This window comes from Bradyrhizobium sp. LA6.1 (assembly GCF_040547805.1).
GTDB lineage: Bacteria > Pseudomonadota > Alphaproteobacteria > Rhizobiales > Xanthobacteraceae > Bradyrhizobium > Bradyrhizobium barranii.
Genome location: NZ_JBEPQK010000010.1, coordinates 168,355 through 224,401 on the forward strand (window position 1 = coordinate 168,355; position 56,047 = coordinate 224,401).

General features: G+C 65.1%; 56 protein-coding genes (2 of these 56 running past the window's edge). 17 read left to right on the top strand and 39 right to left on the bottom strand.

The genetic code is table 11. The features are described from left to right. The 7 genes in view from ABIB99_RS24615 to phnG are tightly spaced (at most 22 nt apart) and all read right to left on the bottom strand, a layout consistent with a single transcriptional unit that may run on beyond the window. A protein-coding gene (locus ABIB99_RS24615; protein ID WP_354177789.1) for an alpha-D-ribose 1-methylphosphonate 5-triphosphate diphosphatase crosses the window boundary here: on the bottom strand, positions 1–201 show its 5' portion. 957 nt of this gene lie to the left of the window's left edge; 201 of the gene's 1,158 nt are visible here — the first part of the coding sequence; it begins with the start codon at positions 199–201; its stop codon lies beyond the left edge, outside the window. Positions 202–212: 11 nt separating this feature from the next. Then, entirely contained in the window at positions 213–911 is a 699-nt protein-coding gene (phnL, locus tag ABIB99_RS24620) for a phosphonate C-P lyase system protein PhnL (RefSeq protein ID WP_166353575.1), read from the bottom strand. Between the two features lie 22 nt (positions 912–933). Further along, positions 934–1,746 carry a phosphonate C-P lyase system protein PhnK gene (gene phnK / locus ABIB99_RS24625; protein WP_354177790.1) on the bottom strand — a complete coding sequence of 271 codons (813 nt, stop codon included), beginning with the start codon at positions 1,744–1,746 and terminating at the stop codon, positions 934–936. Beyond that, positions 1,739–2,629, bottom strand: a complete 891-nt coding sequence (locus ABIB99_RS24630) for an alpha-D-ribose 1-methylphosphonate 5-phosphate C-P-lyase PhnJ (protein ID WP_354177791.1) — start codon at positions 2,627–2,629, stop codon at positions 1,739–1,741. The genes phnK and ABIB99_RS24630 overlap by 8 nt, the downstream gene beginning before the upstream one ends. After that, complete coding sequence (locus ABIB99_RS24635; protein WP_354177792.1) at positions 2,626–3,729, bottom strand: carbon-phosphorus lyase complex subunit; 1,104 nt, start codon at positions 3,727–3,729, stop codon at positions 2,626–2,628. The genes ABIB99_RS24630 and ABIB99_RS24635 overlap by 4 nt, the downstream gene beginning before the upstream one ends. Positions 3,730–3,733: 4 nt before the next feature. Further along, entirely contained in the window at positions 3,734–4,342 is a 609-nt protein-coding gene (phnH, locus tag ABIB99_RS24640) for a phosphonate C-P lyase system protein PhnH (protein ID WP_354177793.1), read from the bottom strand. Between the two features lie 4 nt (positions 4,343–4,346). Further along, positions 4,347–4,811, bottom strand: coding sequence for a phosphonate C-P lyase system protein PhnG (gene phnG, locus ABIB99_RS24645; RefSeq protein ID WP_014491455.1), 465 nt, complete (start codon positions 4,809–4,811; stop codon positions 4,347–4,349). 119 nt (positions 4,812–4,930) lie between these two features. Here phnG and phnF point away from each other — a divergent pair, with 119 nt between their 5' ends. After that, positions 4,931–5,662, top strand: a complete 732-nt coding sequence (gene phnF / locus ABIB99_RS24650) for a phosphonate metabolism transcriptional regulator PhnF (protein ID WP_071909231.1) — start codon at positions 4,931–4,933, stop codon at positions 5,660–5,662. A gap of 165 nt (positions 5,663–5,827) precedes the next feature. Here the strand turns inward: phnF and phnE (ABIB99_RS24655) are convergent, their stop codons facing one another. The 4 genes from phnE (ABIB99_RS24655) to phnC all read right to left on the bottom strand — a co-directional run bounded on the left by phnE (ABIB99_RS24655) (position 5,828) and on the right by phnC (position 9,438). Beyond that, entirely contained in the window at positions 5,828–6,676 is an 849-nt protein-coding gene (phnE, locus tag ABIB99_RS24655; RefSeq protein ID WP_085400050.1) for a phosphonate ABC transporter, permease protein PhnE, read from the bottom strand. Next, on the bottom strand, positions 6,673–7,557 hold the full coding sequence (gene phnE / locus ABIB99_RS24660; protein WP_354177794.1) for a phosphonate ABC transporter, permease protein PhnE: 885 nt from the start codon (positions 7,555–7,557) through the stop codon (positions 6,673–6,675). Before phnE (ABIB99_RS24660) ends, phnE (ABIB99_RS24655) begins: the two co-directional genes overlap by 4 nt. A 76-nt stretch (positions 7,558–7,633) precedes the next feature. Next, positions 7,634–8,569, bottom strand: coding sequence for a phosphonate ABC transporter substrate-binding protein (phnD, locus tag ABIB99_RS24665; RefSeq protein ID WP_063979768.1), 936 nt, complete (start codon positions 8,567–8,569; stop codon positions 7,634–7,636). 59 nt (positions 8,570–8,628) lie between these two features. After that, complete coding sequence (gene phnC, locus ABIB99_RS24670) at positions 8,629–9,438, bottom strand: phosphonate ABC transporter ATP-binding protein (protein WP_354177795.1); 810 nt, start codon at positions 9,436–9,438, stop codon at positions 8,629–8,631. A 174-nt stretch (positions 9,439–9,612) separates the two neighbouring features. Between phnC and ABIB99_RS24675 the strand changes: the two genes are divergently transcribed. From ABIB99_RS24675 to ABIB99_RS24685, 3 genes are read left to right on the top strand one after another with little or no spacing between them, the layout of a single operon-like run. Further along, positions 9,613–10,284 carry an LbetaH domain-containing protein gene (locus tag ABIB99_RS24675; protein ID WP_354177796.1) on the top strand — a complete coding sequence of 224 codons (672 nt, stop codon included), beginning with the start codon at positions 9,613–9,615 and terminating at the stop codon, positions 10,282–10,284. Beyond that, on the top strand, positions 10,281–11,474 hold the full coding sequence (locus ABIB99_RS24680; RefSeq protein WP_354177797.1) for an alpha-D-ribose 1-methylphosphonate 5-triphosphate diphosphatase: 1,194 nt from the start codon (positions 10,281–10,283) through the stop codon (positions 11,472–11,474). The genes ABIB99_RS24675 and ABIB99_RS24680 overlap by 4 nt, the downstream gene beginning before the upstream one ends. Positions 11,475–11,492: 18 nt before the next feature. Further along, positions 11,493–12,191: a DUF1045 domain-containing protein gene (locus ABIB99_RS24685; protein WP_354177798.1), complete on the top strand. Its 699-nt coding sequence runs from the start codon at positions 11,493–11,495 to the stop codon at positions 12,189–12,191. Positions 12,192–12,194: 3 nt separating this feature from the next. On the opposite strand, the gene ABIB99_RS24690 is transcribed toward ABIB99_RS24685, so the two are convergent. The 7 genes from ABIB99_RS24690 to ABIB99_RS24720 all read right to left on the bottom strand — a co-directional run bounded on the left by ABIB99_RS24690 (position 12,195) and on the right by ABIB99_RS24720 (position 19,769). Then, positions 12,195–12,803 (bottom strand): hypothetical protein, encoded by a 609-nt coding sequence (locus ABIB99_RS24690; RefSeq protein ID WP_354177848.1) that lies wholly within the window; start codon positions 12,801–12,803, stop codon positions 12,195–12,197. A gap of 83 nt (positions 12,804–12,886) precedes the next feature. Beyond that, a complete protein-coding gene (locus tag ABIB99_RS24695; protein ID WP_071909224.1) occupies positions 12,887–14,287 on the bottom strand; it encodes a selenium-binding protein SBP56-related protein in 1,401 nt (466 codons plus the stop codon). Between the two features lie 292 nt (positions 14,288–14,579). Next, the gene (locus ABIB99_RS24700) at positions 14,580–15,518 is read right to left on the bottom strand and encodes a dihydrodipicolinate synthase family protein (RefSeq protein ID WP_071917085.1); all 939 of its coding nucleotides are present in this window, start codon (positions 15,516–15,518) and stop codon (positions 14,580–14,582) included. 117 nt (positions 15,519–15,635) lie between these two features. Beyond that, positions 15,636–17,717 (bottom strand): methyl-accepting chemotaxis protein, encoded by a 2,082-nt coding sequence (locus ABIB99_RS24705; protein ID WP_354177799.1) that lies wholly within the window; start codon positions 17,715–17,717, stop codon positions 15,636–15,638. A gap of 121 nt (positions 17,718–17,838) precedes the next feature. Beyond that, a complete protein-coding gene (locus tag ABIB99_RS24710; protein WP_354177800.1) occupies positions 17,839–18,609 on the bottom strand; it encodes an enoyl-CoA hydratase in 771 nt (256 codons plus the stop codon). Between the two features lie 11 nt (positions 18,610–18,620). Further along, positions 18,621–19,070 (bottom strand): MarR family winged helix-turn-helix transcriptional regulator, encoded by a 450-nt coding sequence (locus tag ABIB99_RS24715; RefSeq protein ID WP_354177801.1) that lies wholly within the window; start codon positions 19,068–19,070, stop codon positions 18,621–18,623. 45 nt (positions 19,071–19,115) lie between these two features. Next, on the bottom strand, positions 19,116–19,769 hold the full coding sequence (locus tag ABIB99_RS24720; RefSeq protein ID WP_354177802.1) for a TetR/AcrR family transcriptional regulator: 654 nt from the start codon (positions 19,767–19,769) through the stop codon (positions 19,116–19,118). Positions 19,770–19,861: 92 nt separating this feature from the next. On the opposite strand from ABIB99_RS24720, the gene ABIB99_RS24725 reads away from it, so the two are divergent. Beyond that, a complete protein-coding gene (locus tag ABIB99_RS24725) occupies positions 19,862–21,121 on the top strand; it encodes an HlyD family secretion protein (protein WP_354177803.1) in 1,260 nt (419 codons plus the stop codon). Beyond that, positions 21,069–22,688 carry an MDR family MFS transporter gene (locus ABIB99_RS24730; RefSeq protein WP_354177804.1) on the top strand — a complete coding sequence of 540 codons (1,620 nt, stop codon included), beginning with the start codon at positions 21,069–21,071 and terminating at the stop codon, positions 22,686–22,688. Before ABIB99_RS24725 ends, ABIB99_RS24730 begins: the two co-directional genes overlap by 53 nt. A 154-nt stretch (positions 22,689–22,842) precedes the next feature. Here ABIB99_RS24730 and ABIB99_RS24735 read toward each other — a convergent pair whose 3' ends face one another. The 9 genes from ABIB99_RS24735 to ABIB99_RS24775 all read right to left on the bottom strand — a co-directional run bounded on the left by ABIB99_RS24735 (position 22,843) and on the right by ABIB99_RS24775 (position 35,498). Continuing rightward, positions 22,843–24,504 (bottom strand): tannase/feruloyl esterase family alpha/beta hydrolase, encoded by a 1,662-nt coding sequence (locus ABIB99_RS24735; RefSeq protein WP_354177805.1) that lies wholly within the window; start codon positions 24,502–24,504, stop codon positions 22,843–22,845. Positions 24,505–24,600: 96 nt separating this feature from the next. Next, positions 24,601–26,055, bottom strand: a complete 1,455-nt coding sequence (locus ABIB99_RS24740) for a GntP family permease (RefSeq protein ID WP_354177806.1) — start codon at positions 26,053–26,055, stop codon at positions 24,601–24,603. A 3-nt stretch (positions 26,056–26,058) separates the two neighbouring features. Further along, positions 26,059–27,078, bottom strand: a complete 1,020-nt coding sequence (locus ABIB99_RS24745) for a patatin-like phospholipase family protein (RefSeq protein ID WP_354177807.1) — start codon at positions 27,076–27,078, stop codon at positions 26,059–26,061. A gap of 109 nt (positions 27,079–27,187) precedes the next feature. Continuing rightward, a complete protein-coding gene (gene serA / locus ABIB99_RS24750) occupies positions 27,188–28,432 on the bottom strand; it encodes a phosphoglycerate dehydrogenase (RefSeq protein WP_354177808.1) in 1,245 nt (414 codons plus the stop codon). A gap of 122 nt (positions 28,433–28,554) precedes the next feature. Then, on the bottom strand, positions 28,555–29,787 hold the full coding sequence (locus ABIB99_RS24755) for a rhodanese-like domain-containing protein (protein WP_354177809.1): 1,233 nt from the start codon (positions 29,785–29,787) through the stop codon (positions 28,555–28,557). Between the two features lie 73 nt (positions 29,788–29,860). Continuing rightward, positions 29,861–31,054 (bottom strand): PepSY-associated TM helix domain-containing protein, encoded by a 1,194-nt coding sequence (locus ABIB99_RS24760; RefSeq protein ID WP_354177810.1) that lies wholly within the window; start codon positions 31,052–31,054, stop codon positions 29,861–29,863. Next, the gene (locus ABIB99_RS24765) at positions 31,047–32,075 is read right to left on the bottom strand and encodes an extracellular solute-binding protein (protein ID WP_354177811.1); all 1,029 of its coding nucleotides are present in this window, start codon (positions 32,073–32,075) and stop codon (positions 31,047–31,049) included. The genes ABIB99_RS24760 and ABIB99_RS24765 overlap by 8 nt, the downstream gene beginning before the upstream one ends. A 2-nt stretch (positions 32,076–32,077) precedes the next feature. Beyond that, positions 32,078–34,411 carry a TonB-dependent siderophore receptor gene (locus ABIB99_RS24770; RefSeq protein WP_354177812.1) on the bottom strand — a complete coding sequence of 778 codons (2,334 nt, stop codon included), beginning with the start codon at positions 34,409–34,411 and terminating at the stop codon, positions 32,078–32,080. A gap of 202 nt (positions 34,412–34,613) precedes the next feature. Beyond that, positions 34,614–35,498, bottom strand: a complete 885-nt coding sequence (locus ABIB99_RS24775; protein ID WP_354177813.1) for a dihydrodipicolinate synthase family protein — start codon at positions 35,496–35,498, stop codon at positions 34,614–34,616. 178 nt (positions 35,499–35,676) lie between these two features. On the opposite strand from ABIB99_RS24775, the gene ABIB99_RS24780 reads away from it, so the two are divergent. Next, positions 35,677–37,089 carry an FAD-binding oxidoreductase gene (locus ABIB99_RS24780; RefSeq protein ID WP_354177814.1) on the top strand — a complete coding sequence of 471 codons (1,413 nt, stop codon included), beginning with the start codon at positions 35,677–35,679 and terminating at the stop codon, positions 37,087–37,089. An 8-nt stretch (positions 37,090–37,097) separates the two neighbouring features. Continuing rightward, positions 37,098–37,793 (top strand): GntR family transcriptional regulator, encoded by a 696-nt coding sequence (locus tag ABIB99_RS24785; protein WP_354177815.1) that lies wholly within the window; start codon positions 37,098–37,100, stop codon positions 37,791–37,793. Positions 37,794–37,799: 6 nt separating this feature from the next. On the opposite strand, the gene ABIB99_RS24790 is transcribed toward ABIB99_RS24785, so the two are convergent. Then, on the bottom strand, positions 37,800–37,940 hold the full coding sequence (locus ABIB99_RS24790) for a hypothetical protein (protein ID WP_166051956.1): 141 nt from the start codon (positions 37,938–37,940) through the stop codon (positions 37,800–37,802). A 190-nt stretch (positions 37,941–38,130) separates the two neighbouring features. Further along, positions 38,131–39,069, bottom strand: a complete 939-nt coding sequence (locus ABIB99_RS24795; RefSeq protein ID WP_354177816.1) for a DMT family transporter — start codon at positions 39,067–39,069, stop codon at positions 38,131–38,133. 107 nt (positions 39,070–39,176) lie between these two features. Here ABIB99_RS24795 and ABIB99_RS24800 point away from each other — a divergent pair, with 107 nt between their 5' ends. From ABIB99_RS24800 to ABIB99_RS24815, 4 genes are all read left to right on the top strand, one after another. Next, positions 39,177–39,323 (top strand): hypothetical protein, encoded by a 147-nt coding sequence (locus ABIB99_RS24800; RefSeq protein WP_354177817.1) that lies wholly within the window; start codon positions 39,177–39,179, stop codon positions 39,321–39,323. 96 nt (positions 39,324–39,419) lie between these two features. After that, positions 39,420–41,441 (top strand): YgiQ family radical SAM protein, encoded by a 2,022-nt coding sequence (locus ABIB99_RS24805; protein ID WP_354177818.1) that lies wholly within the window; start codon positions 39,420–39,422, stop codon positions 41,439–41,441. A 227-nt stretch (positions 41,442–41,668) separates the two neighbouring features. Beyond that, positions 41,669–42,127, top strand: a complete 459-nt coding sequence (locus ABIB99_RS24810) for an Rrf2 family transcriptional regulator (protein ID WP_354114484.1) — start codon at positions 41,669–41,671, stop codon at positions 42,125–42,127. Then, positions 42,124–42,837: a class I SAM-dependent methyltransferase gene (locus ABIB99_RS24815; protein ID WP_354177819.1), complete on the top strand. Its 714-nt coding sequence runs from the start codon at positions 42,124–42,126 to the stop codon at positions 42,835–42,837. Before ABIB99_RS24810 ends, ABIB99_RS24815 begins: the two co-directional genes overlap by 4 nt. A 60-nt stretch (positions 42,838–42,897) precedes the next feature. Here the strand turns inward: ABIB99_RS24815 and ABIB99_RS24820 are convergent, their stop codons facing one another. The 3 genes from ABIB99_RS24820 to ABIB99_RS24830 all read right to left on the bottom strand — a co-directional run bounded on the left by ABIB99_RS24820 (position 42,898) and on the right by ABIB99_RS24830 (position 44,804). Beyond that, positions 42,898–44,031 carry an alpha/beta hydrolase gene (locus ABIB99_RS24820; protein ID WP_063979790.1) on the bottom strand — a complete coding sequence of 378 codons (1,134 nt, stop codon included), beginning with the start codon at positions 44,029–44,031 and terminating at the stop codon, positions 42,898–42,900. A 251-nt stretch (positions 44,032–44,282) separates the two neighbouring features. After that, complete coding sequence (locus tag ABIB99_RS24825) at positions 44,283–44,600, bottom strand: DUF1488 family protein (RefSeq protein ID WP_256376441.1); 318 nt, start codon at positions 44,598–44,600, stop codon at positions 44,283–44,285. Between the two features lie 3 nt (positions 44,601–44,603). Then, entirely contained in the window at positions 44,604–44,804 is a 201-nt protein-coding gene (locus tag ABIB99_RS24830) for a hypothetical protein (RefSeq protein ID WP_224580952.1), read from the bottom strand. A gap of 331 nt (positions 44,805–45,135) precedes the next feature. Here ABIB99_RS24830 and ABIB99_RS24835 point away from each other — a divergent pair, with 331 nt between their 5' ends. After that, positions 45,136–46,227, top strand: a complete 1,092-nt coding sequence (locus ABIB99_RS24835) for an AraC family transcriptional regulator (protein WP_224580953.1) — start codon at positions 45,136–45,138, stop codon at positions 46,225–46,227. A gap of 78 nt (positions 46,228–46,305) precedes the next feature. Here ABIB99_RS24835 and styB read toward each other — a convergent pair whose 3' ends face one another. Further along, positions 46,306–46,791, bottom strand: coding sequence for a styrene monooxygenase NADH-dependent flavin reductase subunit StyB (gene styB / locus ABIB99_RS24840; protein WP_354177820.1), 486 nt, complete (start codon positions 46,789–46,791; stop codon positions 46,306–46,308). Positions 46,792–46,815: 24 nt separating this feature from the next. After that, the gene (gene styA, locus ABIB99_RS24845) at positions 46,816–48,066 is read right to left on the bottom strand and encodes a styrene monooxygenase subunit StyA (protein WP_063979795.1); all 1,251 of its coding nucleotides are present in this window, start codon (positions 48,064–48,066) and stop codon (positions 46,816–46,818) included. Between the two features lie 107 nt (positions 48,067–48,173). Between styA and ABIB99_RS24850 the strand changes: the two genes are divergently transcribed. Next, the gene (locus ABIB99_RS24850; RefSeq protein ID WP_354177821.1) at positions 48,174–49,103 is read left to right on the top strand and encodes a LysR family transcriptional regulator; all 930 of its coding nucleotides are present in this window, start codon (positions 48,174–48,176) and stop codon (positions 49,101–49,103) included. A 30-nt stretch (positions 49,104–49,133) separates the two neighbouring features. Then, positions 49,134–50,156 (top strand): LLM class flavin-dependent oxidoreductase, encoded by a 1,023-nt coding sequence (locus ABIB99_RS24855; RefSeq protein WP_166104635.1) that lies wholly within the window; start codon positions 49,134–49,136, stop codon positions 50,154–50,156. 40 nt (positions 50,157–50,196) lie between these two features. Here ABIB99_RS24855 and ABIB99_RS24860 read toward each other — a convergent pair whose 3' ends face one another. The 5 genes from ABIB99_RS24860 to ABIB99_RS24880 all read right to left on the bottom strand — a co-directional run bounded on the left by ABIB99_RS24860 (position 50,197) and on the right by ABIB99_RS24880 (position 55,161). Next, positions 50,197–50,637, bottom strand: a complete 441-nt coding sequence (locus ABIB99_RS24860) for a hypothetical protein (protein ID WP_085399998.1) — start codon at positions 50,635–50,637, stop codon at positions 50,197–50,199. 166 nt (positions 50,638–50,803) lie between these two features. Continuing rightward, on the bottom strand, positions 50,804–52,123 hold the full coding sequence (locus tag ABIB99_RS24865) for an aminotransferase class V-fold PLP-dependent enzyme (RefSeq protein ID WP_354177822.1): 1,320 nt from the start codon (positions 52,121–52,123) through the stop codon (positions 50,804–50,806). Between the two features lie 118 nt (positions 52,124–52,241). Continuing rightward, positions 52,242–52,565, bottom strand: a complete 324-nt coding sequence (locus ABIB99_RS24870; RefSeq protein ID WP_354177823.1) for a hypothetical protein — start codon at positions 52,563–52,565, stop codon at positions 52,242–52,244. 149 nt (positions 52,566–52,714) lie between these two features. Next, positions 52,715–52,873 (bottom strand): hypothetical protein, encoded by a 159-nt coding sequence (locus ABIB99_RS24875; RefSeq protein ID WP_354177824.1) that lies wholly within the window; start codon positions 52,871–52,873, stop codon positions 52,715–52,717. A gap of 143 nt (positions 52,874–53,016) precedes the next feature. Further along, positions 53,017–55,161 carry a GumC family protein gene (locus ABIB99_RS24880; RefSeq protein ID WP_354177825.1) on the bottom strand — a complete coding sequence of 715 codons (2,145 nt, stop codon included), beginning with the start codon at positions 55,159–55,161 and terminating at the stop codon, positions 53,017–53,019. Between the two features lie 155 nt (positions 55,162–55,316). On the opposite strand from ABIB99_RS24880, the gene ABIB99_RS24885 reads away from it, so the two are divergent. Both ABIB99_RS24885 and ABIB99_RS24890 read left to right on the top strand, forming a co-directional pair. Beyond that, entirely contained in the window at positions 55,317–55,502 is a 186-nt protein-coding gene (locus tag ABIB99_RS24885; RefSeq protein WP_354177826.1) for a hypothetical protein, read from the top strand. Positions 55,503–55,810: 308 nt separating this feature from the next. Then, on the top strand, positions 55,811–56,047 hold the start of the coding sequence (locus ABIB99_RS24890; protein WP_354177827.1) for an NAD-glutamate dehydrogenase. Its footprint extends 4,590 nt past the window's final position; the window shows 237 of its 4,827 coding nt (coding positions 1–237); the start codon lies at positions 55,811–55,813; its stop codon lies beyond the right edge, outside the window.

The following is a 56,047-nucleotide window of genomic DNA, read 5'->3' on the forward strand; positions in this document are numbered from 1 at the left end:
TTCGAGGTGGTCGGTGTGGAGCTCGATCAGGCCGGGCATGATGAGGTCGCCGCCGGCATCCTCCGCACCCGCAGGCGCCCTGCCCTCGCCGATCTCGGCGATGCGTCCGTCGGCAAGAGCGAGCCAGCCCTGCTCGATCACCCGGTCAGCCAGCACGATCCTGGCGTTGGCGATCAATGTTTCCTTCGGCTTGGCATTCATTTCCATTTCCTTCAGGCCGCGGCGGCAAAGCTGGTGACGTCAACAATACGGTCGGCAATCAAATGGCGGATTTCGTCGTCGTGGACAATGGCGACCATGGCGACGCCCTGGCGCTTCTTCTCGGCGACCAGATCGACCACGACGGCGCGGTTGGCGGCATCGAGCGAAGCGGTCGGCTCGTCCAGCAGCAGGATCGGCAGCTCCGAGATGAAGCCGCGCGCGATGTTGACGCGCTGCTGCTCACCGCCGGAGAAGGTCGCCGGCGGCAGCTGCCAGAGTCTTTCGGGAATGTTGAGGCGGTGCAGCAACTCGCCGGCGCGCTGCTGCGCCTCAGCGCGTGCCAGGCCGTTCACGATCAGTGGCTCCGCGACGACGTCGATGGTCGCAACACGCGGCACCGCCCGCAAAAACTGGCTGACATAGCCGATGGTGGAGCGGCGGATGTTGAGCACCTGCCGCGGCTCGGCGGTGGCGAGATCGACCACCGCGCCGCGATGGCGGATGCCGATGCGGCCGGAGTCGCAGCGGTAATTGCCAAAGATCATCTTCAGGATCGACGACTTGCCGGCCCCGGACGGGCCTGAGAGCACGACGCATTCGCCCGGGTTGACGTGGAAGGTCACGCCGCTGACGACAGGCAGCTCGATGCCGCCCTGCAGGTGCATCGTAAAGGTCTTTTTCGCGGCGGCGATGTCGATCATGGCGGTCATCGGAAAACTCATCTTGGAAGGCTTATGGCGGCAAAATCGAGGAGACGAGGAGCTGGGTATAGGGCTCGCGTGGGTCGTCGAGCACCTGGTCGGTGAGACCGGTCTCGATGACGCGGCCGCCCTTCATCACCATCACGCGATGCGACAGCAGTCGCGCCACCGCGAGATCGTGGGTGACGATGATGACGGCGAGGTGCAGTTCGGCAACGAGGCTGCGCACGAGGTCGAGCAGGCGAGCCTGCACGGAGACATCGAGGCCGCCGGTCGGCTCGTCCATGAACACCAGCCGCGGCTCGGTGACGAGGTTGCGCGCGATCTGGAGACGCTGGCGCATGCCGCCGGAATAGGTGCGCGGTGCATCGTCGATGCGCGCGATATCGATCTCGACGCGGGTGAGCCAGTCCGACGCGGTATCGCGGATGCGGCCGTAGTGATTCCAGCCCACCGCCATCAGCCGTTCGCCGACATTGGCGCCGGCCGAGACCGCCATGCGCAGGCCCTGCGCGGGATCCTGGTGCACATAGCCCCAGTCGGTGCGGAACAGGAAGCGCCGCTCGGCTTCGCCAAGGCTCGTGAGATCGCGGGTGATGCCGTCGCGCATCCGGTACGACACCTGGCCGGCGCTCGGCGCGAGCTGGCCCGACAGCATTTGCAGCAGCGTCGACTTGCCCGAGCCGGACTCGCCGACGATCGCCAGCACCTCGCCGGGGTAGAGCGAGAACGACACGTCGCGGCACGCGGCGATGCGGCCGTAGGACTTGCTGAGCGACTCCGCGACCAGCAGCGGCTGATCGTTTTCGAGCTTGGCGAGACCAGCCATGTCTTGATCAGCCATGTGAGCCCGCCTTCTCCTTGTACGGCGCGGCGCTGAGGCTGCCGTGATGGCCGGCGGCCTGACGGCCCTCGCAATAGTCGGTATCCGAGCAGACGAACATGCGCCCGCCCTTGTCGTCGGTGACGATCTCGTCGAGATAGGAATTTTCCGCCGCGCACAGCGCGCAGGGCGCGTTGAAGCGGTACGGCTCGAACGGGTGATCCTCGAAATCGAGCGACACCACCTGCGTATAGGGCGGGATCGCATAGATGCGCTTCTCGCGGCCGGCGCCGAACAATTGCAGCGCCGGGCAATTGTCCATCTTGGGATTGTCGAATTTCGGCGTCGGTGACGGATCCATCACGTAGCGCGCGTTCACCTTCACCGGATAGGCGTAGGCGGTGGCGATGTGGCCGAAGCGGGCGATGTCCTCGTAGAGTTTTACGTGCATCAGGCCGTATTCAGCGAGCGCATGCATGCGCCGCGTCTCGGTCTCGCGCGGTTCGAGGAATCGCAGGGGTTCCGGGATCGGCACCTGATAGACCAGCACCTGGTTCGCGTGCAGCGACGTCTCCGGGATGCGGTGACGGGTCTGGATCACGGTCGCATCTTCTGTGGCCGTGGTCGTGGCGACGCCCGCGGTCTTGGCGAAGAATTTGCGGATCGAGATCGCATTCGTCGTGTCGTCGGAACCCTGGTCGATCACCTTCAGCACATCCTGGGGCCCAAGGATCGCGGCCGTGACCTGCACGCCGCCGGTTCCCCAGCCATAGGGCATCGGCATTTCACGGCTGGCGAACGGCACCTGATAACCCGGAATAGCGATCGCCTTGAGGATGGCGCGGCGGATCATCCGCTTGGTCTGTTCGTCGAGATAGGCGAAATTGTAGGCGGGCGCGTTCATTCCGCGGCCTCCTTCATGGCATCGGGCGCATTGGCCTCGGCAAATTCCTTGCGCAGCTTGCGCAGGAGCCCGAGCTCGGACTGGAAGTCGACATAGTGCGGCAGCTTCAGATGCTCCACGAAGCCGGTCGCCTGGACGTTGTCCGAATGCGACATCACGAATTCTTCATCTTGCGCCGGGGCCACGGCCTCTTCGCCGAGCTCGCGGGCACGCAGCGCCCGGTCGACCAGCGCCATCGACATGGTCTTGCGCTCGCTCTGGCCGAAAGCAAGACCATAGCCGCGGGTGAAACACGGCGCTTCCGTCGCCGAGCCCTTGAACTGGTTGACCATCTGGCACTCGGTAAGCTCGATGGAGCCGAGCGGCACCGCGAAGCCGACGTCCTCCGCGAAAAACTCGACCTCGACCTCGCCGAAGCGGATCTCGCCGACGAAGGGATGGTTGCGGCCGTAACCGCGCTGGGTGGAATAACCCATGGCCAGCAGAAAGCCTTCGTCACCGCGCGCGAGGTTTTGCAGGCGCAGGTCGCGATCGGCCGGGAAGTTCAGCGGTTCGCGCGTGAGATCGCCGACGCTGGCGCCGTCTTCGGCCCGCGGCGAGGATTCGATCAGCCCGTCGCGGCCCAGAATATCGGTCACACGCGGCGTGGGCGCCGTCGACGCTTCGGCCGTCGCCGGCACTTCAGGCACAAAGCCCTGGCCAAGCGAGGGATCGAGCAGACGATGCGTGTAGTCGAAGGTCGGCCCGAGGATCTGGCCGCCGGGAATATCCTTGAAGGTCGCCGACACTCGCCGCTGTACCCGCATCGCGCCGGTCTCGACCGGCTCGCTGGCGCCGAAGCGCGGCAGGGTGGCGCGGAAGGCGCGGACCAGGAAGATCGCCTCGATCAGATCCCCGCGCGCCTGCTTGATGGCGAGCGCCGCGAGCTCGCGGTCATAGAGCGACCCTTCGCTCATGACGCGGTCCACGGCGAGGCCAAGCTGCTCCGAGATCTGATCCAGCGTGACCGCGGAAACGCTCTGGTCGCCACGCCGCGCATTGGCGAGCAGGCGATGGGCGTTCTCGATGGCGCGCTCGCCGCCTTTGACTGCGACATACATGCGACTAGCTTCCCTTGTTCACGACACGCGTGGTGCGCGGGATCGCAACCACGGCATCATCGGCGACCAGCACCAAATCGATGCCGCGCGGAAACAGCGCCTCGTTGAACTGCAGCCGTTCGAATAGGTCGAAAGGCCTGATCGAGGCCTGAAGCGTCGCGACACCGTCGATGCCGGGGCCACGCAGTTCGAAACTGCGCCCCGAATTCAGGCTCTCGACCTGAAGGATCACCGTGGTCGAACGATCCGGATACTCATTCGTGCCCAGCGCGAAGCGTTCGAGCGACGGCAGCGCCGCGCCGTCGCTGATCAGCGCGAAACTCGCGATCGAAGAGTCCTGCACCACCGGCGCGCCGGTGTGGAACTTGAGCCATTTCACCACGTCCGACCTCTCCGCCATCCGGGCATCGAGCCAGAGCGGCGTGTCGTGATCGAACAGCGTCAGCGCGATCGCAGCAGTGCCGCGCATCGTTGGCTCGGGCGCTCCCGCCATCGGCACGATGCGCTGGACCGAGCCCGGCCGTGCCATCGCGTCCATGACGGAACGAAAGGTCGATTGCGCCGACAAGACCTTGTCGACGAAACCCGACGGCAGTTCCGCAATCGTGGTCATGGCCTCACCCCTCACCGCGCACCATGGTGTAGAAATCAACCTTCGTCGCGGCGGTCTCGGCCGCCGCCTGCTTGCGCTGGATCATAAGCTGCTCGCGCAACGGCGCGATAACGTCACGCTCCACCGCCTCGCCGAAATCACTGGACTGCGCCAGCGCGTCGCACAGCGCGATTAGCCGCGCCTTCTCGCCGTCGCGCCCCAGCGTGTAGCCGAAGCCGACCTCGCCGCTTGCGAGCCGGACCGCCGCGCGCGACACCGTGGCTTCACCGAGATTGAACGGCGCGCCGTCACCGCCGACCCGGCCGCGCAGCATGACGAGACCGTTTTCCGGCGCGCGCAGCTCCTGATGAGCCGGCAGGGCGAGAGCGCGGAGGCGAGCGGCGATCTCGCCCGCCTCCGCGTGCGCCAGCACGGCCATCGCGGCCTTGCGCTGGACTTGCTGGTTATTGTGCTGGGTCACCAAATCCACCGAGATTTTGACAGAACTTGCCGAATCCAAGTTGTCTATGATAATAGACAACTTGATACGGAAGCGCCATGACTGTTTCGTGACAAACGTGTGATTTCTGAAGTAGGCTTCTCGGCTACATGAGCATGCAGGACACAGCCTCTTCGGGCGTCGCGCTGTGGCGCCTCGTTGCCGACGGCATCGAGCGCGGCATCGCCGACGGCCGCTTTGCGGCCGGCGACAAGCTACCGGGCGAGATGGAGATCGCCGAAACCTATCGGGTGAACCGCCACACCGTGCGGCGCGCGCTGGCCGCGCTTGCCGAGCGCGGCATCGTGCGCGCCGAACGCGGCAGCGGAACCTATGTCGAGGCGCAGCGCCTCGCTTATCCCTTGCGCTCGCGCACCCGCTTCTCCGAGATCGTCGGCGCCGATGGCCGCGAACCGCATGGCCGGCTGATCGAGGCGTCCGGCGATGTCGCGACCCGCGAACTGGCGCGCGAACTGGGATTGAAGGCCGGCGCGCCGCTGGTGCGGATCGAGGCGATCCGCCTCGCCGACCGCACGCCGATCTGCGTCTCCACCACCTGGCTGTCAGCGGAATTGTTCCCGGGCGCGGGTGAGGTGTTCGCCGCGACGCGCTCGATGACGAAACTGCTCGAGCATTACGGCGTCCGCGACTACAGCCGCGGCGCGACCCGGATCACCGCCGGCATCGTGGACGCGACCGATGCCGCGCGGCTCGATCTGCCGCTGGGACGGCCGATCCTGGTGGTCGACGCCACCGACCACGATCTCGCCGGCAAGCCGCTGGTGACCAAGCACTCGCGCTTTGCAGCGGAGCGGGTGGAGTTTCTGGTGGAGAACGGGTGAGCGGCGCCCTCTTCCCCTCTCCCCTTGTGGGAGAGGGTGGCTCGTCGCGAAGCGACGAGACGGGTGAGGGGTATGTCTCTGCAAACACCGATCTGAGTTTGAGGAGGCAGACCCCTCATCCGGCGCTTCGCGCCACCTTCTCCCACAAGGGGAGAAGGAAGAAAGCTAGGCCACCGCCCTGCGCCCAATAATCGCAAAGCGCAGCTTGCTCGAGATGAAATCGATCGCGGCGACGGCGACCAGAATCATCAGGATCAGGAACGACACCCGCTGCCATTCCAGCACGCGGATCTGCTCGGCGAGCTGGAGCCCGATGCCGCCGGCACCGACGATGCCGATGATGGTGGCCGAGCGCGTGTTGGATTCGATGAAATAGAGCACCTGGCCGGCGATCACGGGCAGCACCTGCGGCAGCAGGCCGAAGCGGATCTCGTGCAAAGCACTGCCGCCGGAGGCGCGGACGCCTTCGACCTGCTTCTGGTCGGCGCCTTCGATCGCCTCCGAGAACAGTTTTCCGAACGCGCCGAAATCCGACACCGCGATCGCAAGCACGCCGGCGAACGGGCCGAGCCCGACGACGTTAATCCACACCAGCGCCCAGATCAGCGTATCGACGCCGCGGATCGAATCCAGGAAGCGGCGAACCGGAAAACGCAGGATCTGCGAGGGTATGACGTTGCGCGCGGCCAGCAGGCTGACCGGAAGCGCGAACACCGCCGCCAGCGTCGTGCCGAGCAGCGCGATCGACAGCGTCTCGCCCAGCGCCTTCAGATAGACCGGCAGCGAGGAACCAGGATCGGGCGGGATCATCATCAGGCTGATCCAGCCGAGCTGGCTCAGCCCTGCGAAGAATCGCGACGGCGAGAAGTCGAGATCGACGAGGCCGTAAACCAGGATCGCAAACGCCGCGACGATCATCGCCGGCATCGCAAGCCGCGCCGAGGCGGGGCGGTCGAACACATCGGGGTAGCGTGCGCGAAGCTCTCGCGTGTCGACCTCCTGCGGTCTCGTCACGTCCGTGCCTCCTTGCCGAACAGACGGCCGCGCAGCCAGCCCGTAGCGATGTCGATGATGAAGACCGTGATGATGATGGTGAGCAGGATGGCACTGACGTCGGAGTAATAGAACTTGCGGATGGCGACGACGAGCTCCTGGCCGATGCCGCCGGCGCCGACGAAGCCCATGACGGAGGCTTCACGGACGTTGATCTCGAAGCGCAGCAGCGCATAGCTGGCATAGCCCGCCGTCACCTGCGGCACGATCGCAAAGCGCATGCAGGAGAGCCAGCTCGCGCCGGTCGAACGGATGCCCTCGACCGGCTTCATGTCGGCATTCTCGACGATCTCGGAGAACAGCTTGCCGAGCGCGCCGGTGGAATGGATCGCGATCGCGAGCACGCCGGCCATCGGCCCGAGGCCGAACGCGATCACGAAGATCAGCGCGAAGACGATGCCCGGCACGGTGCGGGCGAATTCGAGGAGGCGACGCACCACGAAGCGCAGCCAGGGCGACGGTGAGGTGTTCTCGGCCGCGAAGAAATTCAAGGCGAAGGCGAAGGTCGCGCCGATCAGCGTGCCGACATAGGAGATCAGCAGCGTCTCGCCCAGCATCTTCAGCCATTTGCGCCAGCCCCACAGCCACTCGCCGGCATCGGTCCAGGCCCGCTGGCCGCTGTCGAGCGTGAGGATGCGGTCGAAATAGCTGATGAAATTGCCGAAATGGGCGAAGAAGGTGCGGAGGTTCACTTCCGCGCCGATCGCGGCAAGAAACAGCGCTGCGGCAAAGATCACCAGCCCCAACAGGAGTCGGAGCCGCTTGCGCGCGACCGCCTGGCGATAGGCCGCGTTCAGCACGGCGAGCTGCTGCTCGGGGAGGATCGAAACCGCGACGGTCATCTGGCCAGGAAAGGTGGTCGATCAAAGAGAAAGAGCCGGGTCCATCGACCCGGCTCCAGTGCTATCGTCCCGAAACTCAGGACGCCTTCTTCTTACGCAGTGCATCGACGAACTTGATCAGCTCGATCGTGCCATCCCAATCCTTGGTGGTGGCGGGATGAAAACCCTTCTTCTGGCCGTCCTGGAGGCGATCGAAGGCCGCCTTGTCCTTGGCCGGCGCGTCGAAGAACGCCTTGGCGATCGCCGCCTTGGCATCTTCCGGCAGGTCGGAATTGTAGGCGTAGGGGCCGTTGATGATCGGCGCCGACTTGTGGATGATGCGGAAATCGTCCTTCTTCATCGGCGAGCCGTCGGCGTTCTTCAGCATGCCCTTGGTCAGCATCTGCGCCAGCGTGGAATCGTCATCGCTGGTCCACTGGTTGGCCGCAACGTCGACCGTGCCCTGCGCCAGCGCCAGGATGGCGTTCTCGTGGCTGCCGGTGAAGACGACCTTGCTGAAATAGGTGTCGGCATCCGTGATGCCCATCTTGTCGAGCTCGAAGCGCGGCACGTTGTTGCCGGAGGTCGAGTTCGGGTCGACGAGGCCGAGGTTCTTGCCCTTGAGCTGGTCGACGCTCTTGTAGGGGCTGCTCGCCTTGACGAAGAACACCGAGTAGTAGCCGGTCGAACCGTCGGCGTTGATGTCGTTGGCGAAGGCATCGGTCTTGACGCCGGTCAGGCGGGCGCGGGCGAACGACGCCGAGCCGTAGCTGGCGATATGGATGTTGCCGGCGCGCTGGCCCTCGATGACGGCGGCGTAGTCATTGGCGATGCGCAGCGTGACCTTCACGCCCAATTCCTTGGAGAGATAGTTCATGAACGGCGCCCAGCGCTCGGTCACGCCCGAGGCGTTTTCGGCCGGAATGACCGCGAAGGTCAGTTCGGGATATTTGGCTTTCCAGTCGTCGGCGGAGGCCGAGGTCGTGAACGCGAGCGCGGCGGCGCCGGCAAGAACCAGTCTGCGAGTGATCATGATACCCTCTTCATCGGTTGGGGTCGGTTGACGCACAATTTGGCAGTTACAGGCGCAGCTCAGGCGGCCGCGGCCGTTCCGAGCGCCGGCACACCCTCAGGCAGCGGCACAGGCATTCCGCCCATGACGTCGGAGGCTTCAAGGTCGTAGAGTTCACGCGCGACGTGGTCGGTGAGCTCGGACGGTACGCCGTCGAACACCACGCGCCCCTGCGCCATGCCGATCAGGCGGTCGCAATAGCTGCGGGCGAGATCGAGCGAATGCAGGTTGCAGAGCACGGTGATGCCGAAATGCTTGTTGATGCGCAGCAGCGCATCCATCACGATCTTGGTGTTGCGCGGGTCGAGCGAGGCGATCGGCTCGTCGGCGAGGATGATGTCGGGCTGCTGCACCAGTGCGCGGGCAATCGCAACACGCTGCTGCTGACCGCCGGAGAGCTGGTCGGCACGCTGGGCGGCGAGCGAGGCGATATCGAACTGCTCGAGCGCCGACATCGCCAGCGCCTTGTCGTGCTCGGGCCATGTCTGCGTCAGCGAGCGCCAGGCCGGCATCGTGGCAAGACGCCCCATCAGGACGTTGGTCAGCACATCGAGCCGGCCAACCAGGTTGAACTGCTGGAAAATCATCGCCGAGCGCGCCCGCCACTGCCGCAGCTCCTTGCCGCGCAGCGCGGTGACGTCGAGGCCGTCGAACAGGATGCGGCCCTGCGTCGGCGTCGCCAGGCGATTGATCATGCGCAGCATGGTCGACTTGCCGGCGCCGGAGCGCCCGATCACACCGACGAAGCCGCCGGGGGAGATTTGAAACGAAGCGTCGTCCACCGCGGCTTTTGCGCCGAAGCGGCACGTCAGACCTTCAACCACCAGCATAAAGGGCTCCAGAGTAGCTGGCTGCCACCGCTAACGCCGGCACTTGACACTTGTGTGACACGCGGATCGCGGTGCGGCGATCCTACACACCTCCTCCCCTGTCATCGCATCGTCATGACATTGTCATCAGGCCGCTCGAAGAGGTACGCCCGCCCTCGACCTATCGGATGTAGCATGGCCGGCAAAACGCTCTCGGTTCAACCGACCATCGACCCTTCGGCGAAGCTGCATGAGACCAGGCTCGGCACCTATACCGAAGTCGGCGCGCGCACGATCCTCACTGAAGTCACGATCGGCGATTACTCCTATGTCGTGAACGACGCCCAGATCACCTACACCACCATCGGAAAATTCTGCTCGATCGCGGCGATGACCCGCATCAATCCCGGCAATCATCCGATGCATCGCGCCACGCAGGCGCATTTCACCTATCGTTCCAGCGCCTACTTCGAAGGCGAGAGCGACGACACCGAGTTCTTCGACTGGCGGCGCCAGCATCACGTCCATATTGGCCACGACGTCTGGATCGGCCATGGCGCGATCGTGCTGCCGGGCCGCAACATCGGCACCGGCGCCGTGATCGCGGCCGGCGCCATCGTCACCAAGGACGTGCCGGCGTACACCATCGTCGCCGGCAATCCAGCGCGCATCGTGCGGCGGCGGTTCTCGGAAGACGTCGCCGGACGGCTGGCCCGGCTCGCCTGGTGGGACTGGGATCACGACAAATTGCGTGAAGCACTGCCCGATTTCCGCAAGCTCGGGATTGAAGATTTCCTCTCGGCATATGAAGCACGGGCAAGCTCCCTCACCCGTTCCCCTGCCAGCAAACGAAGCGCGGTCGCTTGACAGACATCTTCCTTGAGGGCGGCCGGGCCCTGATCGGCTCCGAGCTCGTCGAAACTTCCATTCTGGTGTCCGGCGCGGACATTGCGCAGGTCGATGCCTCTCGCGGCCGTGCGCGGCTGGCGATCGATGCGCGCAACCTGCTGGTGCTGCCCGGCATCGTCGATCTGCATGGCGATGCCTTCGAGCGGCAGATGATGCCGCGCGCCGGCGTCGACTTCCCGATCGACGTCGCGCTCGCCGACAGTGACCGCCAGGCGATCAGCAACGGCATCACCACGGTGTTTCATGCCACGACCTGTTCGTGGGAGCCGGGCCTGCGCAGCGCCGGCAATGCGCGCGCCCTGATGGAGGCGATCGAGCGGCAGCGCCCGCAATTCGCCGCCGACACGCGCTTCCACCTGCGGCACGAGACCTACAATCTCGATGCCGAGACCGAGATCGGCCAGTGGCTCGCCGAGGGCCGCGTCGACCTGTTCGCCTTCAACGACCACATGGACGGCACCGTTGCCGACATGGCCAAGCCGCGCAAGCGCAACCGTATGGTCGAGCGCACCGGCCTCTCGGGCGAGGAATTCGACCGTCTGGTCGAGCGTGTGCTTTCGCGCGCCAGTGAAGTGCCGGCTTCCGTGTCGCGGCTCGCCGCAACTGCTCGCGCGGCCGAGGTGCGGATGCTCTCGCACGACGATGCGACGCCGGCGATGCGGCAGGAGTTTCGCGAGTTGGGCGCTGACATCGCGGAGTTTCCGATCAACGAGGAGACCGCGCGAGCGGCCGCGTCCGCCGGCGATGCCATCGTCTACGGTGCGCCGAATGTCGTGCGCGGTGGCAGCCATACCGGCTGGACCCGGGCGTCCGACATGATCGCGAAGGGGCTCTGCTCGGTGCTGGCGTCGGACTATTATTATCCCGCGCAGCTGCTCGCCGCGTTCCGCCTCGCCGCCGACGGCGTGCTGCCGCTGACCGAGTCCTGGAACCTGGTGTCCGCGGGACCGGCCCGCGCGACCGGCCTTGCCGATCGCGGCGTGCTCGCGGAAGGACGCCGCGCCGACATGCTGCTGGTCGACGACAGCGTGCCGCTGCGGCCGCGGCTGATCGCGGTGGTATCAGGCGGAAAGCTCGTGCATCTCACCGATGCGACGCGACTGCTCGCTGCGGCGGCGACGCCGCGCGAGGCTGTTGTTGCGGCCTGAACCGGTTATGCTCGGGCAATGACAGATTTTCCCCGCTACGCGATCTACTTCGCAGCCGGCGCCGACAGCGCCCTCTCCCGCTTCGGCGCCAAGCTGCTCGGCTATGATGTCTACACCGGTGAGGAGATGCCGTTCCCTGCCGACGCATCGCGTGTTGCGCCGGACTGGCGCGACGTCACGGCCGATCCCCGCAAATACGGTTTCCACGGCACGCTGAAGGCGCCGATGGCGCTGGCGCCAGGCAGGACTGAAGCCGAGCTCGTCGCAGCATGCGTGGCCTTTGCCGGCAAGGCGCGGCCGATGCCGTCAATCCGTCCGGTCGTCGACTCCATCAGCGGCTTCATTGCGGTGATTCCGACCGAGCCGGTGGGTGCGCTCCAGCAACTTGCGGCCGATTGCGTCCGCGAATTCGACGACTTCCGCGCGCCCATGACGGCGGAAGACCGCGCGCGGCGCAAGCCCGACAGGCTCACTGAGCGTCAGCGCGACTATCTCGACCGCTGGGGTTACCCGTACGTGATGGAAGAATTCCGCTTCCACATGACGCTGACGGGACGGCTGGATGCGGAACGGCGCGGGCCGATCCTGGAGATGCTGCGCGCGAGGTTTGCGGCGCTCGGCCTCGAGACGCTGGTGATCGACCGGATCGCGCTGTTCAAGCAGGATGATACCAGGGCGCGCTTCCGCTTTGTCGGCGAGTGGGCGTTGGCGAAGTAGGCCTCAGCGCCAGCTCGCGAGATTGAAGGCGAGCGCCACGGCGCCAACCAGAATGAGGCTGGTCGCCCAGATTGCATCCAGATTGAACCAGCTTCGCGAGACGAACCTCAATCCCAGATAGCGGTAGACCAGCCACGCCAGACACCCGCCGGCACTGACCATGGCGACAACGTGCACCAGGGACACCAGCACCGCCATCCCGAGACTTGTCTTCAGAAGACTTGCCTTCATCAGCGCGCCCGCCGCCTCATGGCCGGCATCGAGCTCGAACGCCTGGCAGAGCCCGAGATAGATCGGCACGAGCATCAAGGCCGCGCCGTGAGCAATGGCAACGGCGAATGACCAGAGCGCCAATTGCGTTGGCGGAATTCGTGCCAGCGTGCGCGGATGGCGCCGCTCGATCAGCCGATAGACACCGAAGCCGATAACGAGAAGGCTCGCGCCGAGCTGGATCGAACGCTGCCACTCGGCCAGCACGAGCAGGAACGCGAATGGCAGCAGCACGAGAAGGGTTGCCAGGAGATGTCCGGCCGCCAGAGCCCACAACGCACGGAACAGCGCGCGCGGGCTCTTGTCCATGAGCCCGGCCGACACGGCGAGCGGCCATCCCATTCCCGGATTGACGCCGTGATAGAGACCGCTCGCGACAAGAGCGAGCCACAGCCAGCCGAGCGGCCAACTCCCGTGCTGCCAGCCTAGGCCGACGGGTAGCAAAAGGAGTCCGTCGAGCAATCGCCGCCCTCCAGCCTGATCTGGTGCGCACGATATCCGTCGGGGAAGCTCACGAAATAGTCCTTGGCGAGCTCGAGGCCGCCGTCGCGACCGACATTGGCCATGACTTCGACGCCCGGAACCCCATCGGGATAGAACTGGTCATCCCAGGTGGAATACAGCGAATTGGTCCAGTACACGCGCTTGCCGTCGCGGCTGATCTCGACCATCTGCGGCCCGGCCGCAAATGCCTTGCCGTTCGGATGGGGGGTGCGGCGCGCGATGCCGCCGATGTGAACCGAGCCCGCAAGCTTCGGCTTTCGCGGATCGCTCACGTCGTACTGGCGCATTTCACCCGTGCCCCAGCACGAGACATAGAGAAACCGGTCATCCATCGACAGGTCGATGTCGGTCACCAGCGGCGGCACGGCGCCAAATCCCTGCAGCAGCGGCGGGAGCTGCTCCTTTGGCGCGGGTTCGGGCGGAATCGTCGCCGTCTTCTCCGCGTGGAATTTTCCGCCTTCGCGCCACCAGGTCCAGATCGATGCTTCGAGGTTGGTGGTGTCGACCACAACGCCAACGAAGCCGTATTCGCGAACCGGATCGTGCGCGGGCCGCACCTCCAGCGCCATCTGATGATTGGCGCCGAGGTCGATGGTCTGCACGTTGCGACGGGCGCGGAGATCCCAAAAGTGGAGACGATGACCATATTTGTTCGCCAGCAGATCCTCCGCGACGATCCCGTTCTCGAACTGCGGCGGCAACGCCCATTCGCTCGTCACCATGTAGTCGCGCGGCAGGTTCCACCAGAAATCATAGTGCAGCGTCTGCGGACCGCGGTCGATCTCCCACCGTCCGAGGACCTCGAACGTCTCGCAATCCATGATGAAGACGCCTGGAGGCCCGTTGGTGCCGTCTTTGCCGCCACCGCCCAGCGTGCTCACATAGACGCCGTCCGGCCCGCAATGGATAGTATGCGGCCGCGAGTAGCCGGTCTTTTTGAAGATTTCCTCGGGCTCGATGATCTTATGGATTTTGGCTTTGGTCGGATCGGGCTTGGTATCGATGATGTAGATCCGCGACGAGCGTATCCCGGGGATGATGAGATAGCGCCGCTCGATGAAGGCGTGTCCGGCGAGCGGCGACAAGGCGGAGGAGCAGGCGTTCCAGCCGAAGTGATGAAACTCATCGCCCTTGTTGGGCATCGTCACCGTGTGAACGATTTGGCTGTAGGTTGGCGATCCCGGCTTGACGTCGATGACCGCGAGAGCATCCGGCTTTGAGAAATCCGGACTGAGCAGCAGCGTGTAGGCAAAGTTCTCCGCTGGCGCTTCCATCGCCAGCTTGGGCGATGCGTGAAAGGTGGGATCCGGCCTCATCGTCATGGCACTGCCTCCCTGTTTCGTCGGCTCGCTCCAACCTGGCTCGGAATAGCGGCATAATGAAGAGCTGCTCAGCGACGTCTCGAGAAGCTCCGCGGACCTGGTTGGCGAGCGTGCAAGGAGCGTACAATATGTCATCGCCGGCGTGCGGAAAACCGCCCGAACCGCGCCAATTCGACGCCCTCAGCCAGACGGAGGCCAGCGGGATCAGGCCAGCGCGCACCTCACACTCGGCGTCGCCCCCGCGAAGGCGGGGACTGCCGAGAGACCTGGCGACAACCGAGTGGGTGCGGCGCTACTTGCCCCACCGCAACGCCAGCGCATCCCGCTCCTTGGCGAGCTCCAGCAGCCCAGCCCGCGTCGCCGGGTGCAGCGGCTGGAGCGGATGCCGCACGGCGTCCGATTTGATCACGCCGCCGGCCTGCATCATGGCCTTGCAGGCGATCAGGCCGCATTGGCGGTTCTCGTAGTTGATCAGCGGCAGCCAGCGCTCATAGGCGGCCTTTGCCTCCTCGCGCTTGCCGGCGAAATAGGGATCGATGATCTGGCGGATACCGTCGGGATAGCCGCCGCCCGTCATCGCGCCGGTGGCGCCGGCGTCGAGATCGGCGAGCAGCGTGATGGCCTCTTCGCCGTCCCACGGGCCTTCGATATCCTTGCCGCCCGCCTCGATCAGGCTGCGGAGCTTTGCCGCGGCGCCCGGCACCTCGATCTTGAAATAGCGGATGTTGGCGAAGTCGCGCGCCAGCCGCGCGAGCAGCTCGACCGACAGCGGCGTTCCGGCGACAGGCGCGTCCTGGATCATGATGGGAATGTTGATCGCGCCCGAGAGCACCTTGAAGAATTCGACGATGCCCTTCTCGGGTACGCGGAAGGTCGCGCCGTGATAGGGCGGCATCACCATCACCATGGCGGCCCCGGCCGCCTCCGCCTGCTGGCTACGCGCGGCGCAGACGGCGGAGCTGAAATGCGTGGTGGTGACGATCACGGGAACCCGGCCCGCGACATGCTCCAGCACCGCATGCATCACGGTTTCGCGCTCGGCATCGGTGAGCACGAACTGCTCTGAGAAATTGGCGAGGATGCAGAGACCATTCGAGCCCGCATCGATCATGAAATCGATGCAGCGGCGCTGGCCCTCGAGATCGAGCTCGCCGCGCTCGTCGAAGATGGTTGGCGCGACCGGGAACACGCCGCGATAGGGGCGCTGGGCGTTGTGTGGGGTGACCGGCATCGAACTCTCCATCCTTGATACGTCTGTTGCTGCACTCCCGCAGCGCCACAGATGTACCCGCCGCGTGAAGCGGCGGCAATGCCGTTCGCGCGACGCCCAGACGGATGACGATCGACGTTATGCGGTCTTCACGGCCCCCAAAAAGCCTTCGACCGCGACGCGAAGACGATCGGCATCGCCCGACATCTTCTTCACGGATTCGGACAGCACCGTGCCGGCATTGCCGGTTTCCTGGTTGAGCCTGGCGACGCTGCCGATGGTGTCGGTGACCTCGCGGGTGCCCTGGGCGGCCTGCTGGAAGTTGCGCGAGATCTCGGTGGTGGCCGCGCGCTGCTCCTCGACTGCGGCTGCGATCGCCGTCATCTTCTCGTCGATGCCGCTGATGGCACCCCCGATCGAGCGAATGGCGGTCACGGCCTGGCCCGTCGCGCCCTGGATCTCCTCGACCTGGCGCGAGATTTCTTCGGTTGCGGTTGCGGTCTGCGCGGCGAGGCTCTTGACCTCACCGGCGACCACGGCAAAGCCGCGGCCAGCCTCGCCCGCACGCGCCGCTTCGATGGTCGCGTTCAGCGCCAGGAGATTGGTCTGGCCGGCGATGGCGTTGATCATCTTCACGACCTCGCCGATCCGGCTCGCGGTCTGATCGAGGATCTCGACCGTCGCGTTGGTCCGCTCGGCCTGCGACACCGCCTCGCGCGCCTCGCGGGCGCTCAACTGCACCTGTGCAGAGATCTCGCCGACGGATGCGGAGAGTTCCTCGGTCGCGGCCGCGATGGTCTCGAGATTGTTGGTGGCCTGCTCGGCTGCGGAAGAGACTGCCGCGGTCTGGCTGGTCGACTCTGATACCAGCGTGCGCACATCGGTCGCGGTGGCATCGAGCTCTCTCGCCGACGCCGCGACGCTGTGGATCACCGCCTGCACGGTGTCGTCGAAGCTGCGGCACGCGTCGTCCACGGTGCCGGAGCGGGCGAGTTGCAGCGCCTGTTGCGATTCGCGTTCCTGGCCCAGCCGCTCGGCAGTCGCCGCGCTCTCGCGCAGGCTCTCGAGCGCGGCAGCCATGGTGCCGAACTCGTCGGGATATTTCGACTGCGGCACCGGCGTCGCGTAATCGCGGGCGCTGATTCGCGCGATGGCGTCGAGGATGGCGCGGACCGGGCGCATCAGGCGATTGCGCACCACGTAGACGCCGGCGAGGGTCACGGCGAGCGCGAGCAGAAACGCGAGCGACTGCACGATGAGGTTGGTGAGCGCCTTGGTCTGCACGGCCTCGGCACGCGCGATCGACTGATCCAGCGCCTTGGTCGCGACCCCGACAATGAGCGGGAACGGCGACTGGCAGAGCGTATTCCACTCCGAAGCGGGCATCGCGGGCTTGCCGCTGCCGTCGAGATTCTTGGTGAGATCGCCGATCTGCTTCAGGACGCCATCGGTCTTGGTCTTCGCGTCCGACGCTGCCGTCACCAGCTCCGCCGTCACGTCGGGCGCAGCCAGCAACTCGGCCATGCCCGCCCAGCCGGAGGCGATCGTGCCGTCCCATTGCGCCACCGACCGCTTCTGAACGTCGTCGAGCGGCTTGCTGCTGTTGATGTTCGAGCGAAGCGACGAACAATGGACCCCATAGCGGTCGCGCACCTGCCAGGCGAAGCGGCGGACCTGGATCATGCGCGCGATGTAGGGATCGTTCATCCAGGCGCGGTTCGACACCGCGGTGGAGGCGAGGTTCGCTGTGTCGATGACCTTGGTGACGGCGTCGTACCAGGAATTGGTCCGCTCCATCTTGCGCTCGGCGCGCGGAAGCTTGGCCTCGTCGTAGAACAGCTGGAATTGCGGCGCGGCTTCGTTCCAGCGCTGCTTCAGCGTGCTGGCGAGCTCGTCGCGGCGTGCGAAATCGACGGTCGCGAGCGCGGTGCTGATCCCTTCATAGCCGCCCTGCTCGGCCTTCTCGGCTTCGGCGAGTTTTGCCTTGGGATCGTCCTCGCCAAGGATGGCGCTCTGGGCATCGCCACGATTGTTGCGCAACGCGAGCACGCCATGGAAGATCGCCTTGTCGGCAGCGGCGAGCCGCGCCGTCTCGAGACTGTCGCTGTAGCGACCGAACGCTCCGAACATCTGGATCGCCGTAGAGGCCAGCGCACCGGCGGCCAGCAGGGCCATCAAGGTCAGGAGAAGCGAGCTTACCGATTTCTTAAACATTACCATGAGTCAGGGGGCCTGCATTGTACTGCCGGCCACCCTGCATCGCGACATGCCAAGGATCGGTTAAGGTTTTAGTCAAATTGCCGGGAGTGCCCGGTCTGTAAGCGCTTTAAGACTAGCGAAATCAGGCAACCTTGGTGAAATCCGGCGGCCGGCGCTCGGCGAAGGCGGTGAACGCCTCGCGTGCTTCCGCCGTGCGCAAACGCTGCGCGAATTGCTCGCCTTCGGCCTGCATCTGCGCGACCAGCGCCTCGCCATTGCGCATCAACTTCTTAGTCGCAGTAAGCGCGCCGGCCGGCTGGCGGGCAAGACGCTGGGCGAGCGCGAGCGCCTCGGCATCGAGCTTGTCGAGCGGCACCACACGGTTGGCAAGGCCCCATTCCAGCGCCGACCTCGCCGGTACGATCTCGCCCAGCGCGAACATCTCGTAGGCGCGGGCGTAGCCGATGCGTGCCGGCATCAGCAGGCTGGAGGCGGCCTCCGGCACCAGCGCGAGGCTGACGAAGGGCGTCGACAATTGCGCGTTGTCGGCGAGCACCACGAGGTCGCAATGCAGCAGCATCGTGGTGCCGACGCCGACGGCGCGGCCCTGTACGGCCGCGACCAGCGGCCGCGTGCAGCGCGCCAGCGACTGGATGAAGCGGACGACGTTGCGGCTGCCTTCGGACTTGCCGGCTGCGACGGCGGCGAATTCGCCGACATCGTTGCCGGCGGTGAACATGTCACCCTCGCCGCGGATCAGGAGCACGCGGGCGGACGGATCGAACTCGGCGGATTCGATGGTGTCGGCGAGCTTGCCGTACATCGCATCCGTCAGCGCGTTCTTCTTGTCGGGGCGCGCCAGCGTGAGGGTGAGAATTCCGTTGTTGTTCTCGATCCGGACGTGCTCGGTCATGGGTCTCTCCTTTATTCGTCTGAAGGTCTTGGAAACTTGTCCTGAATGCTGGTCAGCCAGCGCGCGACGATGTCGATCTCCGCGTTGGTAAATCCGTCCGTCAACGCGGCGTTGATCTGCGCCGCGTCGGTCTTCGCCTGCGCCAGCACGGTGCGCCCCTTCGGCGTCAGCCATACGCGCCAGGCCCGGCCGTCCTCGCGATCGGCCCGCCGCTCGACCAGCCTTGCCGCAGCACTACGATCGACGAGGCCTGAGATGCCGGCCGGCCCCATGTCGAGTGCCGCGCCGGCCTCGCCCATCAGCACGCCGTCCTGCTTGCCGAGGATGAACAACAGCCCCGCCTGCGCCGGCGTGACCTCGTTCTGCGGCTGCGCCGCCATCCAGCGCTGCAAGCGGCGTTGTGCGACGTTCAAGAGGTAAATAAGCCGATGATGCCTCGCTGCGGCTTCTTTATTTCGCATGCGAAATAGATAACCGAGCCGAACCGGATTGTCAAAGGGAGACGGCTACGCGGCGCGGCAGCCATCGAGGAACAGGGCCGCGCAGGTCTGCACGCGGCGCTCGATCTGCTTGCGTGACGGCAGCGGCATGCCGCCATAGATCGCCGCGCGCTGCGGCGCCGATGCGACCATGCCGATCAGCATGCCGGCAACTTCCTCCGCATCATCGATGGCGATGCGCTTGCGCTTGACCTGGACGCGCAGCCAGCCCGCGAGCGTCCTGACGGTGCGGGAAATGCCGTTGTTGTAGAAGTTGGCCGCGAGCTCGGGGAACGCGGCGGATTCCTGCAGCACCATGCGCTGCAACGCCACGACCTCCGGATCGAGTGCGAGATCGGCGCAGGCCAACAGCGCGGCACGCAGGCCTGTCTCGATATCGACCTCGTCGCTTCCTTGCAGATCGACGGCGGAGAGCAGCCGCTCGAGCCTGTCCGCGCACATCGCCTCGAACAGTGCGGCCTTGCCCGGAAACAGGCGATAGAGCGTCTTGGTCGAGATGCCGGCGCGGCGTGCCAGCTCTTCGGTGCTGGTCGCGGCATAGCCGTCGACGGCGAAGGCGTGGCGCGCGGCGTCGAAGACGATCCGCCTCGTCTCCTCGTCGCTGCGCAGTTGCGGCCGCCCGCGGGGGCGGCATTCACCTGAAGGTCTTGCCTGAGCCATGCTTTTAAATGACGCCTGTCATTCTATTGACAATTCCAAAGCTAGTCTCATTTTGGAAATCGTCAAGTTTCCTAATTCAGGGGGAGCCGGCCATGTCCGTCCACACCACCCCATCTGCTGCGACCCAAACCGCTATTCCAGCAACCGTGCCGGAGGGCGTCCTGCCCACCGCACCGACCGGCGTCCGCTGGCAAAAATTCAATCTCCGCAAGCTGTTGCTGATGGGAGCGGCGATCGTCGCGCTGGCCGGCGCGAGCTGGTACGGCTACGACTACTGGACCGTCGGGCAGTACCTCGTCTCCACCGATGACGCCTATGTGAAGGCCGACAACACCACCATCGCGCCGAAGGTCAGCGGCTACCTCGACCGCGTCCTGGTCGGCGATAACGAGCATGTGAAGGTCGGCCAGGTGCTCGCCAGGATCGACGATCGCGACTTCCGCGTCGCGCTCGACCAGGCCAAGGCCGACGTCGCCGCCGCGAATGCGACGGTGACGAGCAAGCAAGCGCAGCTCGAGGTCCAGCAAGCCGTGATCGCGGCGGCAAGAGCGACCATCGATGTCGACAATGCCGCGAAGGTTTTCGCGAAGCAGGAGAACAAGCGCTACACCGATCTCGCGGCAACGGGTTTCGGCAGCGTGCAGAACGCGCAGCAAGCGCAAGCGCGCGACGCCGGCGCAGACGCGGCGATCCAGCGCGATATCGCCAATCTCACCTCCGCCTTGAAACAGGTCGATCTCCTCAACGCCGAGATATTGCAAGCCAGGGCCGCCGCCGCACGCGCGGCCGCACTCCAGCGTCAGGCCGAGCTCAATCTGGGCTACACCACGATCGTCTCCCCGATCGACGGCGTGGTCGGCAACCGCTCCTTGCGCGTCGGCCAGTTCGTGCAGGCGGGCACCCAGCTGATGGCGATCGTGCCGGCCGAGGGCGCCTATGTCGTCGCCAATTTCAAGGAGACGCAGCTGACCCACGTGCAGGCCGGCCAGGCCGTCGATATCGAGGTCGACACCTTCCCGGGTCAGGTCGTGCACGGCCACGTCGATTCCATCGCGCCGGCGAGCGGCCAGGAATTCGCGCTGCTGCCGCCCGACAACGCCACCGGCAATTTCACCAAGGTGGTGCAACGCATCCCCGTCAAGATCGCGCTCGATGCCGCGCACGGTCCCGCGATCGCGCTGCGCCCCGGCATGTCCGTGATCCCAACCATTGCAACACGTTCGACCGCGCCGACCGCCAATGCGGCCGCGGCGCCCAAGGCAAACGTAAAGGCGAAGCTCGTTTCCGGAGGGTCGTGCCATGTCAAACAGCCTCTCACTTTCGACGCCAGCAACACCGGCCGCGACGCCTGATCCGGCAATAGCCGACCCGAACCGCGCGAGTGCCGCGATCTGGATCGCCGTGCTCGCCGCCATGATCGGCTCGTTCATGGCGATCCTGAACATCCAGATCACCAACGCCTCGCTGGCCAACATCGAGGGCGGCATCGGTACCGGCGCCGACAACGGCTCCTGGATCTCGACGTCGTATCTGATCGGCGAGATCATCGTGATCCCCCTGACCGACTATTTGAGCCGCGTGTTCTCGTTCCGCCGCTACATGCTGGCGAGCGCGACGCTGTTCGCGGCGTTCTCGGTCGCCTGCGCCTTCACACATGATTTGCCGTCGATGATCGCGATGCGCGGCCTGCAGGGCTTTGCCGGCGGCGTGCTGATCCCGATGGCGTTCACGCTGGTGCTGACCAAGCTGCCGAAGCCGCAGCAGCCGGTGGGTCTTGCGATCTTCGCGCTGTCCGTCACCTTCGCACCCGCGATCGGCCCGACCATCGGCGGCTATCTCACGGAGAACTACGGCTGGCGTACCATCTTCTTCGTCAACGTGATCCCGACCGCGGTGATGGTGGTGGCGCTCTATCTGACGCTGGAGAAGCAGAAGATGCAGCTCGGTCTCTTGAAGGAAGGCGACTGGGCCGGCATCTTCACCATGGCGATCGGGCTGTCGGCACTGCAGGCCGTGCTCGAGGAAGGCAACAAGGACGACTGGTTCTCCTCGCCCTTCATCGTCAAGCTCGCCGTGATCGCGGCCGTCAGCCTGACGCTGTTCGTCACGATCGAGCTCACGATCGAGAAGCCGCTGATCCGGCTGCGTCTCCTGACGCAGCGTAATTTCGGCTTCGGCACCATTGCGATGACGATGGTCGGCTTCGCGCTGTTCGGCTCGGTCTATATCCTGCCCGCCTATCTCGGCCAGGCGCAGGGCTACAACGCCGAGCAGATCGGCAACGTGCTGGCCTGGACCGGCCTGCCGCAGCTCGTGCTGATCCCGCTGATCCCGAAGCTGATGCAACGCTTCGACACGCGCTATATCGCGATCACCGGCCTTCTGATCTTCGCCTATAGCTGCTTCATGAACACGGCGATGTCGCCGGACTATGCCGGCGACCAGCTCTGGATTCCGAACATCGTGCGTGCCGTGGGACAGGCCATGGTGCTGACGCCGCTGACCTCGGTGCTGACAGGCGGCATCGCGCCGCAGGACGCGGCCGCGGCCTCCGGCATCAGCAACATGTTCCGCAATCTCGGCGGCGCGATCGGCACGGCGACGCTCGCGACCATCATCACCAAGCGCGAGCAGTTCCACTCCAACATCATCGGCCATTCCGTCACGCTCGGCCGCGAGGAGGTCCGTGCCCGCATCGCGCAGATGACCAATTATTTCATCGCGCACGGCGTGCCCGACCCCAACGCCGCGCGCGAGCAGGCCATCATCGCACTCGGCAAGACGGTGAAGCGCCAGGCGCTGGTGATGGGCTATTCCGACACCTTCGCGGTGATCGGCGTGGTGCTCGTGCTCGCCGCGATCGCGGTGCTGCTGACGCGGCGGGTGAAGGCGGCGGCCGGCGGGGGCGGTGCGCATTAGGAGGTCTACTCCCTCTCCCCGTCCTTACGGGGAGAGGGTCGGGGTGAGGGGCCTCTCTCCACACGTGAGATCGTCGAGGGACCTGTACCCCCTCACCCGGATCGCAAGAGCGATCCGACCTCTCCCCGCAAGCGGGGAGAGGTGAAGAGCCGCCTCACGGCGCGCAGGTGAAACTGGACGCCTCCGTGACCGGGCCGCTCTTGTAACGCGGCCAGGATGGCCAGCGGCACAGCGGCATCGCGCGGAGCGTCGCGAATGTGGGCGCCTCGACCTTTTGCTCAGAGACCTCCAGATCGCCGGGCGCATTGCCCTTCTCGACCCAGTCGACCAATGCGCTCAGCATGTCGACATTGGCCGGCGCGCCGGAGCCGACGTGGTCGACGCCGGGCGCGGTGTAGAGCCGCGCGAATTCCGCCGTCTCGGCCTTACCGAGCTTGCGTTCGACGCTCTCGAAATAGCGGATGCCGGCATATGGGCTCTGCGCATAGTCAGCCATGTGCTCGAGCATGATGAGCCGGCCGCCGCGTCCGCGAAACCGGCTGAGATCGGGATCGGTCGAATCCATCAGGCTCGAGACCTCCAGCAGCCGCGCCTTGTGCTCCTCGACCTTGTAGGTGGTGACGTCGAGCTTGGGATCGCGTGCGAACACATGTTGAATGCCGCCGGCGCCGTAGATCCAGGCGATGCCGTTGTTGGGGGCAGGCGGCTGCGCGGGTGGCGCTGTGCCAAGCCACCACGCCACCCAGCCACCGGTCGGTCCGATCGCCGCCGCATCCTCGCCCGAAACGCCCCAGCCCGGATAATCGTCGAGCCCGTTGGCGAGCGCGAACGGGAATTTGTAGGTCCCGTGCAGCGTATTCACGGCCTTGATCTGTGCATCGGTGAGGCACTGATCGCCGCTCTGGCCCGCCGCACAACGCAGCGTCTCGACCTTGAACGCTGCCTTGCAGGCCACGGGGTCCTGCACCAGCGCATTATCGGAGCCGTCGGCCTTGTCGCAAGCCTGCCGCACGGAATCGGCCACGAGCTTGACCTGCGCCGGATTGATCCAGCCCTCGCCCATGGTCGCGAGCCCCGAGCGCGTGCCGGCATGCTGCAGGCCGACCCAGTTGATCACGGGCACGCGGGCGAAGATGCCATCGAAATCATCAGGGTAACGCTGCGCCATGGTGAGGCCTTCGCGGCCGCCCTCGGACGAGCCCATGAAGTACATTTTTTCCGGCTTCTTGCCGTATGTGCGCTCCATCAGCCCAACCGCGGCGTCGCGCACCTTCTTGTAGGCACGGTGGGCGAAATTCTCGAAGGCTTCGTCATTCAGCGCGAACAGTTGCGGCGGCTCGCCTGGCTTGGACTCATGGCCGGAATCGGTGCCGTAGGTGACGAAGCCGCGCGCCAGCGGCGACGGTTTGTCGAACGGATAGGCCGGCGGCAGCCCAAGGCCGGTGATCAGCACGCCGTTAAAGCCCCCACCGCCATACTGAACGGAGCGCCCGTTCCATTCGACGGGAAGGTTGACCTGGAATTTAATCGGCGGCGCCTTGGGATCGGTTGGGTCGATGTGACCCAGCACCTTGCAGAAACCGGGATTGGCCGGCGTGATGCGCCCAGACGGCGTCGGCCCGCGCTCGGCGACAGCCAGTTGCGACGGCGCCAGCAATGTCGCGGAAACGATCTTCACGGCATCGGCGCCGCCAGCGAGGCTTTTGCAGACCATCTCCGCATCCTCCGCCAGCGTCGCCGCCGACACGGCATTCGCACTCAGCGCGACCGCCGCACCCACGAGCAATGCACACCGCTTCGCGTTCTTTCGCGTCATCGTTTCCACCCTGGCTTTCCCTATTTTTGTATCCGACGGTTGGCCGCATTCAATGCAACCTTCGCCCTTCCGTCAATCGCTTGCGCTGGCCTTCCTTCAGAACGATCCCAGCGCGCTGCCCAATGCGATTACGGCCACCAGCGCCAGCAGCGACGTCGCGATGCCGACCATCACGATGTCGAAATAGCTGTCGCGGTGCGTCAGGCCGCAGATCGCGAGCAGGCTGACCACCGCACCATTGTGCGGCAGAATGTCGAGCGTCCCCGAGCCGATCACCGCGACGCGATGCATCAACGCAGGGGCGATGCCCGTCCGAGCGGCGAGCTCGACATAGGTCTGGCCGAGAGCGTCCAGCGCAATGGTCAGGCCGCCTGACGCCGACCCGGTCAGAGCGGCCAGGATGTTGGTCGCAACCGCTAGCGAGACCAGCGGTCCGCCTTCGATCGCCAGCACCCAGTCGCGCACGATCGTGAACGCCGGCAGCGAGGCGACGACAGCGCCGAATCCGACAAGGCTCGCGACGCTGAACGCAGGCAGGACGGATGCATTGGCCCCGGCGTCCATGGTGCGGCGAAGCGCCGGCAGGCGGGCCCGATTCAGCGCGATGGTCGTGACGATGGCCGCAGTCAGCGCGACCGCGACCGACCACACGCCCGCGACGGCAGCGAGCGTCGTTTCACCAAAACGCTGCTCGGCGAGATAGCTGACATCGAGCCGCGGCAGCACCACGAGCGACATCACCAGATTCACGATGACGACCACGATCAGCGGCGCGATCGCACTCCACACGGGCGACGGCCGCTCGCTGCGCTGACCGTGCTGGAGTTCCGCCGGATCGAACTCGCGCGCGGTCGTGGCGCGCTCGCGCACGAGCTCGTCCGCGGCGGCGCGCTCGGTCGCGCCTTCGATGTCGTCGCCATAGCCTTCTCCGGTACGGCGCGCTGCGGCTTCAGCGCGGTGCAGCCACCACAACCCTGTCATGAGCATGATGAGGGAGGCGATGATGCCGAGACCTGGCGCTGCGAACGGCGTCGTGCCGAAGAACGGCATCGGGATCGCATTCTGGATCGACGGCGTGCCCGGCAACGCCGACATGGTGAAGGTCGACGTCCCCAGCACGATCGCAGCCGGGATCAGGCGACGCGGGATCGAAGCCGCGCGAAACAGCGAGCGGGCCATGGGAACGATGACGAAAAACGCAACGAACAGACTGACGCCGCCATAGGTCACCGCGGCACCGGCGAGCACCACCGCCAGGATCACGCGACGCTCGCCGAGGCGCTCCGCCATGAAGGCGGCAACCGACGTGACCGCGCCGCTGTCGTCCATCAGCTTGCCGAAGACCGCGCCAAGCAGGAAGATCGGGAAGAACTGCGCCAGAAATCCCGCCGCATGCACCATGAACACCTGGGTCAGGTTCGCAAGCAGCGGTTGGCCACCGAATAGCGCGGCGACGAGCGCCGCGAACGGCGCAAGCAGAAGCACGCTCCAGCCGCGAAAGGCGAACAGGACGAGCAGGGCGAGCCCGACGAGGAGGCCGAGAAGACCCACGTCTCAGCACTCCGCCAAGAGGACATCGAGATCGGCGGTCGAGCGCTGGCCGATATCCGCGCCGTGCTCGTCGAGAAAGGTCTCGGCCGCCAAGCGTCCCTCGGCGCGCAGCATCGAGACGAACTCCCATTCGGCGTTGAGCTTGGATGACGCGCCGAACTTCGCCAGCATGTCGCTCTTGACGCGGTGGGTCCGCATCTTTGCCCAGCGCGCGCCCTCGCCGCTGCCGGGGTCGGCCGCCTGGCGCAGCAGCGCGATCATGCGCAATTCCTTCATCAGGGGCGAATTGAATGAAATCTCGTTCAATCGATTGAGAATCTCCGCAGCCGTCCGCGGCTCTTCGAGCGTTTCGGTCGGATTGATCTGCACCAGGATCGTGTCGTGCGCATCGCTTTCGCGAATGAGCGGCGTGATCGTGGGGTTGCCCGCGAAGCCGCCGTCCCAATAGGGCTCGCCGTCGATTTCGATCGCGCGGAACATGGTCGGCAGGCAGGCCGATGCCAGCAATACGTCGGCCGTGATCTCGGCGTTGCGGAAGATCCGGCCGCGGCCGGTGCGCACCCGCGTTGCGGTGACGAACAGTTGGATCGGCGAGCGCGCGAGGCGTTCGAAATCGATGCTCTCGGCCAGCACCGCGCGCAGCGGATTGTAACCCGTCGGATTGAGATCGTAGGGCGACAGCACGCGCGACATCAGGTCGGTGAGAATGTAGAAGGGCGACGTATCGAGCGTCCAGCGCCCCATCAATCGATCGAGCGGCGAGCGCTGGAGCGGACTAAAGGCGGCAGCCTTCGAAACGCGGCGCCAGTATTTTTCGAGCGCGTCGCGCGCGCCCTCGGCGCCACCGGCCGTCCAGCCGTCCGCCAGCACGGCCGCGTTCATCGCGCCTGCGGAGGTTCCGGAGATCGCTGCGATCTCTAGCCATCTCTCTTCCAGGAGGCGGTCGAGCACACCCCAAGTGAAGGCGCCGTGCGAACCGCCGCCCTGAAGCGCGAGATCAATCAGTACGGCGTCTCGTTCCATGGCGGACACTCACGCAACTGAAGCTCAAATTCGACGTGATTGTAGCACGCCGAGGATGACAGCAGTGTGGGAGCTGTGGCCGCAAGATGCAACCGGAACGTAGGGCGGTTCAGTGCTCGAATACCAGCCGTGCGCCGACCGTGCCCTCAAGCGCGCGGATCTGCGCAAGCAGCGCGCCTGAATCCTCGCCCCCGAGGTCGGCGTCGAGCACGACGTAGCCGAGGTCGCCGGCGGTCTCCAGATATTGCGCGACGATGTTGATGTCGCGCTGGAGGAAAACCTCGTTCAGCCGCCGCAGCATGCCCGGCACGTTGCGATGGACATGGCTGAAGCGCGCACCGGCGGGACGTAAGTGCAGTTGCACCTCCGGGAAATTCACCGCGCCCATGGTCGATCCCGTGATGAAATAGTCGACCAGTTTTCGCGCGACTTCCCCGCCGATGCGCTCTTGTGCTTCCTCGGTCGAGCCGCCGATATGCGGGGTGAGGATGACGTTCTCGAGGCCCTGCACCGGGCTCTTGAAGCGATCCGAGTTCGAGGACGGCTCGACCGGAAACACGTCAATGGCTGCGCCGGCGAGATGGCCGTCGCGCAGGGCGCCCGCGAGCGCATCGAGATCAACCACGGTGCCGCGGCTGTTGTTGATCAGGAACGAGCCTGCTTTCATCGCCCGCACCTCCGTCTCGCCGATCATGCCTGCGGTCTCCGGCGTCTCGGGCACGTGAAGGCTGACGACATCGCTCTGCGCCAGCAGCTCTTCCAGCTTCTCGACCGACTCGGTGTTGCCGTGGCGGAGCTTGTCGGTGCGGTCGAAATAGATCACGCGCATGCCGATCGCTTCGGCCAGCGTCGAGAGCTGCGAGCCGATATTGCCGTAGCCGATGATTCCGAGCGTGCGGCCGCGCACCTCGCGGCTGCCGGTCGCCGACTTGTCCCAGCCGCCCTCATGCGCCGACACCGAGCGCGGGAAGATGCGCCGTAGCAGCATCACGATCTCGCCGATCACGAGCTCGGCGACGCTGCGCGTGTTGGAAAACGGCGCATTGAACACGGGAATGCCGCGCTTGCGGGCCGCCAGCAGATCGACCTGGTTGGTGCCGACGCTGAAGCAGCCGACCGCGAGAAGCCCATCCGCGGCCGCGAGCACCTCATCGGTGATCTGGGTGCGCGAGCGGATGCCGAGCAGGGACACGCCCTTCAGCGCGCGCCGCAGGTCTTCGCCGTCCAGCGCCTTGGTCAACCGCTCGACATTGGTGAAGCCCGCGCTCCGGAACAGGTCGACAGCACTGTCATTGACGCCTTCGAGCAACAGCGCCTTCGCGTTCCGCTCGGGGCTTTGGCCTGGGGCTGGCATGGAATCTCCGTGGGTCACAGCTTTGCCGCAGCTCATAGACCGCGGGGGAGATGCAGCACAATAGGGTTCGGATATGGGGAGAAGATGGCGGGGCGGTAAGTGTTTTTACGGTGGCCGCCCAGTCAAATGACGTAAAACCCATGCGTGCCGTCGAGCCGGAGTTGCTCGACGAGACCGTATTCCCAGTCGAGATAGGCCTGCATCGCGCGCTCGGAGACGTCAGTGCCCTCATAGGGCCGGCGGTAGCGGTGCGCCGGATCGGGCTTTGGCAGCACGCGCGGCGGGCCGACCTCGCGCTCTCCCTCGTAACCGCCTTCGAGGACGTAGACCTCCCAGCCCATCTGCGCGAGCCAGGATGCCGTCATGTCGGCACGCACGCCCTTGTCGTCAGTCAGGAGGATGCGCGCGCCACGCACGGGTGCGGCCATGTCGGTTTCCTGGACGAGCTGTCCGCCGGGATAAAGGCGGAAGCCGGGGAGATGGCCGGCCGCAAATTCCTCGGCGTCGCGTACGTCGAAGCGATAGAGCGTGCGATCGATCTGCGCCACGAGTGCCTTCGCCTCGTTCGCGCAGATATGGCGAACACCGGCGCGATAGGCGACGTCGCGCGCATTGGCCGGGCCGCCCTCAAACGGCCCGATCGCGCCACGCCTGTCGGCACCGTGATCGAGCGTGTGCCGCGCCAGCGTCCAGCCGATTGTGCCGTTGCGCAGCGCCCGCACCTTGTTGGGCACGCCGGCATTGATCAGCGACTGCGTGCCGATGATCGAGCGCGTGCGGCCGGCGCAATTGACGATGATGGTGGTCTCAGGGTCGGGCGCGGCCTGTCCTGCGCGCAGCACCAGCTCAGCGCCGGGCACGCTGACCGAGCCCGGAATGTTCATGGTCGCATATTCGTCGAAGCGGCGAACATCGAGGATGGCGATGTTGGCCTTGTCCGCAATCAGCTTTGCCACCTCGTCCGCGCTGAACGACGGCGTGTGGCGGCGTACCTCGACCAGCTCGCCGAATGCCTTGGAATAGGAATTGACGTCCTCGAACACCTGATAGCCCGCATCGCGCCAGGCCTTCAGCCCGCCGTCGAGCGCGCTGACATTGGTGTAGCCGAGCGCGGCAAGCCGTTCGGCGCCGGTTGCAACAAGTCCCTCGCCGTCATCATAGAGCACGATCGCGACGTCCTTGCGCGGCAACCGCAACTCGGCCTCGATCGCGATCCGGTCCGCGGCCATGTTGGCGGCAAACAGCGGATGGCCGATGGCGAAGCCGGCCTCGTATCTGAGATCGAGCAGCGCGATCTCCTCGCGCAGCAGCAGCGCGCGGCGGATATCGGCGGGGGCGACGGTGGGGAGTTTCATGGCGTGAACCCTGGCAAGTACGGCCAAGGGCTTTTGAACGATTGCCGCGCGCTTGGCTAGCCTTCGCGACCGTTCACTCGCCCGGAACCAGCCGCCCGAGCGGTGGCTGCGCGGGACGCCGCAGCCTGCGGCGCGACAGATAGAGCAAAATGCCGGTGACCGAGAACAGCGGCATCAACGCTGCTGCAATCATGAAGGCGAGCTTGCCCGGCCAGCCCAGGAACGCGCCGCGATGGATGTCGAGCACGTTCGCGATGATCTTCTCGCCGAGCGTCTTGTCGGCGTAGCGCTCCGCCGAGATCACCTGCCCCGTGACCGCATCCACGCGGAATTCGTCACGCGTGGTATCGAGCGTCGAATCCTTCGGCCACGACCGGATCCGGATGACCGTGCCGGGTCCGGCGGGCAGCGTCAGCAGCGCTCTCGAGAAATGTTTCCCCTCCTCATGCTGGAGCGTCGTCCATGCACGATCGAATCCGACCGGCTGAGCCGGCTCGGCCCGGTCGGCTGCGCGCGGCGCCTTTGCGGACATCTTGGGCTGCATCTTCGCAGCAGTGACCTCTGGGCGCGACAGCAGCCAGACGACGCCGTCCTTGTACCAGTCGAACGAGTACCACAGCCCGGTCAGCGTCATCACCAGATAGACCGGCAGCACCCAGGTGCCGATGACGGCATGCAGCGAGCGGTGCAGGCCGCGGCCACTGAGCCCGAGATTTGGCTTCAGCCACATCTTCACGCTGCCGACGCGGCGCGGCCAGCGCAGCACGAGGCCCGAGATGAGCATGACGATCAGGCCGAGCGCGGCGATGCCGGTGATCTGGCGTCCCCACCCCTTGGCATCGCCGGGGATCAACAGCCAGCGATGCAGCCTGCGTACAGTCGCGAAGAACTCCTCGCCACGCGGCGCACCCAGCACGCGCGCGTCGTAGGGATCAACATAGAGCGAGGTCGGCCGCGCGCCCTGCTCGTCACGCGCGAAGCGGACACGCACCGCCGCGGCCGGATCGCTCGACAGCGTGACGGCCGAGACCTTGCCGAGGTCCTGCCCCGCCTTGAGCCGGGCCACCAGTTCGTCCGGCATCAACGCCGGCGCCTGGCGCGGCGCGACCTGCATGATACCGCTATTCAGATAGTCGCCGATCTCGTCCTCAAAGCTCATGATCGCGCCGGTCAGCGCGATCAAGGCCAGCAGCAGCGCGAACACGAGGCCCGCGATCGAGTGAATCTGGTGCAGAGCGGCCTTGATGTGATGCCCCACCCTACTCATCGAAGCCAACCTTCTTGATAAGCGAGATCGCGGCCCGCTGACGTGCGGCGATCTGGTCGATCGACGCTGCATCGGCGATGAACGTGCCCATTTCGGCAACGATGGGGGCACGCTCCGCTGCTGCAAGCACGGGGTATTCCAACTCGGCAGCGGCAAAGATCCGCTGCGCTGCCGGCGTGACAAGGAATTCGAGGAATTGTCGCGCCAACGCCGGATGCGGCGCCTGTTTCGCGATGGCCGCGCCGGTGAGGTTCACATGCGTGCCGCCGCCCTTGAAGGTCGATGGCACCGCCTTGACCTCCGTCGCCCAGGCACGCCAGTCGGCCCCTTCGCGTCCGTCGCGCAATTGCGCCAATGCCACGGTGTTGCCGATGCCGATCTTGCACGTGCCTTGCGCGATCTCGCGGATCACGTCGTTGTCCTTGCCATCAGGCTTATGAGCGAGATTGGACTTCAGGCCGGCGAGCCAGGCCTCCGTCGCGGCCTCGCCGTGATGGACGAGATAGGCCGCAACCAGCGCGACATTATTCTGATGCAGCGGCGAGCGCATGCAGAGCTTGCCGCGCCATCTGGAATCGGAGAGGTCTTCATAGTCGATCGAAGCAAGCGCGCTGTCCTTGCGCACAAATGCAACACGCGGTCGGACGGAAAGCGCAAGCCATTGCGTACCGTTACCACGAAGATTTGGAGGGACGACCTGGTCGAGACGAGACGACGTGAAGGCTTGCGTCAGACCGCGGGTGGTGAGCTGGGTCGTCTTGTCCAGCCCGATCGTCATCAATAGGTCGGCAGGCGACGTGTCACCTTCCGATACCAAGCGCTTGACGAGACTGTCCTCGACGAAGACGATTTTCACCTTGACGCCGCTGGCTTCCGTGAAGGCCGCAACGACAGGCTCGACCAGGGCAGCCTCCCTGGTCGAATAGAGCGTGATCTCCTCGGCGCGGCTCGCACCTGTGGCAGCAAGGCAGGCAGACGCCGCCGCGATCAGGACCGCGATGGCTTTGTGCCGCACCGCCATCGCTAGAACTTCACCGTTGCCGACAGCGACACGCGGCGCGCATCGCCGATCGCGACGTTCAGATTGTTGACGGCGGAGGGATAATAGACGGTGTCGAACAGGTTTTTGACGTTGAGCTGATAGATCACCGGCGTGTTCTGGTATTTCGTCTCATAGGTCGCGAAAATATCGGCGACCACATAGGACGGCAAGAAGAAGCTGTTGATCGCATCACCGGGACGATCGCCGACATAGCGCGCGCCGCCGCCGAGGCGGAGCTGTCCCGGCAGAGCCGTGCCGAAGTCGTAGACCAGATAGAGCGAGGCCGTGTTCAGCGCGACGTTCTGCAGCTTCATGCCGTAGAGCGACCGATCTTCGGATGCCGTCACCCGCGCGTCGGTATAGCCATAACTGCCGATCAGGGCCCAACTGTCGGTGAGCCTGCCGGTCACGTCCAGCTCGACGCCGCGCGAGCGGGCGCGGCCGACGGTATGGAGTTCCACCACGCCTGCGCTGTTCGTCTTCGTCGTCTGCACGTTCTTCTTGTCGAGATCGTAGAGCGCCAGCGTACCTGAGATGCGCTTGTTCAAATCGAACTTCACGCCTGTCTCGTATGACACGCCTTCTTCCGGCGCGACATTGGAGTCGATCACGATGCCGATCGGTGCAATGGTCGAGTTCGGCTTCAGCGACTCGGTGTAGCTCGCATACAGCGAGACCTCCTCGGTCAGCTTGAGAATGGCCCCGCCGAGGGGAAGCACCTTGTCTTGCGACACGTTGGTATTGGTGACGAACGGTTTCCCGCGCCCGGCGATCTGGTCGTAGTCCATGTAACGGACGCCGCCGACCAGCGCGAACCGATCGGTGAGATGCAGGGTGTCCTGGAAGAACAGCGACCATTGGCCGAGCTTGTCGGTCTGTGCGCTATCGCTGTTCGACACCGTCGTGCCCGGTCCGACCAACCCGTAGACGGGATTGTAGACGTTGATGGCGGGAGTCGCCTGCCGGATCAGATTGTCGCGGTAGATGGTGCGATACTGGCCGTCGCCGCCGAATACCACCTCGTTGCGCATATTGCCGAGCCAGAAGCCGCCGGAAATGTACGACGTTCCATAGCTGGCATTGCTAAGCGAGCCCTGCGTGCCGTCGTTGCTGCGCGTCTCGACGCCCGTCGTGAAGTTGAGGGTGGAGATGCGGAGCTGTTTGGCGCTGAAGGTCTCGGTGTTGTAGCTGTAGCCAGCGTAGAGCTTCCAGTCCTGGTTGAAGCGGTGCTCGACCGAGGCCTGCAACAGGTCCGACGTGCCCCATGTGTTGTTGAAAGGTTCGTCGAGCCGGCGGTCGGCGGGAACCGCCAGCGGCGCTTTCGTCACCGGATTGAACGCCGTGCCGCGATCGAACGGATAGATGAACTCGCGATGCTCGTAGTTGAGCTGGACCGTGGTGTCCTGGCCGTACCAGGCCAGCGACGGTGCGACCAGCATCTCGCGGTGACGGCCGAAATTGCGCCAATAATCCTCGCTGACGCCGTAGCCGATGAAGCGATAGGCAAGGCCCTGATCGCCGATCGGACCGGTAACATCGAGCAGGCCGTCGGCGCCGGTTTTCGAAGCACTGAATGCCGAGCCGAGCAGCGTGACCGAACCGTGCTGATAGAGCTCCGGGCGCTTGCTGATCGTGTTGACGATGCCGCCGGGGTCCATGATGCCGTAGAGCAGCGAGGCCGGCCCCTTCAGCACCTCGACGCTTTCGACCGCGGGATTGAAGCTGCGGCCCTGCACCAGCGGCATGCCGTTGCGCATGATCGAACCGTCACGATTATCGCCGAAGCCGCGGCGGATCACCGCGTCCTGGCTGCCGGCGAGCGTGTTGGTCTGAGTGATGCCGGAGACGTTGATGAGCGCATCGTCGATGTTCCGCGGGAGCTGGTCCTTCAACACCTGTTCAGGCACGATGTTGACCGCCTGCGAGGTATCGAGGGGCGAGGCGCCGCTGCGCAGTGTGGTCGAACTCGGCATCGCGCGGTAACCGAGCTTGGCAGCCTGCTGCGCGGCGGCCGCGGCTGCTGCACGTTCCGATATTGTCGGTGCTGCTGGTGTGGCGGCATTCCGGCTGCGCTGGCGCGCGGCGGCTTGCGTCCGGCGCTGGGGCGATTCAGATGCGCGGGCCGGCTTCGGTCGCTGCACCGGCGCTTCCACTGTCACCGGCGGCAGCGCTGACTGCGCCTGCGCGGTCGTCGTGTTCGAGGGGGATTCGACGAGCAGCACCGCTGCGCCGAGGAGAAGACCTGCACGGCTCTTGCCGGCATGATGACGATGGCCGCTGACGCGTTGGCCATCCACGAGGGCACGCACTTTCATTCCACTTCAAGTCAAGAACATTGAAGTGTGCGCCTGTAACAGTCGGCGGGATCGAAGAGAACCGTAGGCGAGCTTGAATCGCTCTAGTGTTGAATCGTTCTAAGCGCATCAGCGCACCGAACGGCAATCACCAATAGACGTCGCAGTTATCGCAACACGCTGCACGCGAATCCGCGGCAACGTGTCACGAAGATTTCATATCTCACGCGATGGCAGGAGCAATCAGCTCGTCAATCTTTCGCTTGAGCGCCGCGCCATCGGACGAGGCACGGAACGGCGGGCGTACGCGCAGCCAGCCTGCGTCGCCCGTCTGTGCGGCGAGGATTGCCTTCAGCGTCGCGAGGAACGACGGCGTGTTCAGCACGACATCGGTCGCGGCTTGCATGCGCGCCTCGACGTCCTTGCCGTCAACCATGCCCTTGACCAGCTCGGGCACGACGTTGGCCATGCCGCAGATGGTGCCGGCGCCGCCGGCAGCGATCGCGCGGGTGATGTCGGCTTCGTTGCCGACGGTGATGGCGAGCTCGGGGCTGGCTGCGCGGAACGCCTGGAACTGCTTGAAGTCGCCGCTGGAGTCCTTCAGGCCCGCAACCACCTTGCCGTAACGCTTGCGCAGGTTCGCCGCGACACCGGTCGGGATCGCAACGCCGGAGACCTGCGGGATATGATAGAGCGATGCGCGCAGGCGATCGTCGGCGACGCCGTCGATGATCGCGGCAAACGCGTCCTCGATTCCCTCGGGCGTGACACCACGGTCGAAATAGGGCGGCAGATACAGCACGTGGCGCAGGCCGAGGCCGAGCACGGTGCGCGTCAGCGCGATGCTGTCGGTGATGGCGGGAAAGCCGCCGCCGATGCCGATACGCTCGGGCGCGACGCCGGCCTTGAGCACGGCCTCGATGGTCGCGATACGCTCGGTGACATTAAAGGAGGTGCCCTCGCCGGTGGTGCCGAACAGCACGACGCCATCGACGCCCTTACTGAAGAGCTGCCTGGCGTGAGCGGCGAGCTTGGCGGAGTCCACGCTGCCATCAGTCGCCAGCGGCGTCGCCGACGCCACCCAGAACCCGCGAATTGCCTCCGTCATCTCACCACCCATTGCTGCGGTCCCGGACTAAGCCCCTGATCTCGAACGATCTTAGGAGGCCTTCCGAGCCTTGTTTTTGCTTTACTTTTTATGTTGTACCTTACATACAAGACGGACGCAAATCCTTTCCACCATCACGGCGCGCATGAGACGCAGCCAGATTCCGAGGAGGTCTCGCATGAACATGGTGAGCCCCATTGAGCGTCCCGATCAGTTGCTTGGCGCCTTGCGCGACAAGCTCGGCGCGGCCGCCGTGCTGATCGGCACCGACGTGCCCGCGCGCAATTGCAACGACTGGAGCGCGAGCCTGCCACAAGCGCCGCTTGCGGTGATCCGACCGGTCGATGCGCAAGGCGTTGCCGATGCGATTGCGACCTGTCGGCAGGCGCGGCTGCCCTTCGTGCCGCAGGGCGGATTGACCGGACTGTGCCGCGGCGCATCGCCCGAAGCAGGCTGGGTCGCGATCTCGCTCGAGCGCATGACCGGCATCGAGGAGATCGATCGGGCGTCAATGACGATGACGGTGAAATCGGGCACGCCGCTGGAGACGATCCAGAAGGCCGCGGACGAAGCCGGTTTCTTCTTTCCGCTCGACCTCGGCTCGCGCGGCTCCTGCGCGATCGGCGGCAATCTCTCCACCAATGCCGGCGGCAACCGCGTGATCCGCTACGGCATGACGCGCGAACTGGTGCTCGGCCTGGAGGTGGTGCTGCCCGACGGCACCATCATCACCAGCCTCAACAAGCTGATGAAGAACAACGCGGGCTATGACCTCAAGCATCTCTTCATCGGCTCCGAAGGCACGCTCGGCATCATCACCCGCGTGGTGTTGCGGCTGTTCCCGAAACCGCGCTCGACCATGGCGGCGCTGTGCGCGCTGAAGGACTATGCCGCGGTGATCGCCCTGCTCGATGCCGCGCGAAGCGGGCTCGGGCCGTTGCTGTCGGCATTCGAGGTGATGTGGCCGGACTATTGGGACGTGATCACGACGCGCGCCGGGGTGAAGCCGCCGGTCGCCGCAGGCCACGGTCTCTACGTGCTCGTCGAGGCCCAAGGCACCGACGAGAGCCTGGATGCACCGCGTTTCCAGGCCTGGCTCGAAGAGCTGATGGAGCACGGGCTGCTCGCAGATGCCGCCGTGGCGCAATCGCTGGCGCAGACGCAGGCTTTCTGGCGCGTGCGCGACATCTGCGCCGAGTTCGGCCAGGTGCTGGGCCCGCACATCTCCTACGACATCGGGCTTGCGGTGGCGCGGATGGACGAGTTCGTCACCCGCTGCAAGGCCGCGCTGGCCTCCGGCATCAAGGGGTGCGAGAGCGTCTATTACGGCCATATCGGCGACGGCAATCTGCATCTCGTGTCCTGGGTCACCGGTCTTTCCGTCGAGCAGCAGCCGAAGGAAGAGATGGACGCGATCATCTACGGTCTGGTGCGTGAACTGGGCGGCAGCGTCTCCGCCGAGCACGGCATCGGCACGCTGAAGAAGAAGTGGCTGGGCCATGCCAGGAGCGAAGCCGAGATCGCGTTGATGCGGACGCTGAAGGCCGCGCTCGATCCCGATCACCTGCTCAATCCCGGCAAGGTGATCTGAGACAGCAGATGCGATCGCTCAAGCTCGATACGCCGAAATCGCTCTCGCAGCGGGTGGTGCTGCGGCTGCGCCAGGCCATCATCGACGGCGAGTTCGCGCTCGGCGCCGCCATCTCCGAGGAGATGGTGGCAAACTCCTTCGGCGTCAGCCGCACGCCGGTGCGCGAGGCGATGGGCCAGTTGCAGGCGCAGGGCCTGGTCGTGATCCGGCCGCAGGTCGGCAGCTTCGTGTTCACGCCGAGCGCGGACGACATCACTGCGCTCTGCACCTTCCGGATCGCGCTCGAGCCCAAGGCCGCCGAGCTCGCGTTTCGTCATGATCGCGACGGCACGATTGCGACGATGAGCGAGGCAATCGCGGCGATGGAGCCGGCGATCGCAGCGAAGGACAACATCGCCTATGGCCGCGCCGATGCGAGCTTTCACGAAGGGTTGTTCGCGCATTGCGGCAACCGCTATCTCATCGAATCCTACCAGCTCGTCTCCGGCCGCGTCGCCGCGCTGCGCACCAATCTGACGTCGCCGATCGACGTGCGCACCCGCTCGTCCTTCGACGAGCATCGCAAGCTGCTCGATCTGTTCGCGCGCGGCGAGTTCGCGGCCTTCGAAGCGCTGATGACGACGCACATCACCAATTCCGGCCTGGTCTATGCCAAGGCCTTGAAAGTGGAGGCCTTGAAAGTGGAGGCGCTGAAGGTGGACTGAGCGCTTCTACCCCGCGTCCTTCGATCCCGGCCTGTCCAGAAAATCCAGCGCGGTGTTGATCTGTTCGAGCTGGTGCTCGATCTTGTCGCGATCGTCGACCGACTGCACCTTCTCGAGCTGTTCCACAAGCTTCTGCTTCCGTGACAACAAGTTCTCTATGACCGTACTCACAAGTCCCCCATCGCCCCGAAACGAAGCGTCGAGGCAAAATCCGGTTACGGCACTGGCGCCGGGATGGTCGGGGCGCGCGCGAGCATGGCTCGCACCGGTCCCTTGATCAGAATGTTCGCGGAGGCGGTTGGTTCCTGCGAATGAACCACAACTCCGATCGATGGAACTATTTGCGCAGGCTCGCCCAGACCCCGCCGAGGATCAGCACACCGCCGAACAGATGGATCAGTTTTGGCGGTTCACCGAGAATTGCGAACGACAGCAGGGCGCTCGCGATCGGTCCGAGATAAAGCACGAGCGAGGTTCGGACCGAACCGAATTTGCCGCCGAGCCAGGCAAAGCCGGCATAGGCGAGCAGCCCGGGAACGATCCCGGCGAAGACGTAAGCCGACACCGCTTTCGTGCTGAAGACCTGCGCCGGCGTGGTCCACATCTCGATCAGCGCCTGCGGCAGCGAGAACAGCGCGCCGGCGCCTGCGAACAGGCTCATACGCGCCAGCAGCGACGCCTTGGGCGCCGCGCGCGATTGCAGCAGCGTGTAGCCGGACCAGCCGAGCATCGCGATCACGACCAGGCCGTCGCCCGCTGCCGTCTCCAGTGCGAACAAGGTCTCCGGATGACCGCCGGAGATGATGAGCAAGGCGCCGGCGAGCGCAAGCGCTGTGCCGAGCCATTGCAGCGGGCCGACATGCTCGATGCCGAGCAACGCAGAGATCATCAGCACCGTGATCGGCGACAGCGCCATGATCAACGCGATGTGGATCGCCGTCGTCGAGATGCCCGCGGCATAGACCGGGCCGCCGCAGAGGAACATGCCCATGAAGCCGGCGGCGAAGATCGGCCAGATGTTCTTGCCGAGTGGCACGCGGCCGGCGCGGATTTCGGCGAATGCGATCGGCGCGAGCCCGATGGCAACGATGCTCCAGCGGAAGAAGGCGAGCGCGAAGGGCGGGACCGCGCCCGCAAGCCCGCGCGCCAGAATTTGATTTGAGGCCTGCGCGGTCGCCACCAGGATGAAGCCGATCAGCGCAACCGCACCGAGCCAGGCCTCGGTGGACGGCGCCGCACCGGCGTCGTCACCGCCGTCAGAAGTTTCCTTGCCCATGGAGCAATCGGATATCCGATGTCGGCCGCGGTGAGAACCCGCAAGAGGGATCGCTCATATGCATATGCGGCACGCGCACTGTTCCGGGCGGCGAGGCGATGCGCGCCATGCGCAAGGCCTGGATCGAGGCGGCGCTGCCGGGCTCGACGGTGACTAATCTCCGCCTCGTCGAGAATGCCGTGCGGATGGTCCGCCAGCATGGCGGCGAGCCGGCCACGACTGCCGAGGTCCGGCAGGGGTTCGCGAACGGTTAACGCGCTCCCGCAAGCCGGTTTGCCCCTGGCGGAACCGCAAATCTTCACGCGTCCGTCGGTTGTATTCGTACGCCCGGAGTCCTATGCGTAGGCGCCATGGACATCCAGATCATCACCGCCGAAAAGCCCCTGATGGCGCAGGCGCGCCCGCGCAAGCCGGCGCCGTTCCTTCCCATGAGCCGCGCCGAGATGGACGCGCTCGGCTGGGATGCCTGCGACATCGTGCTGGTGACAGGCGATGCCTATGTCGACCATCCGAGTTTTGGCATGGCCATCATCGGCCGGCTGCTGGAGGCGCAGGGCTTTCGGGTCGGCATCATCTCCCAGCCCGACTGGCATTCGGCCGATCCGTTCAAGGCGCTCGGCAAGCCAAAAGTGTTTTTCGGCGTCACCGGCGGCAACATGGACTCCATGGTGAACCGCTACACCGCGGACCGGCGCATCCGCAGCGACGACGCCTATACGGCCGGCGGCGAAGGCGGCAAGCGGCCGGACCGCTGCACCGTCGTCTACGCGCAGCGCTGCCGCGAGGCGTTCAAGGATGTCCCGATCGTGCTCGGCGGCATCGAGGCCTCGCTGCGCCGGATCGCACATTACGATTACTGGTCCGACAAGGTGCGCCGCTCGGTGCTGGCCGACGCCAAGGCGGACCTGCTGCTCTATGGCAATGCCGAGCGTGCCGTCGTCGAGGTGGCCAACCGTCTTGCCGCCGGCGAAGCACCGCGCGAGCTCAGCGACATCAGGGGCGTCGCGCTGTTCCGCCGCGTGCCCGAGGACTATTCCGAGCTGCACGCCGACGATCTCGACTCCGCTGACGAGGGCGCATCGCGGACGAAAGGCGCCACCGTCATCCGGCTGCCGGCGCTGGAGCAGGTCGAGCAGGACAAGGAAGCCTATGCGCGCGCTTCACGTGTGCTGCATCGTGAGAGCAATCCCGGCAATGCGCGGCCGCTGGTGCAGCGTCACGGCGATCGCGATCTCTGGCTCAATCCGCCGCCGATCCCGCTGACCAGCGACGAGATGGACGCGGTCTACGACCTGCCTTACGCACGCGCGCCGCATCCCTCCTATGGCGAGGCAAAGATCCCCGCCTGGGACATGATCAAGTTCTCGGTGACGATCATGCGCGGCTGTTTTGGCGGCTGCACCTTCTGCTCGATCACCGAGCATGAGGGGCGCATCATCCAGAACCGCTCCGAGGGTTCTATTCTGCGCGAGATCGAAAAGATCCGCGACAAGACGCCGGGCTTCACCGGCGTGATCTCCGATATCGGCGGCCCCACCGCCAACATGTACCGGATGGCGTGCAAGGACCCGAAGGTCGAGGCGGCGTGCCGAAGGCCGTCCTGCGTCTTCCCCGAGATCTGCCCGAACCTCAACACCTCGCATGATGACCTGATCCGGCTCTATCGCAAGGTGCGCGAGACCAAGGGCATCAAGAAGGTGATGGTCGCCTCCGGCGTGCGCTACGACCTCGCAGTCGAGAGCCCCGAATACATCAAGGAGCTCGTCACCCATCACGTCGGCGGCTACCTCAAGATCGCGCCCGAACATACCGAGCGCGGCCCGCTCGACAAGATGATGAAGCCGGGCATCGGCGCCTACAACCAGTTCAAGCGGATGTTCGATGCCGCGGCCGAACAGGCCGGCAAGAAATACTATCTGATCCCGTATTTCATCGCGGCGCATCCGGGCACGACCGACGAGGACATGATGAACCTCGCGCTCTGGCTCAAGAAGAACCGCTATCGCGCCGATCAGGTGCAGACCTTCCTGCCCTCGCCGATGGCGACCGCGACCGCGATGTACCACACCGGCGTCAACCCCCTGCGCGGCGTGCGCCGCGGCGGCAGCGACAAGGTCGAGGCGATCAAGGGCCTGCGCCAGCGAAGGCTGCACAAGGCGTTTTTGCGCTATCACGACCCCGACAATTGGCCGGTGCTGCGCGAGGCCTTGATCGAGATGGGCCGCCGCGACCTGATCGGCTCGCGTCCCGACCAGCTCGTGCCCGCGCATCAGCCGCCCGGCACCGGCAAGGCCGCCGGCACACGGCGACCGGTACGCCCCGGCGGCAAGACGCAGCGGTTCACGACCAAGGGCCTGCGGGTGATGAAGTAGGCAAGAGCCGGATGAGATCCGGTTCGGCCTGGCGCTTTCGTGCCCCCCAAACAAAAATGTCGAAAACAACCCCATGCACAGTAGCCGGCATGAGCGGGATCAATGGCTTAGGCGGTCTGCGGAGTCGCTGACCCGTCGGGCAAAACAGGCGCGGGATGGCAACGCGTTCCTTACGCACGCACCGAAACTGGTTGACCTCAGCGCAATCATGTAACATATGAAGTTACATGAAACGAGACAGCCGATTATCGGGGGTCCTCCACGTCCTCCTGCACATGGCGCAGCAGCCTGGCCCGTTCACGTCCGAGACGCTGGCGAAGGCCATGGACACCAACCCGGTGGTGATCCGCCGCATCATGGCGGGCCTGCGAGACCTCGGTTACGTCCGCTCCGAGAAGGGGCACGGCGGTGGCTGGACGCTGGCTTGCGATCTGTCGAAGGTGACGCTGCGCGACGTCTACACCGCGCTCGGCAGCCCCTCGATTCTGGCCATGGGCAACCGGACCGAGGCGCCTGGCTGCCTGGTCGAGCAGGCCGTCAATGCCGCGCTCGATCAGGCCTTTGACGATGCAGAGGCGTTGCTGCTGTCGCGCTTTGCCGAAGTGACGCTGGCGATGCTGAGCGACGATCTGCGCAGGCGCCTGGGTGCGCGAAAGCTTCACAGCATGAGCGCGCATCACGCGTGACCCGCTCCCCTCAGCAGGACAACATCGTGACCGACATTCAAAACGCGTTCTCCGATCCGCAGATGGTGGCGAAGTACACCGAAGGGCCGCCACGGTTTGTTCCCGGCTACAATTCGATGCTGTCCATGGCGGCGATCCTTTTGGGCGAGCGTGCGCGTGAAGATGCGCGAATACTTGTTCTTGGCGCCGGCGGCGGCCTGGAGCTGAATGCCTTTGCGCAAGCGCAGCCGCGCTGGACCTTTGATGGCGTGGACCCGTCCGCGGCGATGCTGAATCTCGCGAAGCAGACGCTGGGCCCGCTCGCGTCGCGCGCGCATCTGCATCAAGGCTATATCGACGATGCGCCGGAGGGGCCGTTCGATGGCGCGACGTGCCTGTTGACCCTGCATTTCGTCGATGTCGAGGAACGGCTGCGAATAGCGTCCGAAATCCGCCGCCGCCTCAAGCCCGGCGCGCCGTTCGTCGCGGCCCATTTCAGCATCCCCGGCGACGACGATGAACGGCCGCTTTGGCTCTCGCGGTATTCAGCCTTTCTCGCTGCAGCCGGGGTCGAGCCCGACAAGGCGGCCGCCGCGCGGAAGGCGGTCGATGGGCAATTGAGCATCCTGGCGCCCGCGCGAGACGAAGCAATTTTGCGCGACGCAGGCTTCTCCGTCCCAACCCTGTTCTACATCGGCTTCACGTTCCGCGGCTGGGTCGCCTACGCCTGAGACGTCACGGCCTCGTCGACACGTCGCCATGAAGAAGCCAGGCAGGGCCTGCCTCTCGCGCTACTCCGCAAGCCGCGCGAGCGGGCCCGCGGCCGCCTTCTGTTCACCCAGCGCTTGGCCCTGGGCCATGCGTTGGCGGATCATTGCGACAACCGGGCCTACCTGCTCGAAAGCCCGGTCGTGGGCGTCGTCGCCGGCGACCGCCAGTTTCGTCAGGTCGTAGACGTCGATCCGGTCGCGCGCGAGCTCAGTTCGATAAGGCTCCTGGGTCGGGTCGATATCGCCCAGGCGGGCGACGTCTCCCCAGATCGTCTTCGACAGCGAGAGCGCGCCGTCGTCACGCGAGACGAACAACGAGATGGGGGGCCGCGCGCCGCTCATCCGGTTCAGTTGCGAGCGGAAGACATCGACATCCACGTCGGGTGCCACCAGCATCACATTCTTCAGCTTGCTGCGCTTCGACGCGACAGCCGGGGCGCGGATCGCCCGCGTTCGCAGTGCTTCCAGTGCGATCCAATTGCCCATCGAATGAGCCAGAAGATAAACTTCGCCGACGGCAGACGAGGCGTCGAGCGTGCTCAACAGATTGTCGAGCGCGTCACGCGAAAAATTGGCGCTTTCCCGGTCATAGGTGTACGCGCGCAGCCTCAGCTCGCCGCGCGATGGCCAGGTGAAAAGCACGGGAACGACCGGCACTTTGGAGTCGTGCACGATCTGCGCGAAGCGATAGACCGCATCATCGAAGCGGTTGTTGAAGCCGTGGACGAAGACAAGCACCTTGTTGCGACCGGACTGCTTCATCGCCGCGGCGACAGACGCAGCGAAATGCGTCTTGTCGAGATAGTCGGCCGACACAGTCGTGAAATCCCGTTGGGGGTCGCCGGGCAGGCTCGCGGGCCACTGCACTTCGCCGATCTTCCGCGCGGCATCTGGCGGGATCGAGACAGTCACCTCGGCAAAGGACAGCTCGTCCGAACGGTCCCCGCTGAACATCTCACCGGGATCGACGTCGGATCGCTTGCGATTGGTGACGACGTAGATCGGGACATTTGTGTTTCCGGGGGCGACCTGCGCTGTCGGAACAAGCACGCCCTGCGACGGACGTCCTGCACAGCCGCCCAGGACTGCTGCGATCGACAAAGCCAACAAAACTGCTGGAGCACTGATGCGACTCGTCCGGACCACCGGCAACACTCACAACTGGACGCAAGAGCGCGATAACTCACCATCCGGGCAACGGAAGGGGCACCGGATATCGACCAGTCTATACCGGCTGAGCGTGCCTGGATGTCACGGCGCGGCAACACCCAGCCGGCGACAACTGCGGAACCCGGTCTTGCAGACCATGGTCGAGTGAAATGTTTAAGAGGGAGATGTCGAGCATCTCACGTGGCACAAATTGCATATGCGTTGCCGTTGCGGCGGCGGTCTTGCTTTGGCGGTCGTCAGAGCGCCTTGACGTGCTTGGAGAAGATGCGGAGCCGCTCGCGCTGCCGCCTGCCCTGCTGTTCGAAAGCGTATGATGCAAGGCGCTCGACCGCGTCGCGGAGACACCTGAATTGGGTCTCCCTTTCGTCGGGACGCGTGCCCTTCGAGCCGTGAAGGTCGTCCAGCGCGACGCTACTTATCTCGCAGTCGACGATGCTGGCGCCATACGTCATCGTAAACAGAAACGCCATCCGCTCCGTGTCGTAGCCAAGAATCTGGCCGCGCGTCAGAAGCGCTGCGTTTTCCGCTGGGGATACTCTCGGTGGACGCGGCAATTGTCAGCCTACGGCTTCGCCGGTGTCGCACGGCGGCACCTCCGCCAGGCGGCTCGCCTGCGAAGCAAAATCGTTGAACGCTGCGACTGCGTCGCTCATGTTGTGGCATCCGCGGCTGTCGCGCGAGGCGTGAACGCGAAGATCGAACAGCTCCATCCAGAACAGGGGCGCCGCAGCTGAACCGGCTTCAAGCGTTTCGAACATGTTGATCTCGCAATCGCCAACGCGCTCAAGCGCAACCGTCCGTGGGCCATGAGCGATATGAGGAATTCCGAGCAATTTTCCGTAACTTCGCAATATCTTCACGTTTATAGGCGGCGCGCCATCGCAGCTGGACATCAAGGCCTTCGGGCTTTTTCGGGGTGGGTTCGCCCCCGAGTACAGACGACGCACCTAGGGGGACAGATCGCCGATTTAAGTCACATGACACCCGGTTTCTTGTTATCGTGAGCCAATAACTTGATTTTCTATGCCGCGATCCCGATGCGCGAGCCGAGGACTCAAGGCCGCAGCGGCAACGACGAAAGGGTTCGATGTGGCTGCTGCCCGCTCGCCCCAATTGCAAGCCATGCCCAGTGCGACCGGCGGCATCGCCCGCCTGGTGTGGGCCCGCCTGCGCGAAGCCGGCATTCAGGCGGACGGCTTGCTGTCCAAGGCCAGATTGACCCTCGAGCAGATCCAAGACCGCAAGGCGCGGCTGAGCGTTGAAAGCCAGATCAAGTTTCTGGAGCTTGGTGCCGAGGCGCTGCACGACGACGCCCTGGGATTTCACCTGGCACGGGACTTCGACCTTCGTGAGATCGGCCTGCTCTACTATGTCGCGGCCTCATCCGGGACAGTCGCTGAAGCCTTGTCAAAGACGGAGCGCTATTGCCGCCTCGCGAACGAGGGAATTTCACTGCGATTTGCCGCGAAGGACATGGCGATTGCGTTGAGCTATGTCGGCGTGGAACGGCGGTCGGATCGGCACCAGATCGAATTCTGGGTGACCTCTATCATTCGAATCAACCGCGCACTGACCAACCGCCGCGTGGTGCCAAGCCGTGTCAAAGTCGCCCATCGCCGTCGAGCGATGCCCGCGGAGGTCAGGTCGTTCCTTGGTTGCGAGATCGAGTTCGGATCAGACGTCGATGAGATCGCCTTCCCTCAGTCCGTGGGACAGATGCCCATCGAAAGTGCCGATCACCACTTGAACGATCTGCTGGTGACCTTCTGCGAGGAGGCGCTTGCACATCGGAAGCCTGGGGGAGTTTCGCTCAGATCGAGCGTCGAGAATGCCATCGCGCCACTGCTTCCCCATCGCGAGGCACGGGCTGAGGAGATCGCGCGCCGGCTCGGCATGAGCCACCGCACGTTGGCGCGGCGCCTCGCGTCGGAAGGACTGACCTTCACCGGCATTATGGACGAGCTGAAAATCGACCTCGCCAAAAGCTATTTGAAAAAGGACGAGTTGCCGATTTCGCAAACCGCCTGGCTGCTCGGCTATGGCGAAGTCAGCGCATTCACCCACGCCTTCAGGCGCTGGACCGGAATGACGCCACGACAATGGCGTGCCGCGGACGATCCCAAGCGCGCCGACAACGTCAACGATACGCCCCCTCGCGCAAAGAACGCCCGGGCAAGCTAGTCCCGGCGGTAACGCCAAAGCGCCCCGATGCAGCCAGGAAAACACCAGGTCCGCTCAAGCCGCGGACCGCTGCAACCCTCACCGATCCACCGGCACACCCGGTCCGAGATGATACCGGCTTGAGAAGAACACCAGCGGCGTGGTGTCGCGATAGTCGCAGCTCGAAACTTCGGCGATGATCAGCGTGTGGTCGCTGACATCGACGCGCCGTGTCACCTCGCAGGCGAACCAGGCCATGCAGCCGGACAGGCGCGGCAGGCCATCCACGATGTCGTAATCGGGCGTCGCGCCGATGCTTGGCTGGCTGGCGAAGTGCCGCGACAGGTCCCGGCCATGCTCGGGCAGGACGTTGACGCAGTAGCGTCCGGTCGCCGAGATCGCTCGGTGCATTCGTCCTGGCATGACCGACACCAGCACGGTCGGCGGCGACAGGCTGACGGTGACAAAGCTGTTCGCGGTCATGCCACAGACACGGCCGTGCTCGTCCAGCGCGGTCAACACCGCGACGCCGGTCGCAAAGCGCGACGCGGCCTCGCGGAATGAGGCCGGATTGGCGCGCGGCATGTCAGTCCCCACTCGCATCGGTCCTCACGCAATCGCCCTGACCGGCTCAGGCGGCGCCGACATGCGCTCGATCCAGGCCTGGATGCGCTGCGGCGTGCAGATGCGGTCCCACTGCCGGTCCGGGTAGTTGAAATTCTCGGTGAACTCGTTAGCCAGCGCCGGGTTCTGGCTCATCGCGCCGATCAGCATGCCCAGCGCTTCCGTCGGCGGCTGCAGCATCACATTGGTCCAGCGCGAGGCCGCCAGCACGCGATCCTGTCGTTTCAGCTCGATCTTCTCGCACAGGCGCAAGTCGAGCGCATCAGCGTTGACGATCTCCTCGCCGAGCACGAAGGCCGCATAGGAGGCGACATTGGCGCCCTGGCCCATCATGGGATCGACGATCGCATGGACGTCACCGAGCGCGATCGCGCATTTGCCGTCGTCGAACTCGACCACAGTGTTGCGCACCGTCGGGACCACGCCGCCTTGCAGCAGATCCTGCGGCTGCGCGAGATCGAACCGCGCGGTGTCGATGCGGTCGTAGGTCGTCGGGTGATGCTTCTCGAGCTTGCCCAGCAGCACCTTCAAGAAGTGCTTCGGGTTGTCGTCGTAGCTGAGCGTGGCCAGTTCCTCCATGTCGCCGCCCGGCACATTCTCCATCAGCAGCGCGTTGGCGACACCGCCGAACGTAATGGTCGGGATCACGATCATCTCGCCATGGCCGGGTGACACCGAGAGCGTGACGTTCATGGGATCGGGCTGCCGCATGCCGGTGTAAAGCCCGACGCACAGCCGCCGTTGCGGTTGCGAATAGGGCGTGTGCTCCGGCCGGTACGTGAAGAGCTGGCCCAGCGGACCCTTGCCGGTCGAGACGACCAGGAGATCGAAACGGGCGACCAGCGGACGGATGTCGCGCTCCTCGATGCGGCGATATTCGATCTTGCCGCCGCGGCTGACAAAATCCTGCATCAGGGCAGGAAGATAGATCCGATAGTCGACGGCGCGGCTCGGCTTCGAGAAATCACCGCGAAAGCTCAGCGGCTGCGGAAAATTGAAGACGTGGTCGTGGTAGTAATAATGGTCCTTCGGATCGCTCCAGTGATTGACGCCGAGATAGTCCTCGCGCGCGATCGTCACGTGGTGATGCGCGACGGTGTTGAGCAGGCGGATGTTCTTGTATTCCTCGGGCGGTCGATCCGTGATGATCGTCGCGTCCACGCCGTGCTTCTGCAGGTAAAGCGCGAGATGCAGGCCGGCGATGCCGGCGCCGACAATTCCGATATGGCGTGCCAATTTCGTCTCCTCCCCTGTGATTGCTTGTTTTGAGGGAGCCTAGCGACCCGCCGTGTTGCGCACTACGGAATAGATGGGATATAATTTATTCCAGATCGGAATGAATTATGGACCGGATCGATTGCCTGCGCGCTTTCGTTCGCGCCCTGGAGGGCGGCAGCTTCTCGGCTGCGGCCAAGGAGCTCGGGATCGGCCAGCCCGCGATCAGCAAGCGCATTGCGATGCTTGAAAGCGAATTCGGCACGCAGCTGTTCTCGCGCACGACGCGCACGCTGAAGCCGACGGCCGAAGCGCACCGGATCTACGATCTCGCGCGGCAGATCCTCGACAGCTTCGACATGGCGCGGTCGAGTGTCGAACAGGCCGCACCCCGCCCGACCGGCACGCTCCGGATCGGCGTGCCGTCGTCGTTCGGACGGCGCTACGTGATGCCCGTCATCGCCGAGTACGTTCGGAATTATCCGGAAGTGCGGCTCGACATCCGCTTCAGCGAGCGGTTCGTCAATCTGGTGGAAGAAGGCATCGAGCTGGCGCTGCGCATTGGAAACCTCGAGGCGAGCACGCTGGTCGCCCGCCGGCTCGGGACCGTGCAGCGCCATCTGGTTGCAACACCCACCTATCTGCACGGCCGCCCGCTGCCGCGGACACCTGACGATCTCGGCTCGCACCAGTGCATCGTCTATTCACGGATGTCGCCGGCGCAGCAATGGGCCTTCGAATCCGAGCATGGCCGTCACGTCGCATCGATCAACGGACCCATTCACGTCGACGACGCCGATGCGATGCAGGAGGCGACGATGCAGCATCTCGGCATCGCAATCCTGCCCGAGTGGAATGCCGCGGAGGGCCTTCGCAGCGGCGAGCTCGAACATGTGCTTCCGGACTACACCATCGCCGCGCTGCCCCTGCACGCGGTCTATCCGGAGACGCAGTGGATGTCGCTGCGCGCGCGAAGTTTTCTGGATCTCCTGGTCGACCGCGCCGAGCATTTCGCGCCGGCCCCGTCGCATACCCGCACCTCCGGCGCAGGCGGTTGACGCCGCCCCCGCCATCATTAAATGACGCCCATGAAAAAGATCGGATTTCTGTCCTTCGGACACTGGACGCCCTCGCCGCAGTCGCAGACCCGCTCGGCGGCGGATACGCTGCTGCAATCCATCGAGCTGGCCGTCGCGGCGGAACAGCTCGGCGCGGATGGCGCCTATTTCCGCGTGCATCACTTCGCGCGCCAGCTGGCCTCGCCCTTCCCGCTGCTCGCCGCCGTCGGCGCAAAAACCAGCACAATCGAAATCGGCACGGCCGTGATCGACATGCGCTACGAGAACCCGCTCTACATGATCGAGGATGCGGGCAGCGCCGATCTCATCGCCGGCGGGCGGCTTCAGCTCGGCATCAGCCGCGGCTCGCCGGAGCAGGTGATCGACGGCTGGCGCTACTTTGGCTATCGCCCGGCCGACGGCCAGAGCGATGCCGACATGGGCCGGCGCCACGCGGAGGTCTTCCTGGACCTGTTGCGCGGCGAAGGCTTTGCCGAGCCCAATCCGCAGCCGATGTTTCCCAATCCGCCGGGACTGCTGCGTCTCGAACCGCATGCGGCAGGCCTGCGCGAACGGATCTGGTGGGGCGCCGGCTCGAACGCGACCGCGGTGTGGGCGGCGAAGCTCGGCATGAATCTGCAGAGCTCGACGCTGAAGAACGACGAGACCGGCGAAGCTTTTCATGTGCAGCAGGCGGCGCAAATCCGGAGCTATCGCGCCGCGTGGACGGAGGCTGGCCACACCCGTGAGCCCCGCGTGTCTGTCAGCCGCAGCATCTTCGCGCTGATGAATGATCGCGACCGCGCCTATTTCGGCGGGGAGCGCGGAGGCGAAGACCAGATCGGCTTCATCGACCCGCAAACGCGCGCGATCTTCGGGCGGAGTTATGCGGCCGAGCCGGAGGCGTTGATCGAGCAGCTCAAGCAGGACGAGGCAATCGCCGAGGCCGACACGCTGCTGCTGACGATTCCGAACCAGCTCGGCGTCGACTATTGCGCCCATGCGATCGAGGCGATCTTGAAGCACGTCGCGCCGGCGCTTGGCTGGCGGTGAGACCGCCGACCGGTTCACTGCGACCGGTTCACTGCGCAAGTCAGGCCGTCTCTTGCTGACCCCTGATCTTCTCAAGCCAAGCTGTCAAACGCGGATGTCTCGTATATCGGCCCTCCAGGCCCGCCAGTTCCTGCTGAAAGACCGGCAGCGAGAGCAGCCGTTCGATATCGGGCTCCCTGATCTTCCAGATCGCCGGCGGAAAGAAGCCATGCACCTTGAGTTCGTAGAGCTCGAAGATCGAATGAATGATCTCGTGTACCGCCCGGCGCTCTTCCGGTGTGATCTCAATGTCGCCGGCAGCCCCTCGCTCGAGGAATGCCGCGACCGGAAGGCGGCGTCGCAGGTCGGAGACCCGGTCGGAATATCGAAGGAAGATGTCCGCGCCCAGACGCCGATTGTTGGTGTGTAGCGCCGCATAGATCGCAGCCATGCCAACGATGATCGATCCGAGCGTCACGAATCTGAGAATATGGTCGAGCACGCGTCTCCTCCTTGCGCAGGGCACCGGAGTGACAGAGATAAACCAGACCGTGGGCCGATAAAATGGGGCGGCCAGGGCTCATGGACGCCCCCGCATCTCACATTTGTCAGATGCGCGGAGGATGAAGTCCCGTGAATTCGTGGTGATGTCAGTCCCGCGCCCGGGCCTACCCCGTCTTCGTCCCCGTGACGACGGCGAGCGCCTCGACGAGGCGGTCGAGATCGGCCTCGTCGGTAAAGAGCGCCGGCGTCACACGGATGCATTGGCCCTTGGCGACGCCCGCCCGGCGCACCGTCATGACCTTGTGGCTATCCCTCAGCTTCACGACGATAGCATCGTTGTCCGCCTTGCTGGTCTTGCCGGCGAGACGGAAGGACGTGATCGCGCCATATGAGCCGACCTCATCCGGCGTCAGGATCTCGATGTCCTTGAATCCGCGGGCGCGGCTCACCCAGTAATCGCGCAAATAGCGGAGGCGGGCTTGCTTTGCCGCCGCGCCGATCTGTTGATGGAGCGCCACGGCCGCGGGCACCGTCAGGACCGTCGCGAAATTGACCGTGCCGGTGTGCACCCGCGAGCGGATATCGGTCTCCGCAAAATCCTCGTCGCCCATGTCACGATCGATGTCGGCGAGGCGATCCTTCCTGATGTAGAGGAAGCCCACGCCGAGCGGCGCGCCGATCCATTTATGCAGATTGAAGCCGACGAAATCGACGTCGAGCTCGCCCACCCTGAAGTCGATCTGCCCCCAGGAATGCGCGGCGTCGACGATGGTGTCGATGCCCTTGGCCCTGGCCATGCGGGCGATCTCGGCGACCGGCATGACGAGGCCGGTGCGATGGCTGACATGGGTGAGGAGGAGGAGCCTGGTCCTGGGATTCGCCTCGAGGGCGCGGGCATAGGCGTCGAGCACGGCCTGGCGGGTGGCCGGCTCCGGCACATCGAACCTGACCACGTCGACACCGCGGCGCGCCTTAAGCGCGTTCATCGCGTACTGCATCGAATCGTAGTCGAGGTCGGCGTAGAGAACGCTGTCGCCGGGCTTCAGCTTGTTGTAGCCGCCGATCAGGAGCTGCAGCGCTTCGGTCGCGCCGCGGGTGAGCGCGATCTCCTCGGGCGCCGCGCCGACCGCCTGGGCCACCTTGATGCGCACGGCCTCGAAATCCGCACCCGCGCGCTGCCGCGCGTAGTAGGTGTTTTGATAGTTGACCATATCGGTCTGGCGAATGAACTCGCGCCTCACCGGCTCGGCCATAATGCCCCAAAAGCCGTTCTCCAGATTGACGACATCCGGCGTCACTGAATAGAGCCCCTTCACCGCCGCCCAATAGGCATTGTCGGTGGCGATGGCGGCCGCCGCTCCGGTCGGCTGCGCCGGTAGACCGTCGGCTGCCATGGCCGGTGCCGCCAGGGACGTGACGGCTGCGGCCGCGAGGCCCTTCAGGATCGACCGGCGGTCGGACGACATTGTCTCAGTCAGATGCATATCAGCCCCCACGATGCGCGGCGAAGGGAGCAGCGATCCATAGAGCGCGCATGACGAAGCGATGACAGTTCGATGATGCCCGGCGCGCCCGGCTACATCCCGGTCATTGCGCCGACGATCATCCCTGCGCCGACGCCACCGGCCATTGCGAGACGTCCGCCATCGAAAGCAATTCCAGCTTCGCGGATGATTTTTCCAGCAACCCGGCTTGTGCAAGGCGCCGGGGATCATTGCGATAATCCTGAAAGTCCGCATCGGATGCGAAGCTGACGATGTGCACCTCGATGGTGCCATCCGGATTTCGAAGACGACGCTCCGCACGCCCGTTGAACGCAGCGAGTAGCGGCAGGACGGCATCCTCGTAGGCGCGGAAGGCCTCGATACCCTCAGGCGGTATGCGGGCAATGAGCACCAGCGTTACGGAGTGAGCTTGACAGGTCATCGCCGCAATCCCGAGCCGAGATAGTCGCGCATTGGAGATGCTGCATCCTGCGGGCGGTGCCTCGCGGCGTCAATGACGGCTCGAATGCAAGGCCGACACCTTCGAGACGCCCGCTTTGGGCGGACTCCTGGGGATCAACTCGCGCGATCTCAGAACAAGGCGGCGCTGACGGCCTGTCCGTAGATCATCGCGGCGACGAGGGAGAGCAGCAAGCCCGCGCCCGAGAAGATCACGAGCACCTTTAGGGTTTCGACATCAACGTTGGTTCTCGTCGCGCGGGATATCGCCTTTGCCAGTGCAGCCATCATCGCCAGCTCCGAACCGGGCCGCGCGGAGGCGGGCCCTAGTTCATCTAGCGTCATTGGACGCGTTTGCGTGTGAAGCAGATTACAGGTGCGCTTGCGTGCTGCGCCTCGGGCACGAGCCGCAGCCTTGCCACCGGTCGGCATCGTCAAACTGCCCGGCTTAACGCGCTGCCCTCAGGGTGAGGCGCCACTGAACCCGCGGGCGCGTGATTGACGACGAGACCGGTCGGCACGGTGTTGTACCTCGACAGCGCAGCGGTGACCCGCCGCATCGCCGCCGAACCGAGCTCGCCGGCGCGCACCACCGGGATGATCAGATCCGCGTGCGCAGCCAGCGCGATGGCGTCGGGCTGAAGTGCGAGATTGCTCGCATGGACGACGATCAGATCGAACTCCGAGCGAATATCGTCCTCGGGCCGCGCATCGGCTTTTCTGCCGGCGCTCAGCAGCTCGTCGATCGACTGCAGCCCCGCCGTGGTGGAGCCGTCCTGCCATTCGGTCACCGGAGGCTGGTGACCGGCGAATTCCGGCTGGAGCCGGATCAGCACGCTCATCATGCCCCGATTCACCGCCGCGCGATTGAGCGAGCGCGCAACGGTATTGCCGCCGGCACCTTTGCCGACCGACAACACAAGGGCGACCTTGCAGCCACGCACCGGCGCGCGATCGATTCGCTCGAAAAGCGGACGCAGATATGCGCCGAGATCGAGCTCGGCCGAGGCAGTGATCGGCCTTTGCCACACAGTGTTGGCCACGGCGCCAGGCGCCAGATCGGGAATGCGGGCCCAGACAAGCAGGTTCGGCATCGCCTCGGGCTGGCGCGCAGCCGGAGCCGGACGCTGGACTTGCGCGTCTGCCGCTTCGACACGCGCAGGAGTTGGAGCGACAGCCTCGGCAGGCACGGGCCCGTCGGACATGCTTCCCATCGCCGCAACGGCCGCCGTCGAGGTCAGGATCGAGCCGATCGCGAGCGCTGCGAGCAGCAAAGCGAGGGGCGGACGCGTCGAGCGCATCGGCGGAATGGCGAGCGAGGCGATCTTGGTCTGGGAGCTCTGCAGCTGGCGCTGCTCGTTGGTCGTCTTGAACCGCGACAGGAATTGCTCGTAGATGTTCTTGTTGGCATCGGCATCGCGCTGCAGCTCCTGCAGCTTCACGAGCGCCTGGCCGTCGACCAGCATCTGCGTCTCGACCGCCCTGAGCTGCTTTTCCAGCGCGTTCTGCTGCTCGAGCTGAGCCTCATATTCGGACTTCGCCGTGTCGATGTTCTTCTTCCGCTCGACCTCGATCTGCCTGTTGAGATCAGCCAGCTGGCTGTAGGAGATCGCGAGGTCGGGATGGCGGTCGCCGTACACCGCTTTCTTCTGCGCGATCTGATCGTTCAGGGTCGAGCGCTGCGCGCGCAGCATGCTCAGGAGATCCTGCTTCACCGGACCTTCGACATTGGCCTTGAGATCGCGCTGCACCTGCTCGTAACGCGCCCTGGCTTCCTCGGTACGCGCGCGCGCGGCGGAGACCTGCTGATTGAGATCGGTCACCCGCAATTGCTGGGTCGTGGAATCCTTGCCGGCATTGAGGATCTTGTGCTCGAACCTGAAGGCGGCAACGGCATCTTCCGATACGCGCAGGCGCTCGTTCAATGCCTTCAGCCGGTCCTTGAGCCAGTCGGCCGCCTCGTCCGTCGCCTCGGTGCGGACACGGCCCTGGCTGGCGACGAACGCCTCGGCGATGGCATTGGCGTAATGCGCGGCCCGTTCCGCATTGTTCGAGGTGAATGAAATCGCAATGACGTAGGTCAGTCCGCGGCGCGAGATATCGAGACGGTTGCGGAATTTTTCGAGCAGGCGCGTCATGTCGGTGTAGCCGCCCGCGATGTCCGGGTCTTCGGCGATCTTGAGCTGCTCGATCAGGGGGCGGAGAAAGCCGTCCGATTTGGCGATCTCGATCTGGCTCTGAAGTGCCGCGGCATCCTGGCCGATGCCCGGCAGCACGTCCTGCTCCGAGGTGACGCGCAGCTCGCGGGGATCGACGACGACCAGGGCCGTCGCGGCATACCGGACCGGCAAGACCATCAGGACAATGACGCCCAGGGCGAACAGCGCCAGCGCCAGCGTCAGGATGCGCCGGCCATTCTCGCGCAGGAAGGAGAGCGCAGCGGTGACGGTCAGCGATCCCTTGATCAGCGCAGGAGCAGCGCTGTCAGGCTTCGCCGTCGCAGCCCGCGGCGCTTCCCACGAAGCCGCAGGCTCCGTCGGGGCGATGCTTCGCGGAGATGCGCTTCGACCGAACGCCATAGGATTGGACTCGAAATCAACTGACAGCCCCGGTTCAGAGGCTTGCTACACCGTAAATATCCATGGTTAACCGGCGGTTACGGCTGGCGCGCCGTGGTCAATGAACAATCTGTTAACGCGCGTGCCGATGCGCCGCGCGGCATCGGCGCCTTCGGTTGAACCGGGCTGGCGCGACCACCACGACGTCGATCAACGCCGCGCTGCAGCGGTTCGAGGGCGATCATTTCGTCGTCGGCATTGCACTCCTCTCGACGACATTCGAGGTGTCGACGCCGCCTCAGCGGGAGGCGGGAACATGGAAAATGGTGGTCGATGGCGTGGAGCTGACCCGCACTCACTAGAGCCCGCTGCAGCGCAATCGGAACGGTGCTCCAGCGCGCCATTCAGAATAAAAACACGAGCTCATACACAATTGAAATTGCTCGTAATTTTCTCACCTCGATGATTCGGCGGCCTCGCCCGCCACCGTCTGAAATTCCGGCACGCCTCACAACAGCGTGCGCCTTTCGCTCCGGGATCGTAGTATTGTCGTCGGAAGCTGCCGACGCACGAGACCGAGGATCTTGCGTATCCGCTCGATCGCGGCGCTCGACGGGATGCACTCCAGAATTAGGCTGAGGATCGCGACTGCGGTCGGACGGCGCGGCAAATGGAGGACATGATGGCGTGGCGTGACGACAAGGCCCGGGCAACCCTGATCCGCGATGCAGCCGGCAGCGTGCCGCCGGGCAAGAGCCCGCGGGCCTTCGCCGAGCCCTTGTTCGGCTACAGCAATATCGAGGATCTCGACAATTACGATGCCGCCTCGCTTGCCGTCCTGGCGGAGCAAGCCTGGGAGCATGTGCAGCGGCGCACGTCGGGCAGCGCCGATATCCGCGTGGTCAAT

Coding starts and splice junctions, on each gene's coding strand:
- ABIB99_RS24855 (WP_166104635.1), top strand. CDS start 49,134: ATGAAAAAGATCGGATTTCTGTCCTTCGGACACTGGACGCCCTCGCCG.
- ABIB99_RS24795 (WP_354177816.1), bottom strand. CDS start 39,069: ATGGGCAAGGAAACTTCTGACGGCGGTGACGACGCCGGTGCGGCGCCG.
- ABIB99_RS24715 (WP_354177801.1), bottom strand. CDS start 19,070: ATGCGAAATAAAGAAGCCGCAGCGAGGCATCATCGGCTTATTTACCTC.
- ABIB99_RS24630 (WP_354177791.1), bottom strand. CDS start 2,629: ATGAACGCGCCCGCCTACAATTTCGCCTATCTCGACGAACAGACCAAG.
- phnK (WP_354177790.1), bottom strand. CDS start 1,746: ATGGCTGATCAAGACATGGCTGGTCTCGCCAAGCTCGAAAACGATCAG.
- phnH (WP_354177793.1), bottom strand. CDS start 4,342: ATGACCACGATTGCGGAACTGCCGTCGGGTTTCGTCGACAAGGTCTTG.
- ABIB99_RS24760 (WP_354177810.1), bottom strand. CDS start 31,054: ATGAGTAGGGTGGGGCATCACATCAAGGCCGCTCTGCACCAGATTCAC.
- ABIB99_RS24880 (WP_354177825.1), bottom strand. CDS start 55,161: ATGGCGTTCGGTCGAAGCGCATCTCCGCGAAGCATCGCCCCGACGGAG.
- ABIB99_RS24725 (WP_354177803.1), top strand. CDS start 19,862: ATGTCCGTCCACACCACCCCATCTGCTGCGACCCAAACCGCTATTCCA.
- ABIB99_RS24765 (WP_354177811.1), bottom strand. CDS start 32,075: ATGGCGGTGCGGCACAAAGCCATCGCGGTCCTGATCGCGGCGGCGTCT.
- ABIB99_RS24685 (WP_354177798.1), top strand. CDS start 11,493: ATGACAGATTTTCCCCGCTACGCGATCTACTTCGCAGCCGGCGCCGAC.
- ABIB99_RS24870 (WP_354177823.1), bottom strand. CDS start 52,565: ATGACCTGTCAAGCTCACTCCGTAACGCTGGTGCTCATTGCCCGCATA.
- ABIB99_RS24735 (WP_354177805.1), bottom strand. CDS start 24,504: ATGACGCGAAAGAACGCGAAGCGGTGTGCATTGCTCGTGGGTGCGGCG.
- phnE (WP_354177794.1), bottom strand. CDS start 7,557: ATGACCGTCGCGGTTTCGATCCTCCCCGAGCAGCAGCTCGCCGTGCTG.
- ABIB99_RS24710 (WP_354177800.1), bottom strand. CDS start 18,609: ATGACCGAGCACGTCCGGATCGAGAACAACAACGGAATTCTCACCCTC.
- ABIB99_RS24785 (WP_354177815.1), top strand. CDS start 37,098: ATGCGATCGCTCAAGCTCGATACGCCGAAATCGCTCTCGCAGCGGGTG.
- ABIB99_RS24690 (WP_354177848.1), bottom strand. CDS start 12,803: ATGGGATGGCCGCTCGCCGTGTCGGCCGGGCTCATGGACAAGAGCCCG.
- phnC (WP_354177795.1), bottom strand. CDS start 9,438: ATGCTGGTGGTTGAAGGTCTGACGTGCCGCTTCGGCGCAAAAGCCGCG.
- serA (WP_354177808.1), bottom strand. CDS start 28,432: ATGCCAGCCCCAGGCCAAAGCCCCGAGCGGAACGCGAAGGCGCTGTTG.
- ABIB99_RS24730 (WP_354177804.1), top strand. CDS start 21,069: ATGTCAAACAGCCTCTCACTTTCGACGCCAGCAACACCGGCCGCGACG.
- ABIB99_RS24850 (WP_354177821.1), top strand. CDS start 48,174: ATGGACCGGATCGATTGCCTGCGCGCTTTCGTTCGCGCCCTGGAGGGC.
- ABIB99_RS24800 (WP_354177817.1), top strand. CDS start 39,177: ATGCGCAAGGCCTGGATCGAGGCGGCGCTGCCGGGCTCGACGGTGACT.
- phnD (WP_063979768.1), bottom strand. CDS start 8,569: ATGATCACTCGCAGACTGGTTCTTGCCGGCGCCGCCGCGCTCGCGTTC.
- ABIB99_RS24700 (WP_071917085.1), bottom strand. CDS start 15,518: ATGCCGGTCACCCCACACAACGCCCAGCGCCCCTATCGCGGCGTGTTC.
- ABIB99_RS24780 (WP_354177814.1), top strand. CDS start 35,677: ATGAACATGGTGAGCCCCATTGAGCGTCCCGATCAGTTGCTTGGCGCC.
- ABIB99_RS24875 (WP_354177824.1), bottom strand. CDS start 52,873: ATGATGGCTGCACTGGCAAAGGCGATATCCCGCGCGACGAGAACCAAC.
- ABIB99_RS24675 (WP_354177796.1), top strand. CDS start 9,613: ATGGCCGGCAAAACGCTCTCGGTTCAACCGACCATCGACCCTTCGGCG.
- ABIB99_RS24830 (WP_224580952.1), bottom strand. CDS start 44,804: ATGTTCGAAACGCTTGAAGCCGGTTCAGCTGCGGCGCCCCTGTTCTGG.
- phnF (WP_071909231.1), top strand. CDS start 4,931: ATGAGCATGCAGGACACAGCCTCTTCGGGCGTCGCGCTGTGGCGCCTC.
- ABIB99_RS24745 (WP_354177807.1), bottom strand. CDS start 27,078: ATGGAACGAGACGCCGTACTGATTGATCTCGCGCTTCAGGGCGGCGGT.
- ABIB99_RS24720 (WP_354177802.1), bottom strand. CDS start 19,769: ATGGCTCAGGCAAGACCTTCAGGTGAATGCCGCCCCCGCGGGCGGCCG.
- ABIB99_RS24635 (WP_354177792.1), bottom strand. CDS start 3,729: ATGTATGTCGCAGTCAAAGGCGGCGAGCGCGCCATCGAGAACGCCCAT.
- ABIB99_RS24705 (WP_354177799.1), bottom strand. CDS start 17,717: ATGGTAATGTTTAAGAAATCGGTAAGCTCGCTTCTCCTGACCTTGATG.
- ABIB99_RS24755 (WP_354177809.1), bottom strand. CDS start 29,787: ATGAAACTCCCCACCGTCGCCCCCGCCGATATCCGCCGCGCGCTGCTG.
- ABIB99_RS24865 (WP_354177822.1), bottom strand. CDS start 52,123: ATGCATCTGACTGAGACAATGTCGTCCGACCGCCGGTCGATCCTGAAG.
- phnL (WP_166353575.1), bottom strand. CDS start 911: ATGACCGCCATGATCGACATCGCCGCCGCGAAAAAGACCTTTACGATG.
- ABIB99_RS24810 (WP_354114484.1), top strand. CDS start 41,669: ATGAAACGAGACAGCCGATTATCGGGGGTCCTCCACGTCCTCCTGCAC.
- ABIB99_RS24695 (WP_071909224.1), bottom strand. CDS start 14,287: ATGACGATGAGGCCGGATCCCACCTTTCACGCATCGCCCAAGCTGGCG.
- styB (WP_354177820.1), bottom strand. CDS start 46,791: ATGCCGCGCGCCAATCCGGCCTCATTCCGCGAGGCCGCGTCGCGCTTT.
- ABIB99_RS24805 (WP_354177818.1), top strand. CDS start 39,420: ATGGACATCCAGATCATCACCGCCGAAAAGCCCCTGATGGCGCAGGCG.
- ABIB99_RS24770 (WP_354177812.1), bottom strand. CDS start 34,411: ATGAAAGTGCGTGCCCTCGTGGATGGCCAACGCGTCAGCGGCCATCGT.
- ABIB99_RS24775 (WP_354177813.1), bottom strand. CDS start 35,498: ATGACGGAGGCAATTCGCGGGTTCTGGGTGGCGTCGGCGACGCCGCTG.